General features: G+C 45.1%; 72 protein-coding genes and 1 other annotated feature (1 of these 73 only partly in view). Of the genes, 69 read left to right on the top strand and 3 right to left on the bottom strand.

What is annotated here, in order from left to right:
* Positions 1 to 63, bottom strand: partial view of a hypothetical protein gene (locus AC787_RS14100; RefSeq protein ID WP_054025352.1) — the 5' end (the start) only. The gene continues 333 nt to the left of window position 1, outside the view; only the first 63 of its 396 coding nucleotides appear in the window; the start codon lies at positions 61 to 63; its stop codon lies off the left edge, out of view.
* 176 nt (positions 64 to 239) lie between these two features.
* Here AC787_RS14100 and AC787_RS14095 point away from each other — a divergent pair, with 176 nt between their 5' ends.
* From AC787_RS14095 to AC787_RS13775, 66 genes are all read left to right on the top strand, one after another.
* Positions 240 to 1334 carry a PIN/TRAM domain-containing protein gene (locus AC787_RS14095; RefSeq protein WP_054025351.1) on the top strand — a complete coding sequence of 365 codons (1095 nt, stop codon included), beginning with the start codon at positions 240 to 242 and terminating at the stop codon, positions 1332 to 1334.
* Between the two features lie 150 nt (positions 1335 to 1484).
* Positions 1485 to 2204 carry a 2-C-methyl-D-erythritol 4-phosphate cytidylyltransferase gene (ispD, locus tag AC787_RS14090; RefSeq protein ID WP_054025350.1) on the top strand — a complete coding sequence of 240 codons (720 nt, stop codon included), beginning with the start codon at positions 1485 to 1487 and terminating at the stop codon, positions 2202 to 2204.
* Positions 2201 to 2683 carry a 2-C-methyl-D-erythritol 2,4-cyclodiphosphate synthase gene (gene ispF / locus AC787_RS14085; RefSeq protein WP_054025349.1) on the top strand — a complete coding sequence of 161 codons (483 nt, stop codon included), beginning with the start codon at positions 2201 to 2203 and terminating at the stop codon, positions 2681 to 2683. The genes ispD and ispF overlap by 4 nt, the downstream gene beginning before the upstream one ends.
* A 163-nt stretch (positions 2684 to 2846) precedes the next feature.
* Positions 2847 to 4319 carry a glutamate--tRNA ligase gene (gltX, locus tag AC787_RS14080; RefSeq protein ID WP_054025348.1) on the top strand — a complete coding sequence of 491 codons (1473 nt, stop codon included), beginning with the start codon at positions 2847 to 2849 and terminating at the stop codon, positions 4317 to 4319.
* A 508-nt stretch (positions 4320 to 4827) separates the two neighbouring features.
* Positions 4828 to 5490 (top strand): serine O-acetyltransferase, encoded by a 663-nt coding sequence (cysE, locus tag AC787_RS14075; protein WP_054025347.1) that lies wholly within the window; start codon positions 4828 to 4830, stop codon positions 5488 to 5490.
* A complete protein-coding gene (cysS, locus tag AC787_RS14070) occupies positions 5487 to 6929 on the top strand; it encodes a cysteine--tRNA ligase (RefSeq protein ID WP_054025346.1) in 1443 nt (480 codons plus the stop codon). The genes cysE and cysS overlap by 4 nt, the downstream gene beginning before the upstream one ends.
* Positions 6926 to 7354, top strand: coding sequence for a Mini-ribonuclease 3 (locus tag AC787_RS14065; RefSeq protein WP_054025345.1), 429 nt, complete (start codon positions 6926 to 6928; stop codon positions 7352 to 7354). Before cysS ends, AC787_RS14065 begins: the two co-directional genes overlap by 4 nt.
* Positions 7355 to 7403: 49 nt before the next feature.
* A complete protein-coding gene (gene rlmB / locus AC787_RS14060) occupies positions 7404 to 8165 on the top strand; it encodes a 23S rRNA (guanosine(2251)-2'-O)-methyltransferase RlmB (RefSeq protein ID WP_054025344.1) in 762 nt (253 codons plus the stop codon).
* 3 nt (positions 8166 to 8168) lie between these two features.
* On the top strand, positions 8169 to 8693 hold the full coding sequence (locus tag AC787_RS14055) for an NYN domain-containing protein (RefSeq protein ID WP_054025343.1): 525 nt from the start codon (positions 8169 to 8171) through the stop codon (positions 8691 to 8693).
* Positions 8694 to 8981: 288 nt separating this feature from the next.
* A complete protein-coding gene (gene sigH / locus AC787_RS14050) occupies positions 8982 to 9632 on the top strand; it encodes an RNA polymerase sporulation sigma factor SigH (protein ID WP_054025342.1) in 651 nt (216 codons plus the stop codon).
* A gap of 315 nt (positions 9633 to 9947) precedes the next feature.
* A complete protein-coding gene (gene rpmG, locus AC787_RS33270; protein ID WP_015847242.1) occupies positions 9948 to 10097 on the top strand; it encodes a 50S ribosomal protein L33 in 150 nt (49 codons plus the stop codon).
* 18 nt (positions 10098 to 10115) lie between these two features.
* On the top strand, positions 10116 to 10325 hold the full coding sequence (gene secE, locus AC787_RS14045; RefSeq protein ID WP_053373883.1) for a preprotein translocase subunit SecE: 210 nt from the start codon (positions 10116 to 10118) through the stop codon (positions 10323 to 10325).
* Positions 10326 to 10349: 24 nt separating this feature from the next.
* Positions 10350 to 10883 (top strand): transcription termination/antitermination protein NusG, encoded by a 534-nt coding sequence (gene nusG / locus AC787_RS14040; protein ID WP_054025341.1) that lies wholly within the window; start codon positions 10350 to 10352, stop codon positions 10881 to 10883.
* A 121-nt stretch (positions 10884 to 11004) separates the two neighbouring features.
* Complete coding sequence (gene rplK, locus AC787_RS14035) at positions 11005 to 11430, top strand: 50S ribosomal protein L11 (protein WP_054025340.1); 426 nt, start codon at positions 11005 to 11007, stop codon at positions 11428 to 11430.
* Positions 11431 to 11531: 101 nt separating this feature from the next.
* Complete coding sequence (rplA, locus tag AC787_RS14030; RefSeq protein WP_054025339.1) at positions 11532 to 12224, top strand: 50S ribosomal protein L1; 693 nt, start codon at positions 11532 to 11534, stop codon at positions 12222 to 12224.
* Positions 12225 to 12236: 12 nt separating this feature from the next.
* Positions 12237 to 12403: a sequence feature (ribosomal protein L10 leader region), on the top strand.
* 57 nt (positions 12404 to 12460) lie between these two features.
* Entirely contained in the window at positions 12461 to 12964 is a 504-nt protein-coding gene (gene rplJ / locus AC787_RS14025) for a 50S ribosomal protein L10 (protein ID WP_054025338.1), read from the top strand.
* 90 nt (positions 12965 to 13054) lie between these two features.
* The gene (gene rplL / locus AC787_RS14020) at positions 13055 to 13414 is read left to right on the top strand and encodes a 50S ribosomal protein L7/L12 (RefSeq protein WP_054025337.1); all 360 of its coding nucleotides are present in this window, start codon (positions 13055 to 13057) and stop codon (positions 13412 to 13414) included.
* Between the two features lie 226 nt (positions 13415 to 13640).
* Positions 13641 to 14240 (top strand): class I SAM-dependent methyltransferase, encoded by a 600-nt coding sequence (locus AC787_RS14015; protein WP_200930710.1) that lies wholly within the window; start codon positions 13641 to 13643, stop codon positions 14238 to 14240.
* Between the two features lie 384 nt (positions 14241 to 14624).
* On the top strand, positions 14625 to 18176 hold the full coding sequence (rpoB, locus tag AC787_RS14010; RefSeq protein ID WP_054025335.1) for a DNA-directed RNA polymerase subunit beta: 3552 nt from the start codon (positions 14625 to 14627) through the stop codon (positions 18174 to 18176).
* A 95-nt stretch (positions 18177 to 18271) separates the two neighbouring features.
* Entirely contained in the window at positions 18272 to 21898 is a 3627-nt protein-coding gene (gene rpoC / locus AC787_RS14005) for a DNA-directed RNA polymerase subunit beta' (protein WP_054025334.1), read from the top strand.
* A gap of 245 nt (positions 21899 to 22143) precedes the next feature.
* Positions 22144 to 22374, top strand: a complete 231-nt coding sequence (locus AC787_RS14000) for a ribosomal L7Ae/L30e/S12e/Gadd45 family protein (protein WP_054025333.1) — start codon at positions 22144 to 22146, stop codon at positions 22372 to 22374.
* 255 nt (positions 22375 to 22629) lie between these two features.
* A complete protein-coding gene (gene rpsL / locus AC787_RS13995) occupies positions 22630 to 23052 on the top strand; it encodes a 30S ribosomal protein S12 (protein ID WP_054025332.1) in 423 nt (140 codons plus the stop codon).
* 66 nt (positions 23053 to 23118) lie between these two features.
* Complete coding sequence (gene rpsG / locus AC787_RS13990) at positions 23119 to 23589, top strand: 30S ribosomal protein S7 (RefSeq protein ID WP_028609662.1); 471 nt, start codon at positions 23119 to 23121, stop codon at positions 23587 to 23589.
* Positions 23590 to 23618: 29 nt separating this feature from the next.
* Positions 23619 to 25694 carry an elongation factor G gene (fusA, locus tag AC787_RS13985; RefSeq protein ID WP_054025331.1) on the top strand — a complete coding sequence of 692 codons (2076 nt, stop codon included), beginning with the start codon at positions 23619 to 23621 and terminating at the stop codon, positions 25692 to 25694.
* A 115-nt stretch (positions 25695 to 25809) separates the two neighbouring features.
* A complete protein-coding gene (tuf, locus tag AC787_RS13980) occupies positions 25810 to 27000 on the top strand; it encodes an elongation factor Tu (RefSeq protein WP_054025330.1) in 1191 nt (396 codons plus the stop codon).
* A gap of 312 nt (positions 27001 to 27312) precedes the next feature.
* A complete protein-coding gene (locus AC787_RS13975) occupies positions 27313 to 28356 on the top strand; it encodes an ABC transporter substrate-binding protein (protein WP_054025329.1) in 1044 nt (347 codons plus the stop codon).
* Positions 28357 to 28452: 96 nt separating this feature from the next.
* On the top strand, positions 28453 to 29367 hold the full coding sequence (locus tag AC787_RS13970; RefSeq protein ID WP_054025328.1) for an ABC transporter permease: 915 nt from the start codon (positions 28453 to 28455) through the stop codon (positions 29365 to 29367).
* Complete coding sequence (locus tag AC787_RS13965) at positions 29367 to 30161, top strand: ABC transporter ATP-binding protein (RefSeq protein ID WP_054025327.1); 795 nt, start codon at positions 29367 to 29369, stop codon at positions 30159 to 30161. Before AC787_RS13970 ends, AC787_RS13965 begins: the two co-directional genes overlap by 1 nt.
* A gap of 552 nt (positions 30162 to 30713) precedes the next feature.
* The gene (gene rpsJ / locus AC787_RS13960) at positions 30714 to 31022 is read left to right on the top strand and encodes a 30S ribosomal protein S10 (RefSeq protein WP_028609655.1); all 309 of its coding nucleotides are present in this window, start codon (positions 30714 to 30716) and stop codon (positions 31020 to 31022) included.
* A gap of 41 nt (positions 31023 to 31063) precedes the next feature.
* Positions 31064 to 31687: a 50S ribosomal protein L3 gene (gene rplC / locus AC787_RS13955; RefSeq protein ID WP_054025326.1), complete on the top strand. Its 624-nt coding sequence runs from the start codon at positions 31064 to 31066 to the stop codon at positions 31685 to 31687.
* Between the two features lie 28 nt (positions 31688 to 31715).
* On the top strand, positions 31716 to 32339 hold the full coding sequence (gene rplD / locus AC787_RS13950) for a 50S ribosomal protein L4 (protein ID WP_054025325.1): 624 nt from the start codon (positions 31716 to 31718) through the stop codon (positions 32337 to 32339).
* Entirely contained in the window at positions 32339 to 32632 is a 294-nt protein-coding gene (rplW, locus tag AC787_RS13945) for a 50S ribosomal protein L23 (RefSeq protein ID WP_054025324.1), read from the top strand. Before rplD ends, rplW begins: the two co-directional genes overlap by 1 nt.
* A 17-nt stretch (positions 32633 to 32649) precedes the next feature.
* Positions 32650 to 33480: a 50S ribosomal protein L2 gene (gene rplB, locus AC787_RS13940; RefSeq protein WP_054025323.1), complete on the top strand. Its 831-nt coding sequence runs from the start codon at positions 32650 to 32652 to the stop codon at positions 33478 to 33480.
* A gap of 67 nt (positions 33481 to 33547) precedes the next feature.
* Entirely contained in the window at positions 33548 to 33829 is a 282-nt protein-coding gene (rpsS, locus tag AC787_RS13935) for a 30S ribosomal protein S19 (protein WP_053373902.1), read from the top strand.
* 44 nt (positions 33830 to 33873) lie between these two features.
* Positions 33874 to 34209 carry a 50S ribosomal protein L22 gene (gene rplV / locus AC787_RS13930; protein WP_054025322.1) on the top strand — a complete coding sequence of 112 codons (336 nt, stop codon included), beginning with the start codon at positions 33874 to 33876 and terminating at the stop codon, positions 34207 to 34209.
* A gap of 13 nt (positions 34210 to 34222) precedes the next feature.
* Positions 34223 to 34885 (top strand): 30S ribosomal protein S3, encoded by a 663-nt coding sequence (rpsC, locus tag AC787_RS13925; protein WP_054025321.1) that lies wholly within the window; start codon positions 34223 to 34225, stop codon positions 34883 to 34885.
* A 2-nt stretch (positions 34886 to 34887) separates the two neighbouring features.
* A complete protein-coding gene (rplP, locus tag AC787_RS13920) occupies positions 34888 to 35322 on the top strand; it encodes a 50S ribosomal protein L16 (protein WP_054025320.1) in 435 nt (144 codons plus the stop codon).
* Positions 35312 to 35512 carry a 50S ribosomal protein L29 gene (rpmC, locus tag AC787_RS13915; RefSeq protein WP_053373905.1) on the top strand — a complete coding sequence of 67 codons (201 nt, stop codon included), beginning with the start codon at positions 35312 to 35314 and terminating at the stop codon, positions 35510 to 35512. Before rplP ends, rpmC begins: the two co-directional genes overlap by 11 nt.
* A gap of 50 nt (positions 35513 to 35562) precedes the next feature.
* Complete coding sequence (gene rpsQ, locus AC787_RS13910; protein ID WP_054025319.1) at positions 35563 to 35826, top strand: 30S ribosomal protein S17; 264 nt, start codon at positions 35563 to 35565, stop codon at positions 35824 to 35826.
* 47 nt (positions 35827 to 35873) lie between these two features.
* Positions 35874 to 36242 carry a 50S ribosomal protein L14 gene (rplN, locus tag AC787_RS13905; RefSeq protein WP_054025318.1) on the top strand — a complete coding sequence of 123 codons (369 nt, stop codon included), beginning with the start codon at positions 35874 to 35876 and terminating at the stop codon, positions 36240 to 36242.
* A 46-nt stretch (positions 36243 to 36288) separates the two neighbouring features.
* Positions 36289 to 36642, top strand: coding sequence for a 50S ribosomal protein L24 (gene rplX / locus AC787_RS13900; RefSeq protein ID WP_076271424.1), 354 nt, complete (start codon positions 36289 to 36291; stop codon positions 36640 to 36642).
* Between the two features lie 31 nt (positions 36643 to 36673).
* A complete protein-coding gene (rplE, locus tag AC787_RS13895) occupies positions 36674 to 37216 on the top strand; it encodes a 50S ribosomal protein L5 (protein ID WP_053373908.1) in 543 nt (180 codons plus the stop codon).
* Positions 37217 to 37242: 26 nt separating this feature from the next.
* Entirely contained in the window at positions 37243 to 37428 is a 186-nt protein-coding gene (locus tag AC787_RS13890; protein WP_054025317.1) for a type Z 30S ribosomal protein S14, read from the top strand.
* Positions 37429 to 37458: 30 nt separating this feature from the next.
* Entirely contained in the window at positions 37459 to 37857 is a 399-nt protein-coding gene (gene rpsH, locus AC787_RS13885; RefSeq protein WP_053373909.1) for a 30S ribosomal protein S8, read from the top strand.
* Between the two features lie 31 nt (positions 37858 to 37888).
* Positions 37889 to 38431 carry a 50S ribosomal protein L6 gene (gene rplF / locus AC787_RS13880; protein ID WP_054025316.1) on the top strand — a complete coding sequence of 181 codons (543 nt, stop codon included), beginning with the start codon at positions 37889 to 37891 and terminating at the stop codon, positions 38429 to 38431.
* 60 nt (positions 38432 to 38491) lie between these two features.
* Entirely contained in the window at positions 38492 to 38860 is a 369-nt protein-coding gene (gene rplR, locus AC787_RS13875) for a 50S ribosomal protein L18 (protein WP_054025315.1), read from the top strand.
* A 30-nt stretch (positions 38861 to 38890) separates the two neighbouring features.
* On the top strand, positions 38891 to 39388 hold the full coding sequence (gene rpsE, locus AC787_RS13870; protein ID WP_054025314.1) for a 30S ribosomal protein S5: 498 nt from the start codon (positions 38891 to 38893) through the stop codon (positions 39386 to 39388).
* Between the two features lie 13 nt (positions 39389 to 39401).
* Entirely contained in the window at positions 39402 to 39587 is a 186-nt protein-coding gene (gene rpmD / locus AC787_RS34830) for a 50S ribosomal protein L30 (RefSeq protein WP_054025313.1), read from the top strand.
* Between the two features lie 39 nt (positions 39588 to 39626).
* Positions 39627 to 40067, top strand: coding sequence for a 50S ribosomal protein L15 (gene rplO / locus AC787_RS13860; RefSeq protein WP_053373914.1), 441 nt, complete (start codon positions 39627 to 39629; stop codon positions 40065 to 40067).
* A complete protein-coding gene (gene secY / locus AC787_RS13855; RefSeq protein WP_054025312.1) occupies positions 40068 to 41369 on the top strand; it encodes a preprotein translocase subunit SecY in 1302 nt (433 codons plus the stop codon).
* Between the two features lie 91 nt (positions 41370 to 41460).
* Positions 41461 to 42111 (top strand): adenylate kinase, encoded by a 651-nt coding sequence (locus AC787_RS13850; protein ID WP_054025311.1) that lies wholly within the window; start codon positions 41461 to 41463, stop codon positions 42109 to 42111.
* Complete coding sequence (gene map / locus AC787_RS13845; protein WP_054025310.1) at positions 42111 to 42869, top strand: type I methionyl aminopeptidase; 759 nt, start codon at positions 42111 to 42113, stop codon at positions 42867 to 42869. The genes AC787_RS13850 and map overlap by 1 nt, the downstream gene beginning before the upstream one ends.
* Positions 42870 to 42877: 8 nt before the next feature.
* Complete coding sequence (locus AC787_RS13840) at positions 42878 to 43159, top strand: KOW domain-containing RNA-binding protein (RefSeq protein ID WP_152970634.1); 282 nt, start codon at positions 42878 to 42880, stop codon at positions 43157 to 43159.
* A 3-nt stretch (positions 43160 to 43162) separates the two neighbouring features.
* Positions 43163 to 43378, top strand: coding sequence for a translation initiation factor IF-1 (infA, locus tag AC787_RS13835; RefSeq protein WP_053373919.1), 216 nt, complete (start codon positions 43163 to 43165; stop codon positions 43376 to 43378).
* 44 nt (positions 43379 to 43422) lie between these two features.
* The gene (rpmJ, locus tag AC787_RS13830; protein ID WP_003333770.1) at positions 43423 to 43536 is read left to right on the top strand and encodes a 50S ribosomal protein L36; all 114 of its coding nucleotides are present in this window, start codon (positions 43423 to 43425) and stop codon (positions 43534 to 43536) included.
* 19 nt (positions 43537 to 43555) lie between these two features.
* Positions 43556 to 43924: a 30S ribosomal protein S13 gene (rpsM, locus tag AC787_RS13825; protein WP_054025308.1), complete on the top strand. Its 369-nt coding sequence runs from the start codon at positions 43556 to 43558 to the stop codon at positions 43922 to 43924.
* Positions 43925 to 43943: 19 nt separating this feature from the next.
* The gene (rpsK, locus tag AC787_RS13820) at positions 43944 to 44339 is read left to right on the top strand and encodes a 30S ribosomal protein S11 (RefSeq protein ID WP_054025307.1); all 396 of its coding nucleotides are present in this window, start codon (positions 43944 to 43946) and stop codon (positions 44337 to 44339) included.
* A gap of 126 nt (positions 44340 to 44465) precedes the next feature.
* Positions 44466 to 45410: a DNA-directed RNA polymerase subunit alpha gene (locus AC787_RS13815; protein ID WP_053373922.1), complete on the top strand. Its 945-nt coding sequence runs from the start codon at positions 44466 to 44468 to the stop codon at positions 45408 to 45410.
* Positions 45411 to 45454: 44 nt separating this feature from the next.
* On the top strand, positions 45455 to 45820 hold the full coding sequence (gene rplQ, locus AC787_RS13810; RefSeq protein WP_054025306.1) for a 50S ribosomal protein L17: 366 nt from the start codon (positions 45455 to 45457) through the stop codon (positions 45818 to 45820).
* A 350-nt stretch (positions 45821 to 46170) separates the two neighbouring features.
* Positions 46171 to 46923, top strand: coding sequence for a tRNA pseudouridine(38-40) synthase TruA (gene truA / locus AC787_RS13805; protein ID WP_054025305.1), 753 nt, complete (start codon positions 46171 to 46173; stop codon positions 46921 to 46923).
* A 182-nt stretch (positions 46924 to 47105) separates the two neighbouring features.
* Entirely contained in the window at positions 47106 to 47543 is a 438-nt protein-coding gene (gene rplM, locus AC787_RS13800) for a 50S ribosomal protein L13 (protein ID WP_054025304.1), read from the top strand.
* 20 nt (positions 47544 to 47563) lie between these two features.
* Complete coding sequence (gene rpsI / locus AC787_RS13795) at positions 47564 to 47956, top strand: 30S ribosomal protein S9 (protein ID WP_054025303.1); 393 nt, start codon at positions 47564 to 47566, stop codon at positions 47954 to 47956.
* A gap of 175 nt (positions 47957 to 48131) precedes the next feature.
* Complete coding sequence (locus AC787_RS13790; RefSeq protein WP_054025302.1) at positions 48132 to 48827, top strand: phosphoadenylyl-sulfate reductase; 696 nt, start codon at positions 48132 to 48134, stop codon at positions 48825 to 48827.
* Positions 48828 to 48852: 25 nt separating this feature from the next.
* Entirely contained in the window at positions 48853 to 50019 is a 1167-nt protein-coding gene (gene sat / locus AC787_RS13785) for a sulfate adenylyltransferase (protein ID WP_054025301.1), read from the top strand.
* Positions 50020 to 50149: 130 nt separating this feature from the next.
* The gene (cwlD, locus tag AC787_RS13780; protein WP_054027060.1) at positions 50150 to 50938 is read left to right on the top strand and encodes an N-acetylmuramoyl-L-alanine amidase CwlD; all 789 of its coding nucleotides are present in this window, start codon (positions 50150 to 50152) and stop codon (positions 50936 to 50938) included.
* Between the two features lie 112 nt (positions 50939 to 51050).
* Positions 51051 to 52172 (top strand): Mrp/NBP35 family ATP-binding protein, encoded by a 1122-nt coding sequence (locus AC787_RS13775; protein WP_054025300.1) that lies wholly within the window; start codon positions 51051 to 51053, stop codon positions 52170 to 52172.
* Between the two features lie 102 nt (positions 52173 to 52274).
* On the opposite strand, the gene gerD is transcribed toward AC787_RS13775, so the two are convergent.
* Positions 52275 to 52979 carry a spore germination lipoprotein GerD gene (gerD, locus tag AC787_RS13770; protein ID WP_054025299.1) on the bottom strand — a complete coding sequence of 235 codons (705 nt, stop codon included), beginning with the start codon at positions 52977 to 52979 and terminating at the stop codon, positions 52275 to 52277.
* A gap of 184 nt (positions 52980 to 53163) precedes the next feature.
* Here gerD and AC787_RS13765 point away from each other — a divergent pair, with 184 nt between their 5' ends.
* Complete coding sequence (locus AC787_RS13765) at positions 53164 to 53787, top strand: KinB-signaling pathway activation protein (RefSeq protein ID WP_054025298.1); 624 nt, start codon at positions 53164 to 53166, stop codon at positions 53785 to 53787.
* 1 nt (position 53788) lies between these two features.
* On the opposite strand, the gene pdaB is transcribed toward AC787_RS13765, so the two are convergent.
* A complete protein-coding gene (gene pdaB, locus AC787_RS13760) occupies positions 53789 to 54601 on the bottom strand; it encodes a polysaccharide deacetylase family sporulation protein PdaB (RefSeq protein ID WP_054025297.1) in 813 nt (270 codons plus the stop codon).
* A 205-nt stretch (positions 54602 to 54806) separates the two neighbouring features.
* Here pdaB and AC787_RS13755 point away from each other — a divergent pair, with 205 nt between their 5' ends.
* Both AC787_RS13755 and AC787_RS13750 read left to right on the top strand, forming a co-directional pair.
* Complete coding sequence (locus AC787_RS13755; RefSeq protein ID WP_054025296.1) at positions 54807 to 55433, top strand: stage II sporulation protein M; 627 nt, start codon at positions 54807 to 54809, stop codon at positions 55431 to 55433.
* 127 nt (positions 55434 to 55560) lie between these two features.
* Entirely contained in the window at positions 55561 to 55782 is a 222-nt protein-coding gene (locus AC787_RS13750) for a hypothetical protein (RefSeq protein WP_053373934.1), read from the top strand.
* The last annotated feature ends 205 nt before the right edge of the window (positions 55783 to 55987 follow it).

The following is a 55987-nucleotide window of genomic DNA, read 5'->3' as shown; positions in this document are numbered from 1 at the left end:
GCGGTGCCGAAGCAACAATTCGGATACTTGCTGCTGAAATTGATCCAGTGTAGGAGCGCTCATCGGTTCCACCTCTTTCACCAACCTCTTATGTTTTATTCTTAATATCCATTATAAGCCTCCTATCCGCCTTTTACAAAATATGAATTATTAAAAATTATAAATGTTTGCAATAAATCCGTGCCCCCACGGTTAGCGATCCAATTATTGGAACATAATTATAGTGGAGGTGAACCATAATGGTTAGACGAATAATTCAATTATTGGGTATGTTGTTCGGTGGTATAGCAGGCGGTGAAGTATACGGGTGGATAAATGGAGCGGCCGTATGGTCTGGCTCATCCTTCGGAATGCTACAGCGATCCGGCACTTATTACATGAATGTAGCAATTGGCGCGGTTTTTGGTGTAGTTGTGGCAACAATGCTTGCAGGACAAGTCATCCGCTATATGCAGAAGGGAGCAGAGCAAACCGCAGCGCTTCCAATGCAGCAACTGATAGCAGGGGCAGGCGGTCTTCTAGCGGGTTTATTGCTAACTGTATTGATCTATCCCGCAGTATCGGGCTTAGATGGTATAGGGAGTCTCATTCCTGCTGCTATGATGTTATGTTTCGGTTATTTGGGTATGCGTATTGGCCTGCATAAGCAGGAAGAGTTGGCAGAGGGCTTTGCTGCTCTACTGGAGAAACGGAGAATTGCGCCTGTAGACGAAGCGGGTGGATACGAGGAGCATAAGATACTCGACACCAGCGTTATTATTGACGGGCGGATTGCAGACATCTGTAAGACTGGTTTTATTGAAGGGACGTTAGTCATTCCTGAGTTTGTGCTCGAGGAGCTGCAGCATATTGCCGATTCATCTGATTTGTTGAAGCGCAATAGAGGACGCCGCGGTCTCGATATTTTGAACAAGATTCAGAAAGAGCTGGACGTGAAGGTTCTTATTTATGAAGGGGATTTTGAAGAAATCGGAGAAGTGGACAGCAAGCTTGTAAAGCTGGCTAAGGCGCTTCACGGTAAGGTTGTTACCAATGATTTCAATTTAAACAAAGTATGCGAACTTCAAGGCGTGTCGGTGCTCAATATTAATGATTTGGCTAATGCCGTGAAGCCGGTAGTTCTACCTGGAGAAGAAATCATCGTACAAGTGATAAAAGACGGCAAAGAGCATGGACAAGGTGTCGCATATTTGGATGATGGCACGATGATCGTCGTTGAGGGCGGACGTGAATATATCGGGACAACGATGGAAGTGCTTGTAACGAGCGTACTTCAAACCTCTGCGGGCCGAATGATATTTGCAAAGCCGAAGTTGTTGGAAAAAGCGCAGTAACAAGGTATGATAGTACTATTGTTATTGCGCAAACGGCTAACGTCGACAAATGACGGCACAAGCTCGTTTCGCAGGGAAACGTAAGTTTATTTATAAAAGCAAGACGTATAAATACTTATGTTTTAACTCAGTGTGAGGCGGGTCGAGGGCATGGGAGCAGATTGGGGAGTTATCATCGTAGCAGCCGGACGAGGCACGCGGATGGGAACGAAAGAAAGCAAGCAGTATTTGAAGCTGGCGGACAAGCCTATTCTTGTGCATACGCTAGAGCTGTTTCAATCGATGGATTTGGTAAAAGAAGTAGTTCTGGTCGTAGGCAGCGAGGACGTGGAGCGTTGCCGCAATTGGGCTTCCCTATATGGCATAACGAAGGTAACAGCTATAGTTGCCGGGGGGAAAGAACGACAGCACTCTGTATACTACGGTTTGCAAGAGCTGAAGAGCGACTGGGTGATGGTGCATGACGGCGTGCGTCCTCTAGTATCGGCGGATGCCGTCCGCGCTTGCTGTGAGCAGGCTGAACAGAGCGGCGCTTCTGTGCTGGCTGTTCCCGTCAAAGACACGATTAAACAAGTCAATGAAACGGGAGTTATCGTTTCAACACCGGACCGCCGAAGCTTGTGGGCGATACAAACGCCGCAAGCTTTTCGACGTGTTCTACTGCTGGAGGCGCATGAACGTGCCCTTGCAGAAGAGTTCATTGGAACGGATGACGCAATGGTTGTAGAGCGCATGGGCGCAAGTGTTACTGTTGCAGAAGGCGAATATACAAATATTAAAATTACGACGCCTGAAGATTTACCGTGGGCGGAATTTTTGCTTGCGAAGCGTCATGCCGATAGGGCAGAGGGGAATGGTGAGCAAGGATGATTCGAGTTGGACAAGGGTTTGATGTGCATCAATTGGTAGAAGGACGTCCATGTATTATTGGGGGAGTAACGATTCCATATGAGAAGGGACTTCTAGGCCATTCCGATGCGGATGTTCTGTTGCATGCGATAACGGATGCGGTGTTAGGCGCGCTTGGACTTGGCGATATCGGGAAACATTTTCCCGATACGGATGAAGCTTTTAAAGATGCCGACAGCTTAAAGCTGCTGGAGGAAGTATGGAAGCTAGTGCGCGAGCGTGGTTATAAGCTTGGCAACATAGATTCCACGATTATTGCTCAAAAGCCAAAAATGCTGCCCTATATTCCGCAAATGGCTGAAATTATAGCGAAGGCGCTTGAGGCTGATGTAACACAGGTGAATGTTAAGGCAACAACAACCGAGCAGCTAGGATTCACAGGACGCGGTGAAGGAATTGCAGCGCAATCCGTTGTCTGTCTGATCAAGGATGTGCTATGATCGGGAGTATTCATTAATGAGCATATGCTTACGAGGCTAGTTTGTGCTTCGCAAAACTTTATCTGTATATGCTTACGAGGCTAGTTTGTGCTTCGCAAAACTTTATCTGTATATGCTTACGAGGCTAGTTTGTGCTTCGCAAAACTTTTAGGAGGTTATTTAGATGACTGCAGAAGTTCGAGTGCGTTATGCCCCATCCCCAACGGGTCATTTACATATTGGTAATGCAAGAACGGCCTTATTTAATTATTTGTTCGCAAGAAATCAGGGCGGTAAATTTATTATTCGGATTGAAGATACAGATGTTAAGCGCAATGTTGAGGGCGGAGAAGAAAGCCAGCTTAAGTATTTGAAATGGCTGGGCATGGATTGGGACGAGAGTATCGATATTGGCGGCGGGTACGGACCTTACCGTCAGACTGAGCGTCTTGATATATACAACAAGTATTGGCAGGAGCTGCTTGATCGCGGTCTTGCTTATCGTTGCTACTGTTCAGAGGAGGAGCTTGAAAAGGAGCGGGAAGCGCAAACGGAGCGCGGTGAAACCCCTCGTTATTCTGGACTGCACCGTAATCTGACGGAAGAGCAGCGCCAAGCATTTGAAGCGGAAGGACGCGTGCCGAGTATTCGTTTCCGCGTGCCAGAGAATCGGACCTATGCTTTTGACGATATCGTTAAAGGCTCTATTAGCTTCGATACGACGGAGATGGGCGATTTCGTAATCGTGAAGAAGGACGGTATCCCGACTTATAACTTTGCCGTAGTACTGGACGATTATTTGATGAAAATCAGCCACGTTTTGCGTGGGGAGGACCATATCTCGAATACGCCTCGTCAATTGATGATCTATGAAGCGTTTGGCTGGGAAACTCCAAAATTCGGCCATATGACGCTAATCGTGAATGAGCAGCGCAAAAAATTAAGCAAACGTGATGAATCCATCATTCAGTTTATTTCACAATATGATGATCTCGGTTATTTGCCGGAAGCGATGTTCAATTTTATTACCCTGCTTGGCTGGTCGCCAGAAGGTGAGCAGGAAATGTTTACTCGCGAAGAGCTGGTTAACGTGTTTAATCCAGAACGTTTAAGCAAAAGCCCTGCTGTATTTGATACGCAAAAGCTTAGCTGGATGAACAATGAGTATTTGAAAAAAGCGGACTTGAACCGCGTTGTTGATCTTTGCCTGCCACACTTGCAAAATGCGGGTCGTGTAGCTGCTGATCTTGACGCAGAAGGCAGAGCATGGGTGACTGCTCTAGTAGCGCTTCATCAGGACAAGCTGCGTTCCACCTCAGAAATTGTTCCAATGACAGAACTATTCTTCCGCGATACGGTCGAGGATGAAAGCGAAGCAGTAGAAGTTCTTGCCGAGGAGCAAGTACCAACTGTTTTGCAAGCTTTCTTGTCAAAAATAGAAGCGGGAGAAACAGCCTTTGAAGTGGACGGCATCAAAGAGATGATCAAGGCTGTGCAGAAGGAAACCGGCTTTAAAGGCAAGCAGCTGTTCATGCCGATTCGTGCGGCGCTTACTGGACAAACACATGGTCCTGATTTGAATCAATCTCTTGCCTTGCTCGGTAAGGAAAAGGTTGCTCTTCGTCTGCGCGAGCGATTGGCTGGCTCTTTAGCTTAATTAAAGTTGATGAGAGTAAACATAATGCCCTTGTCACAATTTTGGGTATTCGGTATACTATGACTAATAAATGAATGAATCAAACGGCCATGAACAGGAGAAGTACGTTTGCTTGTGGATTCGCAGAGAGGACAACCGTCATTCGAGTCGGAGTCGCATCACCATGTGACTATGAGGAAACGTAATGGGGCTGCAAGTTGTCTGGTCCGCCGAACGGAAATATGCACCTGGGAGCTTTGTTCCGAGCTGTTTCAGCATGTAATGCACAATTATAAGGATGGGCGGAGACGCTTATTCGTCTATAATGGCATATATTTGGCTGGGCAGGGTAGGCAGCAACGTATCGTCTGCGTTAAAGACTTAAGGTGAATAATCATCAGCGAGGGAAGCTGTCGATTTATTCAAGCAGAGTGGAACCGCGAGATAACACGCCTCTGCAGCATAATATGCTGCAGAGGCTTTTTCTTTTATTAGAAATTTATGAGCGTAGGAAAAAGGAGCATTGCTTATGTTTCGTCATTTTCGATCGGACATACTAGCTGTTTTTGAGAATGATCCGGCTGCCCGCAGTCGCTTCGAGGTTATTTTCACCTATTCAGGCGTGCACGCCATTTGGGCGCATCGTATCGCCCATCCCTTATATCGCAAAGGCTGGTATACTACAGCGCGTTTGATCTCACAGGTTAGCCGTTTTATGACTGGCATCGAAATTCATCCAGGTGCTCGTATCGGTGAGCGATTGTTTATCGATCATGGCATGGGAGTAGTGATTGGTGAAACTTGTGAAATCGGCGATGATGTCGTTATTTATCAAGGCGTAACTCTTGGTGGAACGGGTAAAGAAAAAGGGAAGCGTCACCCGACAATTGGCAATAATGTAGTTATTGGCTCAGGGGCGAAGGTGCTCGGCTCATTTCAGGTGGGCGAATTTTCTAACATTGGATCAAATGCGGTTGTACTCAGAGAGGTTCCTACGAATTGTACGGTAGTTGGAAACCCGGGACGTGTTGTCAAAAGGAACGGAGAGCGTGTAGGAGATCGACTTGATCATACACAGCTGCCCGATCCGGTCATCGAAATGTTCCGTACGATGCAGAAGGAAATAGACGAATTGAAATCCGAGCTTATGAAGCTTCGGAATCCTGTAGCTGGAGGAGAAATGCGAAAATGACAATATCCATTTATAATACAGTGTCACGGCTTAAAGAGCCCTTTGTATCGCAAGAGCCAGGTAAAGTAAAAATGTATGTTTGCGGACCAACCGTTTACGATTACATTCATATTGGAAATGCTCGTCCGGTTATTTTCTTTGACGTTGTTCGTCGTTATTTGGAGGATGTCGGGAATGAGGTTCAATATGTCGTTAACTTTACGGACGTCGATGATAAGCTGATTCGCAAAGCAGAGCAGCTTGGTACGACAGTACCCGAAGTAGCGGAGACGTTCATTACGGCTTTTTATGCAGATATCGAAGCGCTAGGTGTTCACAAGGCGACGCTTAATCCGAGGGTGACAGAACATATTCCTCAGATCGTGACGTTTATTCAAGGCTTAATAGATAAAGGCTATGCTTATATGAGTGAGGGCGACGTTTATTATCGTACGTCTGCATTCGCGGATTACGGCAAGCTTTCCCATCAGAATATTGAAGAGCTTCAATTCGGTATTCGGGTTGAAATTGGCGACCGCAAAGAGAATCAACAGGATTTTGTATTGTGGAAAGGCGCTAAGCCTGGCGAAATCAAATGGGAGAGTCCATTTGGCGATGGACGTCCAGGTTGGCATATCGAATGCTCGGCTATGGCTCGCACTTACCTTGGCGATACGCTTGATATTCATGGCGGCGGACATGATTTGCAATTCCCGCATCATGAATGCGAGGTGGCTCAATCTGAGGCACTGACAGGGAAGCCGCTAGCGAACTATTGGATGCATAACGGCTATATTCATATTAACAATGAGAAAATGTCCAAATCGCTTGGCAATGGCATCTCGGTGCATGAGCTAGTGAAGCGGGTTAAACCTCATGCGATTCGTTATTTTATGCTATCGACGCATTATCGCAGTCCGCTTAACTTCAGTGATGACACGGTTGCGCAAGCCGAGAATAGCGTTGAGCGGATTGCAAACAGCGCAGCAAATCTAAAGCATAGGCTCTCATCATTTGGCGGAAAGCTAACCGAGGCAGTAGGCAATGGCAACGGACTTGTCCCTTCTGGCGATGAAGCTCTCGATGCGAGACTAAAGTTGATTCATGAACAATTCCATGCCAAAATGAGCGATGATTTCAACACGCCGGATGCGATTACGACTGTGTTTGATTTGGTAGCTGAGGCTAATCAGTATTTGAATCGTACAGACGTTTCTGCTGAAGCCATCTATGCATTGCTTACGCTGCTCGAGCGTATGGACGCTGTGCTTGGTTTACTGCCGCTGCAGCAAGCGAACGCAGAACTGCTGGATGCGGATATTGAGCAGCTTATTGTGGAGCGGACCGAAGCTCGCCAGTCCAAAAATTGGGCAAGAGCTGATGAAATTCGTGATTTGCTCATAGAGAAAAACATTGTCCTTGAGGATACGCCGCAAGGTATCCGCTGGCGGCGTAAATGAGCGAGCATATCGATACGAATCGGCTGCTCTTTCACCCACCGTCCAAGTCACCGCAGCTTATGAATCCGGTCGTTCTAGCTTATATGGGTGATGCTGTTTTTGAGCTTCTTGTAAGACAATATTTCATTTCGCTTCCGAATCAGAAATCACATCACCTTCACCGTGAAGCAACGAAATTTGTTTCTGCCAAAGGACAAAAGAAGACGCTAGATCTCTGGCAGCCGCATTTAACCGAGGAGGAGGCGGACATTGTCCGCCGAGGCCGTAATTCGAAATCGGGGGCTCCTCCCAAAAATGCTGATTTAGCCGATTATCGTCTAGCTACAGCTTTGGAGAGCTTGGTTGGCTATCTGTACTATGAAGGAAGAATCGATAGAATAAACGAACTATTTGCGATTGCAATTAAGAAGCATGAAAATAAATAAGATCCATTGAGCCATTTTGTAAATGAAAATAAATAAAGGAGGGTTACCGATGACGGAAGAAACGATTCAAGATCAAGATGAAATGATTGCCGGTAAACACCCTGTACTGGAAGCTCTGCGTTCTGGACGAGAAATTAATAAAATATGGATCGCTGACGGCGCACAAAAAACGTTGACGCAGCCGATTGTAGCAGAAGCCAAAAAATCGGGCATCATCGTACAGTTCGTCGACAAGAGGAAACTCGACAGCTTAGCTCCTGGAGTTACACATCAGGGAGTTGTTGCTCAGGCAGCGGCCTTCGCTTATGTGGATGTTGAGGAGATTCTGGAACGAGCAAAGCAGCGGGACGAAATCCCATTTATTTTGCTTCTAGACGAAATCGAAGATCCTCATAATCTGGGCTCTATTCTGCGTACAGCTGAATGCACAGGCGTGCATGGCGTTATCATTCCGAAGCGTCGCGCTGCGGGACTAACGGCTACCGTGCTAAAAACATCTGCGGGTGCCGCTGAGCATGTACCGGTTGCACGTGTTACTAACTTGGCGCAAACGATCGATAAGTTGAAGGAAGCGGGCGTATGGGTAGCGGGAACTGACGTAAGTGCATCGCAGGATGTATATAAAATGAAATTCGATATGCCGCTGGTTATCGTAATCGGTAATGAGAGTAAAGGTATGGGAAGACTTATTAAGGAGAAATGTGATTTTCTCGTCAAGCTTCCAATGCTCGGTCAATTGAACTCGCTTAATGCTTCCGTTGCAGCTGGTGTTCTTATGTATGAGGTCGTTCGGCAGCGCCGGAGCATTTAGGTTATGAACCGGCGCGACGATATTTTATTAGTCGACGGTTATAACATAATTGGCGCTTGGCCGGTACTCGAGAAGCTGAAGGAACATGATCTGGAAGAAGCGCGGGATAAATTGTTGGATTTAATGGCGGATTATCAAGGTTTTACAGGAATGAAAGTGTATGTTGTGTTTGATGCGCATCAGGTGCCTGGACTAGGCGCTACTTATCGACACCACAGGTTGACTATCGTTTACACAAAAGAGAAGGAAACGGCTGATGAATGCATCGAGCGCCTTTGCTCGGAGTTATTTGTCAGACGTAGAAATATATATGTAGCGACTTCTGATTTGGTGGAGCAGCATGTGGCATTCGGTAAAGGTGCGCTTCGCGTATCTGCCAGGGAACTGCTTATTGATATAGGTCAGAATCGCAAAAATATCGAGCAGACATTGCGTGAGGAACAGCCGGGAAAACGGAATTCTTTAGACGGAAGAATTAGTTTAGAGGTTCGAAGCCAGCTGGAGAAACTTCGGCGCGGAGAGAAATAAAGGAATAGAAGAGCGATAAGCTGTCGAATGATTGGCACAGATCATACCACTAAGTTACAAAATTCCCAGTATATCTGTGGTTATTGGGACTCAGATTGGTTGACGGTGTAAGGTTACATAATGTATACTGACTCTATTATTAGCGATAAGAACGTGTTGATTTTGTTCAGTATACATTCTTATCTTTCGACGTGAAACACTGTTGAGCTCAGACTTTGAGATCAATCAGATAGGTTTGCGTGAATACGAATCTAGCGGTGTACGCCTTGCAGGCCGGAGGGATAGTTCGTGAGTATCGACCTCAAAGAATGGAGTACGCTCGAGTATGACAGCAGTACGGACGAGGATATCGTCGAAGCGGTCCGCAATGGTGATAGCATGGCGTTGGAATATTTGATAAACAAGTATAAGAATTTTGTAAGAGCCAAAGCGCGCTCGTATTTTCTTATCGGTGCGGATCGTGAAGATATCGTGCAGGAGGGTATGATTGGTCTTTATAAGGCAATTCGAGATTTTAAAGGGGACAAGCTAGCAAGCTTCAAAGCCTTTGCTGAATTGTGTATAACTAGGCAAATTATTACCGCCATCAAAACAGCCACGCGTCAGAAACACATTCCGCTAAATTCCTACGTTTCGCTCGATAAGCCCATTTATGATGAAGATTCGGATCGCACGCTGCTGGATGTCATTTGTGGTACGCGAGTATCTGATCCAGAAGAATTAATTATTAATCAAGAAGAATTCATTGGCCTGGAAGATAAGATGTCCGAAATATTAAGCGATCTTGAACGTAAGGTTCTTATGCTTTATTTGGACGGAAGATCGTATCAGGAAATTGCTGTTGATTTGGATAGGCATGTGAAATCCATCGACAACGCTCTTCAAAGGGTGAAACGCAAGCTCGAACGTTACTTGGAAGTCAGAGACATTAGCGGTTAACCGCATTTATACGTAAATCGTTTTTTACGAGGACTGTCTTCCATCTGGCGGTGTCTAGGTGGAATATACGGTCCTTTTAGTTTTAAACGAACAAAAGTAGACTATAATGGTAGATACGAGACCGATGATGCTTTTGTTACCAATCATTCACAGGCTTAACACTTATCTTTTACATTGACATCAAATTTGCTGTATGATAAAGTGTTTAGGTAGGCCTAAAATCGAGGTTTTATTTCGTTTTGGCGTTGGAATCAATGAACTTTCATATAGAGCTTCATGATTCGTATTTTGTAGCAGTTCGGGAGGTGTAATTCAATGCGGGTAATTATCACGTTGGCATGCACAAACTGCAAACAGAGAAACTATGCGAGCAGCAAGAACAAACGCAATCACCCCGACCGCATCGAGTTGAAGAAGTTTTGCAAGTTCTGTAACGAGCAGACTCCTCATCGCGAGACGAGATAGTCAATTGGAGGTGTGAACGTGGCATTTTTGGCTAAACTAAAGCAAAGCTTTGGTACAACGTTTAGTTTTTTTGCCGACAGCTGGGCGGAGCTTAAGAAGGTCCGCTGGCCAAGCCGTAAAGAGTTGACAAGCTATTCGATCGTGGTTTTGCTCACGATTACGCTTGTGACTATTTACTTCTGGCTTCTTGACATCGGGATCTCGTCTCTGGTTGAACTCATTGTTTAAGAAGGGTCCAAAGGTGGATTTGTGATGGAAAAAAGATGGTACGTCGTGCATACCTACTCAGGTTATGAGAACAAGGTGAAAGCCAATTTGGAACGCCGTGTTGAATCAATGGGCATGGAAGATAAGATTTTCCGTGTGCTTGTTCCTATGGAAGAAGAAGTGGTAGAGAAGGATGGTAAGAAGAAGACTGTCCAACGTAAAGTCTACCCCGGCTATGTTCTTGTGGAAATGGTTCAAACCGACGATTCATGGTACGTTGTTCGAAATACACCAGGTGTAACTGGATTCGTAGGATCAACAGGTTCCGGTTCAAAACCGATTCCTCTATTGCCTGATGAGGTTGAGCAAATACTCAAGCACATGGGCATGGAAGAACCAAAACCGAAAATCGAGTTCGATTTGAAGGAAACGGTTCGCGTCAAAGTGGGTCCTTTCGCAGATTTTGTTGGTACAGTAGAAGAAATTTTACTGGACAAAGCGAAGTTAAAGGTTCATGTAAACATGTTTGGCAGGGAGACCCCGCTAGAGCTGGATTACACTCAAGTGGAAAAGATATAATATCTGGTTTCCGAACCCACTGGGTTAAACTGGTGGAGGTTTGGACGCGAAGTAGCGATGCCCCTTAACTGAGGCGGATGCTATTTACGCATGGAATAAAGGGTAAGGAGGTGTGTCAGGCATGGCAAAAAAGGTCATCAAGATGGTCAAATTGCAAGTTCCTGCAGGTAAAGCAAACCCAGCGCCGCCGATCGGTCCAGCACTTGGTCAAGCAGGCGTTAACATTATGGCGTTTTGTAAAGAGTTTAATGCTCGTACCGCAGATCAAGCAGGCTTGATTATTCCGGTTGTTATTACAGTATTTGAAGACCGTTCTTTCACTTTCGAAACAAAAACGCCGCCGGCAGCAGTATTGCTCCGCGTCGCAGCTGGTATCGAAAAAGGTTCAGGTGAGCCTAACAAGAAAAAGGTCGCTACTGTGAAACGTGACAAAGTTCGCGAAATCGCTGAGCAAAAAATGCCGGATCTGAACGCAGCGTCTGTAGAATCAGCAATGCGTATGGTTGAAGGTACTGCTCGCAGCATGGGCGTAACTATTGTTGACTAATACCGCGAAGTAGCTTGCTTTGCGTTAGCTTCGGCTTTCGCGAGTGGGAGGATCATCCTTAGGAGGATTTTCCGCTACAACCACATAAGGAGGAAAATTAAATGGCTAAACAAGGTAAGAAATATGTAGAAGCTGCTAAGCTGTTTGACAGCGAAGCAACATACGAGCCTCAAGAAGCAATCGATCTTGTTAAAAAGGCAGCAACAGCTAAATTCGACGAGTCCGTTGAAGTAGCAGTTCGTTTGGGTGTAGACCCACGTAAACAAGATCAAGCAGTTCGTGGCGTAGTTGTACTACCACACGGTACTGGTAAAACTAAACGCGTTCTCGTTTTCGCAAAAGGCGAAAAAGTGAAAGAAGCGGAAGCTGCGGGTGCTGACTTTGTCGGCGATGCAGACATGATCAACAAAATCCAACAAGGCTGGTTCGATTTCGACGTTTGCGTAGCAACGCCGGATATGATGGCTGAAGTTGGTAAACTTGGACGTATCCTTGGTGGTAAAGGTTTGATGCCTAACCCTAAAGCTGGTACAGTAACGTTTGACGTTGCTAAAGCCGTTCAAGAAATCAAAGCCGGTAAGATTGAATACCGTCTTGATAAAGCAGGTCAAATCCATGCGCCAATCGGTAAAGTGTCTTTTGATGCTGAGAAACTCAACGAGAACCTCAAAGCATTGATCGATGCACTTAATCGTGCTAAACCGGCTGCGTCAAAAGGTATTTACCTGAAAAACATTGCCGTTTCTTCAACAATGGGCCCAGGCGCTCGTGTTTCTACAGCGGCTTTCCGCTAAGAAGAACGGAACTAAATTCGAATACGCATACCGTAGACAGTAGGTGCCTTAAGGCTTAATTTCCTACCGAGGTGTTATGATAAAACGTTTGTAAGCAACATTCGATCCATTCTGGATTGATGCGCGATAACGACATCATGGCCTTCGCAGTGTCTGCGAAGGCCTTTCTCATGCATCGAGGCGTGGAAAGCCCGTCGTAATTAACGGAATGTATACTATTACGGGAGGTGTACAGTTTGGCTAACGCAAATATCATCCAAGAGAAACAAGAGGCAGTTGCCGTAATCGCGGCGAAAATTGCTAATAGCTCAAGCACAGTAGTAGCTGACTATCGTGGATTGAACGTTGCGCAAGTAACTGAGCTTCGGAAACAACTTCGTGAAGCAGGAATTGAATTCCAAGTTCTTAAAAACTCGCTCGTTCGCCGCGCAACTGAAGGTACGGATTATGTAGAATTGAACAACATTCTTACAGGTCCTACAGCAATTGCATTCGGTAAAGAAGACGCTGTTGCTCCAGCTAAAATTTTGAACGATTTCGCTAAGAAAAACGATGCTTTGAAACTTAAAGGCGGCGTTGTTGAAGGTAAAGTCGTATCTCAAGAAGAAATTAAGGCTCTTGCGGAACTTCCGTCCCGCGACGGTTTGCTCTCTATGCTCCTCAGCGTATTGCAAGCTCCAGTGCGCAACTTCGCGCTTGCAGTTAAAGCAGTCGGCGAGAAACAAGAAGCACAAGCTTAATTTTATTCAAGAGTCCCTTATAGTAATGAACCGACGCAAGTCGGCTGTATGATAAACCAAAAAATAAACCATATTCCCGGAGGTATAATCATGTCTAAAGAACAAATCTTAGAAGCGATTAAAGTTATGAACGTTCTTGAACTGAACGATCTTGTTAAAGCAATTGAAGAAGAATTCGGCGTAACTGCAGCAGCTCCAGTAGCAGCAGCAGGCGCTGGCGCAGCTGTAGAAGCTGAGCAAACTGAATTCGACGTTATCCTTAACGGCGCTGGCCCTTCAAAAATCAACGTAATCAAAGTAGTTCGCGAAATCACAGGTCTTGGCCTGAAAGAAGCGAAAGACTTGGTTGATTCCGCTCCTAAAGCAGTTAAAGAAAAAGTTGCTAAAGAAGAAGCAGAAGCTGTTGCAGCTAAGCTTACTGAAGCTGGCGCTTCCGTAGAAGTTAAGTAGTATTTCTTTCAATAAAATAAGCTGATCATGCGATTGAATGATGAATCGGCCGGCGAGCCCCTTGAAACGTCAGGTTTCAAGGGGTTCGTTGTATGTTGAAGGATAAGAATGTGTAAGTTTTTGGCTTGTACATTCTTATCCTTCAACGAGAATTGAGTATTTTTCGCTGAAGCTAGGCGGTTTTAATATACTCGATGCAATATGGAATAGCGGGGAGTGATGAATAATGTCGAATCACTATTACTCACAGAGCCCAGATGTTAAGCATAATCGTCAAGTTCATGAAGCATCACTGCGAGGCTTTTCTTTGAAGTTTATGACGGATGCCGGCGTATTCTCGAAATCAGGAGTTGATTACGGGAGTCAGGTGTTGATCGATGCTTTGGAGCTGAATGCAAATGCAAAGATTCTTGACGTAGGCTGTGGTTATGGTCCTATTGGATTAACATCAGCAAAACTCGCTGAGCATGGGCAAGTAACGATGATAGACATAAATGAAAGAGCAGTAGAGCTTTCACGCGAGAATGCAAAGCTTAATCAGATTTCTAATGTTACTGTTTTGCAGAGTGATCTATTTGAAGCAGTTAAGCATATGAAATTCGATGTAATCGTAACGAATCCACCTATCAGGGCGGGCAAGACGGTCGTGCATCGGATTTTTGAAGAAGGTTATGCATTGCTTGAACAAGGTGGCAGCATGTGGATTGTCATTCAGAAGAAGCAAGGGGCGCCTTCAGCGAAAGCTAAATTGGAGTCATTATTCGCAGAAGTAGAAGAAGTAACGAAGGATAAAGGGTACCGAATTTTTAGAGCTGTAAAAGCTTAGATAAAATAGTAAAAAGATGTTTTGAAAATATGTTTGAAAACCGAATAATATTTATTGACTTGACATTTGCAATATGGTAAGATTATAAAATGTCAGCATTAAATTGGGCTCGATCTCTTTAGTTAACTAAAATGTCAAGTGTAAATTTAAAGCGCGGAATGCATAAGTTTTACACATTTGACGTATAATGTTTACGTTTTGGGCAAAATTATTTGATATGAGACTGTCACGGCCGCGCTGTGATTGGTTAACTGCCGGAACATGCTCTTTTTTCGAACCATTCGATAAGGGCTTTTCTTTATTTGACTATATAGGCGGCTGGTTCGTCTATAGTGACGCAGTGATTATCGATGCTGTGATACAGACATGAGGGGTGAGGTTAAGTTGGCAGGACAACTTGTTCAGTATGGTCGGCGTGCGCGCAGAAGCTACGCCAGGATCAACGAGGTGCTGGAAGTCCCGAACCTGATTGAAATCCAACAAAAATCGTATGAGAAGTTTTTGGACAGCGACCTAATTGAGTTGTTCCAAGATATTTCTCCGATTTCGGACTTTACGGGCAATCTATCGCTTGAGTTTATCGACTATAGCTTGGGCGAACCGAAATATTCGGTCGATGAATCAAAAGAGCGCGATGTGACGTATGCAGCTCCTTTACGCGTTAAGGTGCGACTTTTCAATAAGGAAACTGGCGAAGTAAAGGAACAAGAAGTTTTCATGGGTGATTTCCCGCTTATGACAGAGACAGGTACGTTTATTATTAACGGAGCCGAGCGTGTCATAGTCAGCCAATTGGTTCGATCCCCGAGTGTGTACTTCAGCACGAAGGTCGATAAAAACGGGAAGAAAAACTACACAGCTACTGTTATTCCTAACCGTGGCGCTTGGCTAGAGCTTGAAACGGATGCTAAAGATATCATCTACGTTCGTATTGACCGGACCCGGAAAATACCGGTAACGGTACTTTTGCGTTCACTTGGATTCGGTACTGACGCTGAGATTCTAGAACTGCTAGGACATGATGAGTACATTCGCAACACGTTAGACAAAGATAACACGGATTCGACTGAAAAAGCGCTTATCGAAATTTATGAGCGTCTTCGTCCAGGCGAGCCTCCAACTTTGGATAATGCGAAGAGCTTGCTAGTTGCTCGTTTCTTTGATCCAAAACGTTATGACTTGGCCAATGTAGGCCGTTACAAAATAAACAAAAAACTTCACATCAAGAACCGTTTGTTTAACCAACGGCTCGCGGAAAATCTAGTTGATCCTACGACTGGCGAGATTATCGCTGAATCCGGACAAATGATTGACCGTCGCTTGCTCGATGAAATTCTCGAGAAGCTTGAGAAGGATGTTGGCTTTAAGACATATCACGTTGCTAATGGCGTGCTTGATGCTGATAGTATTCCACTACAAACAATCAGCGTATTCTCACCATATGACGAAAGCAAAGTAATTAAAGTAATTGCGAATGGCATAATTGATAAATCCGTGAAGCATATCACGCCTGCGGACATCATTTCTTCCATTAACTACTTTATCAACTTGCTTCATGGCGTAGGCAGTACGGATGATATCGATCATCTGGGTAACCGTCGTCTGCGTTCTGTTGGCGAGCTGCTTCAAAACCAATTCCGTATCGGTCTGTCTCGTATGGAGCGCGTAGTGCGCGAGAGAATGTCCATTCAAGACGCGAATGCGATTACGCCACAAGCGCTAATTAACATTCGTCCGGTTATTGCATCTATAAAAGAGTTCTTCGGCTCCTCGCAGCTGTCCCAGTTTATGGACCAAACGAATCCGCTTGCTGAACTGACGCATAAGCGTCGTTTATCTGCACTCGGACCCGGCGGTTTGACTCGGGAACGCGCGGGCTTTGAAGTTCGTGACGTCCATCACTCCCATTACGGGCGTATGTGTCCGATCGAGACGCCAGAGGGCCCGAATATCGGTTTGATCAACTCCTTGTCTTCCTTTGCTCGTATTAACGAATATGGCTTCATTGAAGCACCATATCGTTGGGTAGATCCGAAGACGGGTATTGTTACAGAGCAAATCGCATATCTGACTGCTGACGAGGAAGATAACTACGTAATCGCGCAAGCGAATGCGAAGCTGACTTCAGAGGACAAGTTTGCAGAAGAGAATACGATCGTTCGTTACAATAAACAAGCCGACAACATCTTGACTATGCCTAGTGATCGCGTTGATTACATGGACGTATCGCCTAAACAGGTAGTATCCGTTGCGACAGCGTTAATTCCTTTCTTGGAAAACGATGACTCCAACCGTGCCCTCATGGGATCCAACATGCAACGTCAAGCGGTACCTCTTCTTATCCCTAGATCACCACTTGTTGGTACAGGTATGGAGCACAAAGCAGCGAAAGACTCAGGCGTTTGTATCGTAGCGAAGCATGACGGTATAATTGAACGTTCTTCCGCTAATGAAATCTGGCTTCGTCGCGTCGAGCAAATCGATGGAAAGCCAGTTACTGGTGACTTGGTAAAACATAAACTACACAAGTTTATGCGCTCTAACCAAGGAACGTGCATCAATCAACGCCCGCTTGTACGTAAAGGCGACGTTATTAAGAAAGGTGATATCCTTGCGGATGGTCCTTCCACTGAAAAAGGCGAATTGGCTCTTGGACGCAACGTAGTCGTTGCATTCATGACGTGGGAAGGCTACAACTATGAGGATGCGATCCTACTTAGTGAAAAGCTAGTGAAAGAGGATGTTTATACATCCATTCACATCGAGGAATACGAGTCTGAGGCTCGTGATACGAAGCTTGGACCTGAAGAAATTACACGCGACATTCCGAATGTCGGCGAAGATGCTCTTCGCAACCTAGATGAGCGCGGAATCATTCGTGTCGGAGCTGAAATTGGCGCTGGTGATATCCTTGTTGGTAAAGTAACGCCTAAGGGTGTAACAGAACTGACTGCGGAAGAAAGATTGCTGCACGCTATCTTTGGTGAGAAGGCTCGTGAAGTACGTGATACATCGCTGCGCGTACCACATGGTACAGACGGCATCGTTGTTGACGTTAAAGTATTTACGCGGGAGAATGGCGACGAATTGCCACCAGGCGTTAACCAGCTCGTTCGTGCTTATATTGCTCAAAAACGGAAAATTTCCGAAGGCGACAAAATGGCCGGACGTCATGGTAACAAAGGGGTAATCGCTCGTATCATGCCTGAAGAAGATATGCCTTTCCTACCGGATGGCACACCTGTAGAAGTTGTTCTTAACCCGCTCGGCGTACCGTCGCGGATGAACATCGGTCAGGCGCTTGAAGTTCACTTAGGTATGGCTTGTAAGCATCTCGGCATCCACGCTGCTACGCCGGTATTTGACGGCGCGCGCGAGAATGACGTTTTTGATGCGATGGAAGAAGCAGGCATGCAGCGTAACGGTAAAACCGTACTGTATGACGGACGGACAGGTGAGAATTTCGAACGTGAAGTTACAGTTGGGGTCATGTACATGATCAAACTGGCGCACATGGTCGACGATAAAATCCATGCCCGTTCCACTGGTCCTTACTCACTCGTTACACAACAGCCGCTGGGTGGTAAAGCACAGTTCGGTGGACAACGTTTCGGGGAGATGGAGGTATGGGCGCTTGAGGCATATGGCGCTGCGTACACGCTTCAAGAAATATTGACTGTTAAATCCGATGACGTGGTTGGTCGTGTGAAAACGTACGAATCCATTGTCAAAGGTGAAAACGTACCAGAACCAGGTGTTCCGGAATCGTTCAAAGTTTTGATCAAAGAGCTTCAAAGTTTGGGTATGGACGTTAAAATCCTATCCGAGAATGAAGAAGAGATCGAAATGAAGGAAATGGATGATGAAGACGAGGCAACGGGTGATAAGCTCAACCTCAATATAGAAGGTGCCGAGGTCGGCGCTGCTACTGAATAAACTAGTTGCTGGATTCCGTCACATGGTCACGCGCCTATGACGGAATCTAGCTGATTAGATAGACATTGTCATACATGACGGAGGAGGGTTGCTCCTTGTTGGACGTGAACAACTTCGAGTATATGAAGATAGGTCTGGCTTCGCCGGATAAAATTCGCTCGTGGTCCCGCGGAGAAGTTAAAAAGCCGGAGACGATCAACTATAGGACCTTAAAACCGGAGAAGGAAGGACTCTTCTGCGAGAAAATTTTTGGACCTACAAAAGACTGGGAATGTCATTGCGGTAAATACAAACGTGTACGCTATAAAGGTGTCGTTTGTGATCGCTGTGGCGTTGAAGTAACTCGCGCTAAAGTTCGCCGCGAACGTATGGGTCACATTGAGCTAGCAGCTCCAGTTTCTCATATTTGGTACTTCAAAGGTATTCCGAGCCGCATGGGTCTTGCACTTGATATGTCGCCTCGTTCGCTTGAGGAGATTATTTATTTCGCATCCTATGTAGTAACGGATCCAGGTGATACCCCGCTTGAGAAAAAACAACTCCTTTCGGAGAAGGAATACCGCAGCTACCGTGAGAAATACGGGTATGGATTCCATGCTGGTATGGGTGCCGAAGCTGTTAAAAAGCTTTTGCAAGATATCGACGTTGACAAAGAATTGGAGCAATTGAAAGAAGAACTGCGTACCGCTCAAGGACAACGACGCAATCGTGCGATCAAGCGTCTTGAAGTGGTAGAAGCATTCCGTAATTCCGGTAACGAACCGGAATGGATGATTCTAGACGTGCTTCCTGTCATTCCTCCTGAGCTTCGTCCGATGGTACAGCTTGATGGTGGACGTTTTGCGACTTCCGACCTCAATGACTTGTATCGCCGTGTTATTAACCGTAACAACCGTCTGAAGCGTCTGCTTGATTTAGGCGCTCCTGATATTATCGTGCAAAATGAAAAACGGATGCTGCAAGAAGCGGTTGACGCATTGATCGATAACGGTCGTCGCGGTCGCCCTGTAACAGGTCCGGGTAACCGTCCGCTTAAATCCCTCAGCCATATGCTGAAAGGTAAGCAAGGACGTTTCCGTCAGAACTTGCTCGGTAAACGGGTTGACTACTCTGGTCGTTCGGTTATCGTTGTAGGTCCAAACCTAAAAATGTTCCAGTGCGGTCTTCCTAAGGAAATGGCACTAGAATTGTTCAAGCCTTTCGTTATGAAAGAGCTTGTTAATAAAGGCTTAGCACACAATATTAAAAGTGCGAAGCGCAAGGTTGAGCGCGTAAGCCCTGAGGTATGGGATGTTCTTGAGGAAGTAATCAAGGAGCACCCGGTATTGCTTAACCGTGCCCCGACGCTTCACAGACTAGGTATTCAAGCATTTGAACCTATTTTGGTTGAAGGTCGCGCTATTAAGCTTCACCCACTCGTTTGTACAGCGTATAACGCTGACTTCGACGGTGACCAAATGGCCGTTCACGTTCCGTTGTCTGCTGAAGCACAAGCAGAAGCTCGTTTGCTCATGCTTGCATCAGGCAATATCCTTAACCCGAAAGACGGCAAACCAGTCGTTACTCCTTCACAGGATATGGTTCTAGGAAGCTTCTACTTAACGATGGATAACAAAGAAGCTAAAGGTAGTGGTTCCGTATTCGGTACTATTAACGAAGCAATCTCTGCTTATCAACGTGGTATTGTTTCCTTGCACGCCAGAATTTTCATTCCGGTTCGTGTGCTTAAAAAAGTTAACTTCACCGAGCAACAGCAGAATTCGCTGCTCGTTACAACAGTTGGTAAAGTAATCTTCAATGAAATTTTCCCTGAAGATTTCCCTTATATCAACGAAGCAACGAAAACGAACCTCTTGCACGGTACACCAGATAAATATTTCGTTTACGAAAAAGGTGCCGATCTTCCTAAGTTCCTGGATGCAATCGAAACGCCAGGTGCGATCGGTAAAGACTATCTTGCATTAGTTATTGCAGAATGCTTCCGCCAATACCACACAACGCTTACTGCGATGCTTCTTGACCGTATTAAGCAGCTTGGATTCACTTACTCAACTAAGGCTGGTATTACGATCGGCGTGTCTGACGTTATCATCCCGAAAGAGAAAGACGAAATTATGAAGCGCTCCGACGAGAAGGTCGGTACTGTTATGAATCAATACCGTCGTGGTTTGATTACAAACGAAGAGCGTTATGACCGGATTATCGGTATTTGGAGTAAATGTAAAGACGAGATCACCGAAGTTCTTATGAAATCGATGGATCGTTATAACAACATCATGCTTATGGTGGACTCCAAAGCACGGGGTAATAAATCTCAAATTACACAGCTTGGCGGTATGCGTGGTCTGATGGCCAATCCATCCGGTCGTATCATCGAGTTGCCAATTAAATCGAACTTCCGCGAGGGTCTTACAGTACTCGAGTACTTTATTTCCACTCACGGAGCGCGGAAAGGTCTTGCCGATACAGCACTTCGTACTGCCGATTCCGGTTACTTGACTCGTCGACTTGTTGACGTTGCACAAGACGTAATCGTGCGTGAAGAAGATTGTGGTACCGATAAAGGCTTCTCCGTAAGCAAAATTCAAGACGGTAAAGAGGTTATTGAAGATCTTTATGACCGTATTGAAGGCCGCTATGCGTTTGAAACGGTTCGTAATCCAAAAACAGGCGAAATTATTGTTAACCGCAGTGAGTTGATTGACTCGAACAAAGCGGATGCAATTATTGACGCTGGCGTTGAAAAACTACAAATCCGTTCCGTACTGAGCTGCCGTGCACGTCATGGCGTATGTAAGATCTGTTACGGACGTAACCTTGCTACTGGCAAGCACGTTGAAATTGGGGAAGCGGTAGGCATTATTGCGGCTCAATCGATCGGGGAGCCAGGAACACAGCTTACAATGCGTACGTTCCATACGGGCGGCGTAGCGGGCGATGATATCACACAAGGTTTGCCGCGTATTCAAGAGTTGTTTGAGGCGCGTAATCCGAAAGGTCAAGCGATTATCTCTGAGCTTGACGGTGTGGTTAAAGAAATTCGTGAAGCTAAGGACCGTCGCGAAATCGAGGTTCAAGGTGAAGCGGAATCAAAAGTGTATGCTGTTACTTATGGTTCGCGTATTCGCGTAACGCAAGGTCAACAAATCGAAGCCGGCGATGAGCTGACTGACGGTTCTATTGACCCGAAAGATATGCTGCGCATCAAAGGTATCCGCGGAGTTCAAAACTACATTTTGCAAGAAGTACAGCGCGTTTATCGAAATCAAGGGGTAGAAATCAATGACAAGCACGTTGAAGTCATGATTAAACAAATGCTCCGTAAAATTCGTATCGTAGATGCAGGCGGCACAACATTGCTTCCTGGTGCGTTTGTTGATATTCATGAATATGAAGCTCAAAACCGCACTGCGATTTTTGCAGATCTCGAACCAGCTGTTGCAAAACCTGTTTTGCTCGGTATTACGAAGGCATCGCTTGAGACAGATTCGTTCTTGTCAGCAGCTTCTTTCCAAGAAACAACTCGTGTATTGACTGATGCGGCTATTAAAGGCAAAGTTGACCAGTTGCTTGGACTCAAGGAAAATGTTATTATCGGTAAGTTGATTCCAGCAGGTACTGGAATGGCCCGTTATCGTAACATTCGCTTTGCTGGACTAGAAGATGAAGCAACTACTGCAGTTGAAGGGGAACTAGAAACAGAAGCTGTAACCGTCGACTAGACGTCTGTGCAGATCATGTTTTTAAAACCGGATACTAACTAATATCGAAGGAGCGTCACATCTTCCGTTTCCTTGGAAGTGGAAGATGTCCGCTCTTTTATATGTTTACAGTATGAAATTCATTTACAAAAAATTTGCAAATGATTATCCTAGAAGTTTCTTGACACAAGCACAATGTAGGTGTTAATATATCGAAGTGTGCCTAATTGTGTGTTCGCTGAATGGAAGAATTGAAGGTGATTATCATGCAATTCAAAGTCGGCGCGAAGCAAACGACGAAGATGCTCGAGCAACAAAGAGCCATTAAAGTCTATGTCGCACGAGATGCAGATCCGCAGATGAAAGAGAAGATTGTTCATCTATGTGAGCGGGCGGGAGTTCCAATGAAATGGATCGACACGATGATAGAGCTCGGGGAAACCTGCGGCATCGATGTCGGGGCCGCAATGGCAGCGCTCGTAACCGAAGAAGAATAACGCAATAGCCGTTTTTGTTAGTTGATTATTTAACGATGATTAACTGGCGAGAACTTTTGTTTGTTCTTTTATGAACCGCCTGGATCTGTGGGCTTAATTTTAGGTAAAATGTCTACCATACATGCGTAAACGGCTATTGCCGTCTTTTGGTGGAAAGAGCTCGTTACGCGAAGAAATATAAGTAGATTTATAAACAACTGCTTTGTAAATGCTTATATTTTCAAAAGACATGAATATAGGGAAGGGGGTGGCAACATGCCAACTATTAACCAGCTAGTCCGTAAAGGACGCCAAGCGAAAGTCGTTAAATCGAAATCGCCGGCATTGCAAAAAGGTTTCAATGCATTGAAACGTGAAGCTACTAACATCAGCGCTCCTCAAAAACGCGGTGTGTGCACTCGTGTAGGTACAATGACTCCAAGGAAACCGAACTCCGCACTTCGTAAATATGCTCGTGTTCGTTTAACGAACCGTTTAGAGGTTACGGCTTACATTCCGGGTATCGGACACAACTTGCAAGAGCATAGCGTTGTTTTGATCCGTGGTGGTAAAGTAAAAGATTTAGCAGGAGTACGTTATCATATCGTTCGCGGTGCACTTGATACTGCGGGTGTAAACAACCGTATGCAAGCTCGTTCGAAATACGGTACGAAACGTCCGAAAGTTAAAAAATCATAAGAATAACCCTAACGGGTCATTGAAATGCTAGAGATAGCGACTATTAGAAGAAAGGGGGACTTTCTCATGCCACGCAAAGGTCCTGTAACGAAACGCGATGTGCTTCCAGATCCGCTATATAATAGCAAACTGGTAACGCGCCTAATCAACCGCATTATGCTTGACGGTAAAAGAGGCGTTGCACAAACGCTATTGTATGATGCTTTCAAACTGATTCAAGAACGCACGGGTAAAGATCCGATGGAAGTGTTCGAAGCTGCTTTGAAAAATATTATGCCTGTACTTGAGGTTAAAGCACGCCGTGTCGGCGGTGCAAACTATCAGGTGCCTATCGAAGTTAAACCAGAGCGCCGTACGGCACTTGGTCTCCGCTGGCTCGTGAACTACTCACGTAACCGCGGTGAGAAAACGATGGAAGAGCGTTTAGCTGCTGAAATCACAGATGCTTCCAATAACACTGGCGCAGCTGTTAAAAAGCGCGAAGATACTCACAAAATGGCTGAAGCGAACAAAGCGTTTGCTCACTACCGCTGGTAGAATCTTTACATTCGAGAGGAGACCATTTTATGTCAAGAGAGTTCTCCTTGAATAATACGCGTAACATCGGGATTATGGCGCATATTGATGCTGGTAAAACCACAACTACTGAACGGATTTTGTTCTTCACGGGCCGTACTCACAAAATCGGAGAGGTGCACGAAGGTGCAGCTACGATGGACTGGATGGAACAAGAACAAGAGCGCGGTATTACGATTACGTCTGCCGCGACTACTGCTCAATGGCATGGACACCGCATTAATATTATCGACACCCCGGGACACGTTGACTTCACTGTTGAAGTTGAACGTTCCCTACGCGTATTGGACGGGGCCGTTGGGGTTTTCAGTGCAAAAGAAGGCGTTGAGCCACAGTCTGAAACCGTATGGCGTCAGGCTGACCGTTACAACGTACCTCGGATTGCATACGTAAATAAAATGGATATCATTGGTGCAGATTACCTAAACGTAATTAAAGACATGCGTGAGCGTCTAGGTGCCAATGCCGTAGCAATTCAAATACCTATCGGCGCTGAGAGCGACTTTAAAGGTATTATCGATATCGTTGAACGTGTAGCTTATATCTACAAAGACGATACCGGTAAAGATCCAGAAAAAGTCGAAATTCCTGCGGAGTATGTAGAGCAAGTTGATGCACTTCGTACGGAATTGATTGAGAAAGTTGCAGAATTGGATGAAGAGTTAACGATGAAATATTTGGAAGGTGAAGAAATCACTATTCCAGAAATTAAAGCAGCACTCCGTAAAGGTGTTTGCGAAGTTAAAATCTTCCCAGTTGTAGCTGGCTCCTCATACCGTAACAAAGGTGTTCAGCCGATGTTGGATGCTGTTGTGGATTACTTGCCTTCACCGCTTGATGTACCAGCTATCAAAGGTACTCTTGAAGATGGTGAAGAAGGTTCACGTCCATCATCAGATTCAGAGCCGTTCGCGGCTTTGGCATTCAAAATCATGACTGACCCTTATGTTGGTAGACTGACTTTCTTCCGTGTGTATTCAGGCGTACTCAAATCCGGATCTTACGTTCTTAACTCTACAAAGGGTAAACGTGAGCGGATTGGACGTATTCTACAAATGCATGCAAACTCCCGTCAAGAGATCTCAGAAGTTTATTCTGGGGATATCGCTGCAGCAGTTGGTCTTAAAGATACAACTACAGGCGACACTCTTTGCGAAGAGAAGCACATCATCGTTCTTGAATCGATGAACTTCCCTGAGCCGGTTATCTCGGTTGCTATCGAACCAAAAACGAAAGCTGACCAAGATAAACTTGGTATCGCGATTTCCAAGCTTGCTGAGGAAGATCCTACTTTCCGCGCACATACGGATGAAGAAACAAACCAAACGATTATTTCTGGTATGGGTGAGCTTCACCTTGAGATTCTCGTTGACCGTATGTTCCGTGAATTCAAAGTTGAGACAAACGTTGGTAAACCACAAGTTGCTTACCGTGAAACGTTCCGTCAAGCTGCGAAGGTTGAAGGTAAATTCGTACGTCAATCCGGTGGTAAAGGTCAATTCGGTCATTGTTGGGTTGAGTTTTCACCACTTGAGCCAGGTTCAGGCTTTATATTCGAAAACAAAACTGTTGGTGGATCAATTCCTCGTGAATTTATCGCTCCAATCCAAGCTGGTATCGAAGAGTCAATGAAGAACGGTGTTGTAGCCGGCTTCCCGCTCGTTGATGTTAAAGCTGTGGTTGTTGACGGATCGTACCATGATGTTGACTCCTCGGAGATGGCGTTTAAAATTGCAGGATCGATGGCGCTTAAAGCTGCCAAAGAAAAATGTAAGCCAGTTCTTCTTGAGCCAATCATGAAGGTTGAAGTTACTGTTCCTGAAGAGTACATGGGCGATGTTATGGGTATGCTTAACTCTCGTCGTGGTCGTATCGAAGGTATGGATACTCGTGCAGGTGCACAAATTATCCGCTCCAAGGTACCTCTCTCCGAGATGTTCGGTTATTCCACTACACTACGTTCCGGTACACAAGGACGCGGCGTATTCTCCATGGAGCTTTCTCACTATGAAGAAGTTCCAAAATCGATCTCTGAAGAGATCATTGCTAAGAACAAAGGCGAGTAATCGTTTTTGGACTAGCGCTAAACAAATTGCTTTTGCCGTCATTTTGGTTTGCTTGCGAGCCAAATGTCGGCTACACATAAAAAATATGATGTTAAATTGAGGAGGCTCAAGTTCAATGGCTAAGGCAAAATTTGAACGTAACAAACCGCACGTTAATATCGGTACTATCGGTCACGTCGATCACGGTAAAACGACTTTGACTGCAGCTATCACAACTGTACTTTCCAAAAAATACGGCGGTGCAGCAATCGCATTCGACCAAATCGATAAAGCTCCAGAAGAGCGCGAGCGTGGTATCACGATCTCGACAGCTCACGTTGAGTATGAGACGCCTGCTCGTCACTACGCACACGTTGACTGCCCAGGTCACGCCGACTATGTAAAAAACATGATCACTGGTGCTGCTCAAATGGACGGAGCTATTCTTGTAGTTTCCGCTACTGACGGTCCTATGCCACAAACTCGTGAGCACATCTTGCTTTCGAAACAAGTAGGCGTACCTTACATCGTTGTATTCTTGAACAAATGCGACATGGTTGAAGACGAAGAGCTTCTTGAGCTAGTTGAAATGGAAGTTCGTGACCTTCTTTCTGAGTATGAGTTCCCAGGCGATGACACTCCGATCATTCGTGGTGCTGCTCGTGAAGCACTTGCTAACCCAGAAGGTCCTTGGGCTGACAAAATCATCGAGCTTTTCGAGCAAGTGGATACTTATATCCCTACTCCTGAGCGCGATACAGCTAAACCTTTCCTTATGCCTGTCGAGGATGTATTCACAATCACTGGCCGTGGTACAGTTGCTACTGGTCGCGTTGAGCGTGGTATTATCAAAGTCGGCGACGAGATCGAAATTATCGGTCTTGCTGAAGAATCCCGTAAATCCGTAGTAACTGGCGTTGAAATGTTCCGTAAATTGCTTGACTCTGCTCAAGCTGGGGACAACGTAGGCGCATTGCTTCGTGGTGTAGACCGTAGTAACATTGAGCGTGGACAAGTTTTGGCTAAACCGGGTTCGGTTAAACCACACACTAACTTCACTGCACAAATCTACGTTCTTACTAAAGAAGAGGGTGGCCGTCACAAGCCTTTCTTCACTGGTTACCGTCCACAGTTCTACTTCCGTACAACTGACGTAACGGGTATCATCAACTTGCCAGAAGGCACTGAGATGGTAATGCCAGGCGACAACATCACTGTAACGGTTGAGCTTATCGCTCCAATCGCTGTTGAAGAGGGAACTCGTTTCTCTATTCGTGAAGGCGGCCGTACAGTAGGCGCTGGCGCTGTAGCTTCTATCCAAAAATAATTCATTGCGGCTTTAGCCGCTATGAATAACAAAAGCCCTCACTTCGGTGAGGGCTTTTTATTTTTCCATATAGAACGGTCAATAGGGCTTCTAACTTAATTTTACATATAACTATTCATTGACTGTATACCTTAAGCCCATTTAATATTAAGGAATAGTTAGTGGAGCTTGTCCTTTGCTCATTAAAATCCAGTCACTTAAGCACAGTCATAGGCTTTAATGGTAGAAAGCGATAATGCTTTGCTGTACATGTACTTATTTGCAAAAGGCTGCAATACAAAGGGACTTATATGATGAGAGGGGATTTAAAGAATGAACAGAAAATTTTTGCTTAGTCTGGTATTAGCTTCAGTTATGGTAGTAACGGCAGCGTGTGGCGCCAACTCAGGTAAGTCAGGTGCAGAGAACGACGGCAATAAAGCTGGTTCAGGCAACAGCGAAAAACAGTATACGATTGCAATTTCACAAATTGTAGAGCATCCATCATTGGATGCAACGCGCGATGGTTTTATTGCAGCACTAAAAGATGGTGGATTTGAAGAAGGCAAAAACCTTAAAATCGACTTCAATAATGCGCAAGGTGAGCAAGCGAATATTGCCACAATTGCACAAAAGATTAAATCAAGTAAAAGTGACCTTGCATTAGGAATTGCAACTCCGACTGCACAAAGCTTGGCTGATGAAGTTAAGGACATCCCTGTATTATTCGCTGCTGTAACAGATCCTATTGATGCAGGAATCGTTACGCAATTGAAAGCACCAGGAGGAAATGTTACAGGCGCTTCTGATACGAATCCAGACGCAATTAAACAAACGATGGATTTCATCGCGGCTCAATTTCCTAATGTGAAAAATGTTGGTCTTGTTATTAATGAAGGAGAGCCAAACGCAGTTGTAATGGGCGACATCGCTGAGAAAGCTCTCGCTGAGCATGGAATCAAGCTGGTAAAAGCAGCTGTAGCCAACTCATCTGATGTAAAACAAGCAGCAGATTCTCTAGTAGGCCGTGTGGATGCTATTTACATTACTTTGGATAACATGGTTGTAAGCGGTGTTGATGCGATTATTGAAGTTGCTAATGCTAACGATATTCCATTTTTCTCGGCTGACCGTGATACGGTTGAAAAAGGCGCTTTCGCGGCTGTAGGCTTCAAATATTATGATCATGGTTATGAAGTTGGCCAAATGGCTGTTGAGATTTTGAAAAACGGTAAAAAACCAGCGGATATGGATGTTACCATGCCACAAAAGCTTGATTTCATCTTCAACATGAAGGCAGCTGCAGAACAAGGTATTACAGTTACTGACGAGATGAAAGCATTTGTTAAAGACCAAGCAAACAATATCATTGAGTAAATTTAAATTATTTGCTTAAAATAGCAGAATCATAGGTTCCAAAGGGGTGACCGGGCTACTCGTTCACCCCCTTGTTATGAAAAGGAGGTATGTCATATGCTCGTATCCATGCAGGGAGCTATAGAGAGTGGTTTATTGTATGCGCTTATGGCACTTGGAGTATATATAACGTTTCGAATTCTTGATTTTCCGGATTTAACGGTGGATGGCAGTTTCACAACTGGCGCCGCTATCGGTACGGTTATGACGGTTAATGGAACGGCTCCATGGATTGCAGTATTATGTGCATTTGTAGGAGGAGCTATCGCTGGTACCTGTACGGGACTACTCCATACAAAAGGGAAAATTAACGGACTATTGTCAGGCATTATTATGATGATCGCACTATATTCAATTAACTTAAGAATTTTGGGAAAACCAAACGTATCCTTAAGGGGACAAGAAAACCTATTCAGTAATGTATCAACGTTGATTGTCATGATCGTATTTGTCATTGTGGTTAAGTTGGTTCTAGATTTATTTTTCCGTACGGACCTCGGATTGAGTCTTCGCGCAACTGGGGATAACTCTCGAATGATTCGCAGCTTTGGCGCAAATACAGATATTACGACGATATTTGGTGTTGCCTTGTCGAATTCGCTTGTAGCTACTTCAGGGGCATTAGTCGCACATTACAATAAATATGCTGATAATAGCATGGGTATTGGAATGATCGTTATTGGTCTTGCATCCGTTATTATTGGTGAAGCCGTATTTGGTTCTCGCACAATCTTTAGAGCGACTTTAGCTGTTATTCTTGGTTCGATTATTTATCGAATTATTTATGCATTTGCACTACGTGTAGAATGGTTGGATGCTTCTGATATGAAGCTTATTACAGCTGTAATCATTATTTTTGCCTTGATCATTCCTTCAGCTAGAAGGGGATGGAAGCAAAAAAATATAGCCAAAAGAAGAACAGCAGAAATGCTGGCATCTATGGATAAAATGAATCCTGGAGGTGGACGCTAATGTTAGAGATTGCAAAAGTGTCCAAGCTGTTCAACCCTGGTACCGTTGATGAGAAAACAGCGCTCGTAGGCGCTAATCTAATGATGAAGCCTGGCGATTTTATTACGGTTATAGGAAGTAACGGAGCAGGCAAATCAACACTAATGAACATCATATCTGGTGTAATGAAGCCTGATGCGGGTGAGGTTAGAATTGACGGCAATAATATAAGCCAGCTTACAGAATATCAACGCAGCCGCTGGATTGGGCGAGTATTTCAGGACCCAATGGCAGGAACAGCGCCCCATATGTCTATTGAAGAGAATTTGGCGATTGCCTATGCACGTGGAAAGTCACGAGGCTTCTCGTTTGGTGTAACGCGGGCAAAACGTACGATTTTTAAACAAGAGCTTCAGCGCCTTGGTATTGGACTTGAGAATCGTCTTGGAGCAAAAGTTGGTTTATTGTCTGGTGGAGAGCGGCAGGCGCTAAGCCTGTTGATGGCTACCTTTACTAGACCGCAAATCTTATTGCTGGATGAGCATACCGCAGCGCTTGACCCTTCAAGAGCAGAGCTCATTACGACTTTAACGGAAAACCTTGTTCGTGAGATGAATTTGACCACGCTTATGGTTACTCATAATATGGAGCAGGCGATCCGTCTTGGCAATCGGCTCATTATGATGGATAAAGGCCGGATTATTCTTGATGTACCAGAAGAGCGGAAAAAGGATCTAACCGTTGAACAATTGCTTGGTGAATTTGAGCTTATTAGCGGTAAGAAGCTAGCGGATGATCGTATCGTGCTTGGGTAGTGGGTTACTTACACTGAATATGAAGTGTTGGATGGAGAGCATGCAGCTCTGTTAGAATAGTCACAGCTGCTTACTCCTTCTAAACAAATAGAATCAGAGCATGCTGATACTTCACTTCAACTCTGTTATAATAGAAAGAAGACACGCAGCGACATAAGGTCGCTGCGTGTTTTTTCTGTAAAAGTGAGGACTGGCGTTATTTGGCGGTGTCTTTTCAACCGGATGATGTATATAATCATATAGCGCCCATTAAGTCCGTTATTATAATCAAACTGTTCTAAATACTTGTAATAAGGGACATAATGGGCGAATGTAAGGGTGTTTCGCAAGGTATTATAGATATTCTTGTTGCAGTCTTACGATGGTATAAAGAAAGAAGAAAATTTATGTTGCAATTGCCTATTAGATTCGGTATAATATTGACTGTTGGTCTGACGTTGCGATGATGTGAGAGGTTGCCGACACACCCGGCCCCTTTGCCATGGGGCATGTGCAGGGTTTTCTCACGGAGTATGTCCGATAATAAATTGGGCGAAAGAAGGAGGGACTTATATGGCAAAGCAAAAGATTCGTATCCGCTTGAAAGCATACGATCACAGGATTCTTGATCAATCCGCAGAGAAAATCGTTGAAACTGCAAAACGTTCCGGTGCAGGCGTATCCGGGCCGATTCCGTTGCCAACGGAAAAGCAAATCATCACCGTTCTCCGCGCGGTACACAAGTACAAGGATTCTAGGGAACAATTCGAACAACGCACTCATAAGCGTTTGATCGACATTGTAAACCCAACGCCGCAAACGGTTGATGCATTGATGCGCTTGGATTTACCATCCGGTGTAGATATCGAAATCAAACTGTAATATCAGGATATGCGATTATAGAAAGGAAATGAGGTGTCAACATGAAAGGTATCTTAGGAAAAAAACTTGGTATGACTCAAGTGTTTGCTGCTGATGGTAACGTTATTCCAGTAACAGTTATCGAAGCTGGACCTTGTGTAGTACTTCAAAAGAAAGACCAAGAGAATGACGGCTACGAAGCAGTTCAATTCGGTTTCTCCGATAAAAAGGAAAGCAGATCGAACAAGCCAGAAGCTGGTCACGCTAAAAAAGCTAACGCAACACCTAAGCGCTACGTTCGTGAAATTCGCGGAATTAATCTAGGTGATTATGAAGTTGGCCAACTAGTAAAAGCTGACCTATTCACAGAAGGCGAATTCGTTGACGTAACAGGTATTTCAAAAGGTAAGGGCTTTGCCGGCGTTATCAAACGTTGGAATCAAAGCACGGGTCCTATGTCTCACGGTTCCCGTTACCACCGTGGACCAGGTTCGATGGGTTCTATCCAAGCGAACCGTGTACCGAAAGGCAAACGCCTTCCAGGACATATGGGTCACGAAACAATCACGATTCAAAAACTTGAAGTTATCCGTGTAGATGTAGAACGTAATGTTCTTCTAATCAAAGGTTCGATTCCGGGCCCGAAAAACGGTTTCGTAAAAGTTAAGCAAACAGTTAAGAAATAATTGATTTTACAGAAAGGAGGAACAGGAAATGCCAAAAGTAACAGTATTTAACGTGAGTGGCGCGCAAGTGGGCGAACTTGAACTGGCTGAAACGGTTTTCGGAATTCAACCAAATGTTCACGTTTTGCACAGTGCTGTTGTTAATCAACAAGCATCTGAACGCTTCGGTAATCACAAAACTAAAGGACGCTCCGAAGTACGTGGTGGCGGTCGTAAACCTTGGAAACAAAAAGGTACTGGCCGTGCTCGTCAAGGTAGCATTCGCTCCCCGCAATGGGTTGGCGGTGGCGTGGTTTTCGGACCAACTCCTCGCTCATATGGCTTCAAACTTCCTAAGAAGGTTCGTCGTCTAGCGATTAAATCTGCTTTGTCTTCAAAAGTGATTGCAAACGAAATTATCGTTTTGGATTCATTGACACTTGCAGCTCCTAAAACTAAGGAATTTGCAGCAATTCTAGGCAACCTTAAAGTTGGCCGTAAAGCTCTAGTAGTAACGGCTAATTATGAAGATAACGTAGCATTGTCTGCTCGTAACATCCCAGGTGTGAAGTTCGTTACAGCTGACGGCATCAATGTTCTGGATGTTTTGGTGCATGACAACCTTATCATCACTAAAGAAGCAGTAGAGAAAGTACAGGAGGTGCTTGCGTAATGAAAAATCCACGCGATATTATCAAGCGCCCGGTTATCACGGAACGTACGAGCGATTACATGGTTGATAAAAAGTATGTTTTCGAAGTTGATCTTCGTTCAAACAAAACTGAAATCAAACTTGCGATTGAGTCAATTTTTAAAGTAAAAGTAACCGGCGTTAACACAATGCGTGTTGCGGGTAAACCGAAACGTTATGGTAAACATAGCGGATACAGACCGGATTGGAAAAAAGCCATCGTTCAACTGAGCGCTGACAGCAAAGAACTTGAGTTCTTTGAAACGTCTGTTTAGAAAAGGAGGAAATCAAAGTGCCTATTAAAAAGTACAAACCGACCTCTCCTGCACGTCGTAACATGTCCGTTTCGACTTTCGAAGAGATCACGACAAGTACACCGGAGAAATCGTTGCTTGCTCCACTTTTCAAAAAAGCTGGACGTAACAACCAAGGTAAAATTACGGTACGTCACCATGGTGGCGGACACAAACGTAAATACCGTATCATCGACTTCAAACGTACTAAAGACGGTATCGTAGGAAACGTTGCGACGATCGAATACGATCCGAACCGTTCCTCCAACATTGCTTTGATCCATTATGTTGATGGTGCTAAAGCATATATCATCGCTCCTAAAGGATTGAAAGTTGGAGATCAAGTGGTATCTGGTGTTGGCTCTGATATTAAACCAGGCAATGCGTTGCCACTTGTTAATATCCCTGTCGGTACAGTTATCCACAACATCGAATTGAAACCGGGTAAAGGCGGACAACTTGTTCGTGCAGCTGGTACTAGTGCTCAACTTCTTGGTAAAGAAGAAAACTACGTATCTGTTCGTTTGACTTCGGGTGAAGTTCGTCGTATCTTGAACACTTGCCGTGCAACAATTGGTTCTGTTGGTAACGAAGATCACGAACTAGTGAAAATCGGTAAAGCCGGCCGTAACCGTTGGTTGGGCAATCGTCCTACTGTACGTGGTGTTGTAATGAACCCTAACGATCACCCACACGGTGGTGGTGAAGGCCGTGCTCCAATCGGACGCAAATCGCCTATGTCTCCTTGGGGTAAACCAACTCTTGGTTACAAAACGCGTAAGAAGAAAAAAGCATCAAGCCAATACATTATTCGTCGTCGCACGAAATAATAGCAACTTGATACAAACCGCGTGATACGAAAGTATCGCTACCGCTTATTTGAAGGGAGGAACACAAATGGGTCGCAGTTTAAAGAAAGGTCCGTTTATTGACGGATACCTGCTTAAAAAAGTCGAGGTATTGAACGAAGCTGAGAAAAAGGTCGTTATCAAAACCTGGTCCCGCCGCTCGACCATTTTCCCACAATTCATAGGTCACACATTTGCGGTATATGATGGACGCAAGCACGTGCCTGTATATGTAACGGAAGATATGGTTGGACACAAGCTTGGTGAATTTGCACCAACTCGTACGTATAAAGGCCATGCCGGTGAAGACAAAAAAACGGGCAGACGTTAATTTGCCCTTAAACATCTCTAACGTAAACGAGAGGAGGTTCCTACATGCCAGAAGCTAAAGCGCACGCTAAATACATTCGTATTGCACCTCGTAAAGCACAGCTTGTTGCGGATTTGATTCGCGGTAAACAAGTTGGCGAAGCAATCGCGATTTTGCGCCACACGCCTAAGTCTGCATCCCCAATTTTGGAGAAGCTGCTGAACTCTGCTATTGCTAACGCTGAGCATAACTACCAGCTTGACGTAAACAAATTGTTCATCTCGCAAGCCTTTGTTAACCAAGGGCCAACGATGAAACGTTTCCGTCCTCGTGCGATGGGTCGCGCAAGCCGGATCAATAAAAGAACCAGCCACATTACCTTGGTGGTATCTGAAAAATAAGGAGGGAATACGTGTGGGTCAAAAGGTAAATCCAATAGGCTTCCGGGTCGGAGTTATCCGTGATTGGGAGTCCAAATGGTTCGCTGGCAAAGATTTCGGCGATCTTCTTATGGAAGACGTTAAAATCCGTGAATACTTGAAAAACAAGCTGAAAGACGCAGCAGTTTCTCACATCGAGATCGAACGTGCAGCTAACCGCGTGAACGTAACGATCCAAACCGCAAAACCAGGTATGGTTATTGGTAAAGGCGGTTCCGAAGTAGAAAACCTACGTACTGAGCTTGGTAAAATCTCTAAAGGCAAAAAAGTTCACATCAACATTTCTGAAATCAAACATGCAGATCTTGACGCTATTCTTGTAGCTGAAAGCATCGCACAACAACTTGAGCGTCGTGTATCTTTCCGTCGCGCATTGAAGCAAGCAATTCAACGCTCCATGCGTTCAGGTGCTAAAGGGATCAAAACCGCTGTTAGCGGTCGTCTCGGTGGCGCGGAAATCGCACGTTCGGAAGGCTACAGCGAAGGAACAGTACCACTTCATACACTACGTGCAGATATCGATTACGGCACGGCTGAAGCGGCTACAACATACGGCCGTATCGGCGTTAAAGTATGGATCTATCGCGGCGAAGTCCTTCCGATTAAGAAGAAAGCTCCCCAGGAAGGAGGCAACTAATCATGTTGGTACCTAAACGTGTCAAACACCGCAAACAACAACGCGGTCATATGAAGGGTCGCGCTAAAGGCGGCACTACAGTAGCATTCGGTGAATACGGTCTACAAGCACTAGAACCATCATGGATCACAAACCGTCAGATTGAAGCGGCTCGTATCGCTATGACTCGCTACATCAAACGTGGTGGTAAAGTTTGGATCAAGATTTTCCCTGCAAAACCAATTACTCAAAAGCCTCTTGAAGTGCGTATGGGTAGTGGTAAAGGTAACGTTGAGAAATGGGTAGCCGTAGTTAAACCAGGTAAAATCCTGTTTGAACTTGCTGGTGTATCCGAAGAAACCGCTCGTGAAGCGATGCGTCTTGCGGCTCATAAATTGCCAATCAAGACTAAATTCGTGAAGCGTGAAGAAGTGGGTGGTGAAGCAAATGAAAGCTAGTGAATTTAGAAACCTAACCTCTGCTGAGCTTGAACAACAGGTCGCTGGTTTTAAAGAAGAGCTTTTCAATCTTCGTTTCCAACTGGCTACTGGCCAATTGGATAACCCGACTCGGATCCGTGATGTGCGTAAAGGAATCGCTCGTGCTAAAACGATTTTGCGTGAAAGAGAACTCGGAATTAGCAGCTAGTAAATCCCTTACATGAATGCATAATCATGGCTGAAGGAAGGAGGAAGAACATGAGCGAACGCAATGCCCGCAAAGTGTTAATTGGCAAAGTGGTAAGCGACAAGATGGACAAAACAATCGTAGTTGCTATTGAAACATATAAAAAACACGATTTGTACCATAAACGCATTAAAGTTACGAAAAAATTTAAGGCGCACGATGAAAATGACCAAGCGAAGATTGGCGACATCGTGAAAATCATGGAGACTCGTCCGCTATCGAAAGACAAACGCTTCAGACTTGTAGAAGTTGTTGAAGTTGCTGTTATTATCTAATGAGCGTATGCAGTATCTGAGCATTTTTCCGAAAGGAGGACGTTGAAATGATTCAACCATTTTCGCGCTTAGCGGTTGCTGACAACTCCGGCGCAAAACAATTGATGTGTATCCGTGTACTTGGTGGAACGGGACGTCGCGTTGGTCACATCGGCGATTTGATCGTTTGCTCAGTAAAACAAGCAACACCAGGCGGCGTTGTCAAAAAGGGTGACGTTGTTAAAGCGGTTATCGTTCGTACAAAACGTTCGGTTCGTCGTAAAGACGGTTCGTACATCGCATTTGACGAAAACGCAGCTGTTATCGTTAAAGAAGATAAAAGCCCACGCGGCACACGTATTTTTGGACCTGTTGCCCGTGAACTTCGCGATAAAGATTTCATGAAAATCGTATCGCTTGCTCCAGAAGTAATCTAAGAACCTATATAAGCTTGAAAGCACAAGCGTGCAGGAGGTGTAACTCATGCCAAGGCTGAAAAAAGTACTCGAATCCCATAACAACAAATTGCACGTGAAAAAAGACGATACGGTTATCGTAATTACCGGTAAAGATAAAGGTAAGAAGGGCCGCGTTATCGCTGCATACCCGCGTGAAAATCGCGTTCTTGTAGAAGGTGTAAATACTGTTAAGAAACATACTCGTCCATCGCAAGCTAATCCACAGGGCGGTATTATCGAACAAGAAGCGCCAATTCACGTATCAAACGTTATGCATATCGATCCGAAGAGCGGTAAAGTAACACGTATCGGATACAAAGTGCTCGACAACGGCAAGAAAGTTCGGATCGCGAAACGTTCCGGAGAAGTAATCGACTAATCGTTACGGTAGGAAAGGAGGTCCATGATCAATGGCAGCAAGATTGAAAGGTCGTTTCTTAAACGAAATAACTCCTGCTCTTATGCAGAAGTTCAACTATACGTCTGTTATGCAAGTGCCGAAAATTGAGAAGGTAGTTATCAACATGGGGGTAGGCGAAGCGGTTTCCAATTCGAAAATCCTTGATGTAGCAGTTGAAGAACTACGTATCATTTCCGGTCAAAAACCAGTCGTTACTCGTGCGAAGAAGTCTATTGCAGGCTTTAAGCTTCGTGAGAACATGCCAATCGGGGTTAAAGTTACATTGCGCGGTGAGCGTATGTACCACTTCCTTGATAAACTGTTCAACATTTCTCTACCGCGTGTGCGTGACTTCCGCGGTGTATCAAACAAAGCTTTTGATGGTCGCGGTAACTATACGCTTGGCCTTAAAGAGCAATTGATATTCCCAGAGATCGAGTACGATAAAGTCGATAAAGTGCGCGGTATGGACATCGTCATCGTCACGACGGCAAAAACGGACGAAGAATCTCGTGAACTGCTGACCCAAATGGGCATGCCGTTTACGAAGTAATCCACTTTTAGGAGGTGTAATACCCAGTGGCAAAAACTTCGATGAAAGTGAAGCAACAACGCACACCGAAATTTAAAGTGCGCGCGTATACGCGCTGTGAGCGTTGCGGCCGTCCGCATTCTGTTTTGCAAAAGTTTAAAGTTTGCCGGATTTGTTTCCGTGAGTTAGCACATAAGGGCCAGATTCCTGGCGTTAAAAAAGCAAGCTGGTAATCAGCCTAGTTTGGGAAGGAGGTTAACACAATGGTTATGTCTGATCCGGTTGCAGATATGTTGACGCGTATTCGTAACGCGAATGTCGTTCGTCACGAGACCGTGGAAATGCCCGCTTCGAAAATGAAGAAGCAAATCGCTGAGATTTTGAAGCGCGAGGGTTTTATCCGCGACGCTGAATATATCGAAGACAACAAACAAGGGATTATCCGTATTTTCTTGAAATACGGCCCTAACCAAGAGCGCGTTATTACTGGCTTGAAACGTATTTCAAAACCAGGCCTTCGCGTTTATACACAATCAACTGAAATCCCTCGTGTACTCGGTGGACTTGGAATTGCAATTATTTCCACTTCCAAAGGGATTATGACTGATAAAGAAGCACGCCAGGTTAAATCAGGCGGCGAAGTAGTTTGCTACGTTTGGTAAGTAACAAGTCACAAAGATAGGAGGTGTAACAATGTCCCGTATTGGTCGCAAACCAATCCAAGTGCCTAACGGCGTAACAATCAACTTGGACAACACAGTTATTACTGTAAAAGGACCGAAAGGATCGCTTTCCCGTGAAATTCACAAAGAAATGAAAGTGAATGTAACGGAAACTGAAATCCTAGTAGAACGTCCTTCCGATAATAAATTGCATCGCTCGTTGCACGGAACAACTCGCAGCGTCATCGCTAACATGGTGAGCGGCGTTACTGAAGGCTTCTCCAAAAACTTGGAGCTAGTTGGCGTAGGTTACCGTGCAAATAAAGCTGGGGATAAAATCGTTCTTAACGTTGGTTACTCTCACCCAGTCGAGATCACTCCAGAAAACGGCATCGAGTTTGACGTTCCTGCGAACACTAAGATCACTGTTCGTGGTATCGATAAAGAACTAGTTGGCGCAACTGCAGCAAAAATTCGTTCCGTACGTGAACCAGAACCGTATAAAGGTAAAGGTATCAAGTATGAAGGCGAACGCATCATCCGCAAAGAAGGTAAAGCTGGTAAGAAAAAATAAGCAAACGGTTCGTTTGCTTAAGATAGCGTCTTAAGGCATAAAGAAAGGAGTGAACTTTGTATGATTACGAAAGGCGACAAAAACAAGGCTCGTCTAAAAAGACACCTTCGTGTTCGTAAAAAAATTAACGGTACAGCTGCACGTCCGCGTCTATCTGTATTCCGTTCCTCCAAGCATATGTATGCTCAACTAATCGACGATGTTTCAGGAGTAACAATCGTTTCTGCATCCACACAGGATAAAGAATTGACTGAAGCAATTGGCAACGGTGGCAACATCGATGCAGCGAGCAAAGTCGGAGAATTGATTGCGAAACGCGCTCAAGCTAAGGGTGTAACCCAAGTAGTATTTGACCGCGGTGGTTACTTGTATCACGGCAGAATTCAGGCACTTGCTACAGCAGCTCGTGAAGCTGGCCTAGAATTCTAATCGACTTTATTTATAAGGAGGTTAAACGACTTGCGTGTAGATCCAAATACGTTAGAACTGACTGAAAAAGTTGTTAATATCAATCGCGTATCTAAAGTTGTAAAAGGCGGACGCCGTTTCAGCTTTAGTGCACTAGTAGTAGTCGGCGACGGTAAAGGCTACGTTGGCGCAGGGATCGGTAAAGCAGGCGAAGTACCTGATGCAATCCGCAAAGGTATTGAAGATGCTAAGAAAAACCTGATCCACGTACCAATCGTTGGCACGACTATTCCCCATCTTGTACTCGGACATTTCGGTGCAGGTGAAGTTCTTTTGAAGCCAGCTTCAGAAGGTACTGGCGTTATCGCTGGCGGCCCGGTTCGTGCAGTTCTTGAACTTGCTGGTGTCGGCGACATCTTGACGAAATCGCTAGGTTCTTCGAACTCCATGAATATGGTTAATGCAACGCTTGAAGGTCTTTCCCGTCTTAAACGCGTGGAAGAAGTTGCTAAGCTTCGTGGAAAAACAGTCGAAGAACTGTTACGCTAAGGAGGGAAATAAGATGGCAAAATTGCAAATCACCCTCGTTCGCAGTTTAATCGGTCGCAACGAGAAACAACGTGCAACGGTTGAGTCTTTCGGTCTTAAAAAGATTCGTCAAGCAGTTGTTTTGAACGATAGCCCAGCTGTCCGCGGCATGGTTAACACTGTTAGTCACTTGGTAAAAGTTGTAGAAGTACAAGAATAGATGTAAGTTCTAAGAAATAAATAAGGAGGTGCACGAACGATGAAATTGCATGAGCTAGCACCAGCACCGGGCTCAACCCAAGCGCCAAAGCGCAAAGGTCGCGGTATCGGTTCCGGTAACGGTAAAACCGCCGGTAAAGGTCACAAAGGTCAAAACGCTCGCTCCGGCGGCGGCGTTCGTCCTGGTTTCGAGGGCGGACAAAATCCTTTGTATCGTCGAGTGCCGAAACGCGGATTTAACAACCCGTTCCGCAAAGAGTACGCGATTGTCAATATTGAAGAGCTAAATGCTTTTGCAGCAGGTACTGAAGTCACTCCAGAAGTTCTCATCGAGACTGGGATCGTTAAGAACCCGCTCGCTGGAATCAAAATTTTGGGTAATGGTGAAGTTAGCGTTACACTTACTGTTAAAGCAAACAAGTTCTCTCAATCTGCGGTAGAGAAAATCCAGGCTGCCGGCGGTAAAACCGAGGTGATCTAATTGTTCAAGACCGTGTCCAATATTTGGAAAGTGGCGGATCTTCGTACAAGGATCCTCTTCACCCTTTTCATCCTATTAATATACCGCATCGGTGCTTTTATTCCGGTACCTGGTGTAAACAAAGATGTGTTTAAGCAAGTTAATACAGCCGGTGCGGAACTGTTCGGCTTGCTTAACACGTTTTCCGGCGGTGCTTTGTTCCAATTCTCCATCTTTGCAATCGGAATTACACCATATATTACAGCGTCGATTATCGTACAGCTGTTGTCTATGGATGTTATCCCGAAATTTGCAGAGTGGGCTAAGGAAGGCGAGAACGGTAAACGTAAGCTCGCACAAATCACTCGTTATGGTACGATTGTTCTTGGTATGATCCAAGGTTTCGCAACAGCGATCGGCTTTAACCGTCAATACGGTTATGAAATGATCGTTGGCGCAACATTCGTTGATTACTTGATCATCGCGATTATCTTGACAGCAGGTACTGCTTTCTTGATGTGGCTAGGTGAGCAAATTACGGAAAAAGGAATCGGAAATGGTATTTCCATTCTTATCTTTGCAGCAATTGCAGCTGGTATTCCTGGACACATTCGTACGATCGTCGAAGATCAGTTCGTAGGTGCCCAAGACCAACTGTTCCTGAACATCATCAAAATGGTACTGATTCTGATTGCGATTATCGCAATCATCGTCGGTGTTATATTCGTACAACAAGGTATTCGTAAAATTCCTGTTCAATACGCAAAACGCGTTGTTGGACGGAAAATGTACGGCGGACAATCGACGCACATTCCGATGAAAGTGAACGGCGCAGGCGTTATTCCGGTCATTTTCGCGGTTTCACTTATCATGTTCCCGGTTACGATTGCTCAGTTTTGGTCCACTCAGGGTTGGGCAGACTGGATCATTAAAAATATGAGCTATGACCAGCCGCTTGGTATGGTATTGTACGTATTGTTAATCATCGGGTTTACCTTCTTCTACACTTTCGTACAGATTAATCCGGTTCAAATGGCCGATCAAATGAAGAAAAATGGCGGATATATTCCAGGTATTCGTCCAGGAAAACCAACTTCGTCTTACCTAACACGCGTTATGTCGCGTATTACGTTGACAGGTGCAATTTTCTTGGCGGTTATCTCAATCATTCCGGTATTCTTCGGGACACTTGCTGGATTACCTAAGTCAGTGCAGCTAGGTGGTACTTCATTACTAATCGTTATCGGTGTTGCACTTGATACGATGAAGCAAATCGAGAGCCAGTTGATCAAACGCCATTACAAAGGGTTTATCAATAAATAACAATAGGTTCTGACCGGGCTTCCGCGTTCGTCAACAGGCGCTCTGCGGCTGCCCGCCCGAACCTATTGTGCTTAAAGCGAGGAACTCAGCAATGAACATTTTATTCATGGGCCCTCCGGGCGCCGGTAAAGGTACACAAGCTGAACGGATCGTTGAAGAGTTCGGTATTCCTCATATTTCTACTGGCGATGCTTTTCGCCTCGCTATGAAAGAAGGAACCGCACTCGGAATCAAAGCGAAAGAGTATGTCGATCAAGGCTTGCTCGTTCCCGATGAGATCACGAACGGCATTGTAAAGGAAAGACTTGAACAAGCCGATTGCAAAAATGGATTCTTGCTCGACGGGTTTCCTCGCACACTGCAGCAAGCAGAAGCACTTGATGTTATGCTTGCGGAGCTCGGACGCAGTATTGACCATGTTGTAAATTTAAAGGTTGATCGCAGCTTGCTGCTTGCTCGCTTGACGGGCAGACGCATATCGAAAACGACTGGTACGACTTATCATGTAATCTTTAATCCACCTAAGGTCGAAGGTATCTGCGACAAAGACGGCGGAGAATTGTATCAACGTTCTGATGATACAGAGGAAAAGGTCGGAACTCGTTTGGATGAGTATACATCCAAAACCGCACCTCTACTCGATTACTACAGTGCTAAAGGTCTCCTTCGCGAAGTCGACGGCGAGAAGGACATTGATGTTGTAACATCAGACATCGTATCCTGCTTGCGAGGTTCATTGTAATGATTATATGCAAATCCGAATCGGAGCTGCGATATATGAGGGAAGCAGGACGCATTGTTGCGGAAACGCATCGATTGATGGCGCAGGCTGTGAAACCAGGCATCACTACTAGTGAGCTTGACCAAATCGCTGAAACGTACATTAAGAGTCAAAATGCGATCCCTTCCTTTAAAGGTTACAATGGTTTCCCTTCCAGCATTTGTGCTTCTGTGAATGACGAGCTGGTGCACGGCTTCCCTGGGTCACGCAAGTTGAACGAAGGCGATATAATTAGTATCGATATCGGTGCGCAATTTGAAGGCTATCATGGCGATTCAGCTTGGACATATGCGGTAGGAGCTGTAACCCCTGAAGTTCAAAAATTGCTCGACGTGACGGAAGCATCGCTTTATGCGGGGCTTGCACTCGTCAAACCGGATATTAGGCTATATACAATTTCGCATGCTATTCAAAAGGTAATTGAAGATGCAGGATTCTCCGTAGTACGGGAATACGTAGGGCACGGAATCGGCGCGGACCTCCATGAGGAACCACAAATACCGAACTACGGCATACCAGATCGTGGACCTCGTCTGAAGACCGGAATGGTACTTGCAATCGAACCAATGGTTAATATCGGTGAACGATATGTCCGGACGCTCGAAGACAATTGGACGGTTGTAACGGAAGACGGCTCATGGTGCGCTCATTTCGAGCATACAGTAGCTGTTACAGAGGACGGCTTTGAAATATTGACCATTTTGCCGCAGCAACCATAACTATGACGATGGAAGCTCGTCCCCAGATTGGTCAGTTCGTCAAAGTACTTCGCGGTAAAGATGAGGAAAGCTATGCTGTTATCTTAGCAATCGTTGATGAGCGATTCGTCATGATTGCCGATGGCCATAAGCGCCGATTCGATGGACCGAAGAAAAAGAACGTTCTACATCTCGAGTTACAGCCTGCAATTAGTTCTGAGGTTTCAAGCAGTATGCAAGAGACCGGCAGGGTGACCAACGCAAAGTTACGTTATGCAATTCAGAAGTATGTAAATGCGAAAGGAGAATGACGGTTGGCTAAGGAAGACATCATTGAGGTCGAAGGTACGGTTATAGAACCGTTGCCGAATGCCACGTTCAAGGTGGAGCTGGAGAACGGTCATCAAATTCTCGCACATGTTTCCGGTAAGCTCAGAATGCACTTTATTCGCATCCTGACAGGAGACAAGGTGGTTATACAGTTATCGCCTTATGATTTATCAAAAGGGCGCATCACCTATCGTAAATAAGCTCAAGTAGGGGCTTATTACGAAAGATTCGGGAGGTAATCACAATGAAGGTTAGACCTTCGGTAAAGCCGATCTGCGAAAAATGCAAAGTCATTCGTCGCAAAGGCAACGTTATGGTGATTTGTGAAAATCCGAAACACAAACAAAAACAAGGATAGAAGGAGGGGAATATAGCCTATGGCACGTATAGCTGGTGTAGACTTGCCGCGTGACAAACGCGTCGAAATCGCCCTGACATACATTTTCGGTATCGGCAAAACAACGTCGCAAAAACTTTTGAATACAGCTGAAGTTAGCTACGACACTCGTGTTCGTGACTTGACAGAAGACGAACTTGCTCGCCTTCGCGAAGCAATTGATAAATCTGTTAAAGTAGAAGGCGACTTGCGTCGTGAAATTTCGCTTAACATTAAACGTCTGACTGAAATCGGATGCTACCGTGGTCTTCGTCACCGTCGTGGCTTGCCTGTTCGCGGTCAACGTACGAAAACAAATGCACGTACACGTAAAGGTCCTCGTCGGACTGTAGCTAACAAGAAGAAATAAGAAGGGAGGATAATGGACAATGGCTAAACCAAAAAAAGTCGTTCGTACGAAACGTCGCGACCGGAAAAACATTGAGACTGGCGTTGCGCATATTCGCTCGACATTCAACAATACGATCGTTACGATCACGGATCCTCACGGCAATGCAATTTCATGGGCAAGCTCTGGTAACATGGGCTTCAGAGGCTCACGTAAGAGCACGCCTTTCGCAGCACAAATGGCTGCTGAAACAGCTGCTAAAGCTGCGATGGAGCATGGCATGAGAACTGTCGAAGTGATGGTAAAAGGACCAGGCGCTGGCCGTGAAGCTGCGATTCGTTCGCTTCAAGCTGCTGGATTGGAAGTTAACCTCATTAAAGACGTAACACCAGTTCCTCACAACGGATGCCGTCCTCCGAAACGTCGTCGCGTATAGTTGGATCTGATGTGGTATCAAATATCAACAACTTGTGAATAATGGTTGTGAAGGTTTGGCATACTACAAGGTTTGACTTAAAATAACGTAAGCTAACGGAGCGACGTTTGAAGGAGGGTACTATTAGTGATTGAGATCGAAAAGCCGAAAATCGAAACCGTAGAACTGAATGATGAAGGAACTTACGGACGTTTCGTCGTTGAGCCGCTTGAACGCGGATATGGCACGACGCTTGGGAATTCGCTTCGCCGGATTTTGTTGTCGTCGTTGCCGGGTGCAGCAGTAACTTCGGTTCAAATCGATGGAGTGCTTCACGAGTTCTCTACGGTTCCCGGAGTGATTGAGGATGTTACCGAAATCATTCTGAACCTGAAGGGCCTCTCGTTGAAAATCCACTCCGATGAAGAAAAGGTGTTGGAAATCGACGCGGATGGCGAAGGGAATATTACAGCGGGCGACATTCGAGCAGACAGCGATGTCGAGATTTTAAGCCCTGATCTTCACATCGCAACCTTGGCCTCCGGCGCGCGGCTCCATATGCGGGTATTTGCTAATCGGGGACGCGGTTACGTGCAAGCGGACCGCAACAAGAAAGACGAACAACCGATTGGTGTAATTCCTGTAGATTCGATTTACACGCCAATTACTCGTGTAAATTATAGCGTTGAAAATACGCGTGTTGGTCAAGTAACTAACTACGACAAGTTAACGCTTGAAGTATGGACTGACGGTAGTATTAGACCGGAAGAGGCTGTGAGCCTCGGCGCTAAAATTTTGACTGAGCATTTGGACTTGTTCGTTGGATTGACCGATGAAGCCAAAGACGCTGAAATTATGGTTGAGAAGGAAGAAGATAAGAAAGAGAAAGTTCTAGAGATGACGATCGAGGAACTTGATCTTTCCGTCCGTTCTTACAACTGCTTGAAACGCGCTGGTATCAACACGGTTCAAGAGCTAATTACGAAATCCGAAGAGGATATGATGAAGGTCCGTAACCTAGGCCGTAAATCCCTTGAGGAAGTTCAAGAGAAGCTTGAAGAACTCGGTTTGGGCCTTCGCATGGAAGAGTAGTAACCAACTAGTGAAGACAAAAGAGCAAGGGAGGGGAAAACAAGATGGCATATCAAAAATTAGGACGTGACGCTAGTGCACGGAAAGCTTTGTTCCGTGACCTCGTTACTGACTTGTTCCTTTATGAGCGTATTCAAACGACTGAAGCAAAAGCGAAAGAAGTTCGTTCTATCGCTGAGAAGTTGATCACTAAAGCTAAGCAAGGTGATCTTCATGCTCGTCGTCAAGTAGCAGCTTATGTTCGTCGCGAAACTGTTGATGGACAGCAAGACGCTATCCAAAAGCTATTCTCCGATCTAGCACCTCGTTACTCGGAGCGCGCAGGCGGATACACGCGTATTCTAAAACTAGGACCCCGTCGCGGCGATGCTGCGCCTATGGTTTACCTGGAATTGGTTGACCGCGCGTAGTAACCTAATAAATGAAATGTATAAGCTTGTCCACAGCGTTAAACCTTGTCCAAGCTTTATACGCGAGCGGTAAACGGCTTGTGCCTGCCAACGTGGGGGATGAGCTGCTAACGCAATAAAATATAAGCAAGTATTAGGGTCTCCCTATACTTCTTATATTTTAATGAAAAGGGTGGACCCTTGCGGCCACCTTTTTTTGTTTGAAAAGAATGATTTGTTATTCATGTCAGGGGCAATAGATGAGCTTGTGTGATACCTACAGGTGTCCATAAGGCTTAGCATCTTAGGTTCCCTAAGCAAGAGGGAATTTTGGACGTTTAGGTATCCCTATAGTTAAAGGGGGGGATAGGTTGAGGAATATATGCGTAAAGGTCAGTTATGACGGGGCAGGCTTTAACGGTTTTCAGACGCAGCCTTACGGCAGAACGGTTCAGGGTGAAATAGAGAAGGCCATAAAGAAGCTGACGGGCGAGACGACCATTATTATTGGCTCGGGTCGCACAGATGCGGGAGTGCATGCGCGGGGACAAATATTCAATTTCTATACGGAATCTACGATTCCAACAGAGAGATGGGCGATTGCGCTTAATACGCGGTTGCCGAAGGATATCGTCATTATTGAAGCATTCGATGTGCCAGAGCATTTTCATGCAAGAAGATCCGCTAAGCGCAAAACGTATCGCTATACGATTGATACTGGGAAGTTTCCTGATGTATTTGGCCGACAATATCGCTTTCATCATCCGACGCCGCTTGATGTGGATGCGATGCGGGAGGGTCTTAGCTACCTAGTAGGTAAACATGACTTTACTTCCTTCACATCGATACATTCAACCAAGCCTCATCATATTCGTACGATCTATGAAGCAGATTTTGTTCAGGAAGGCCCAATCGTGCATATGTACGTGACAGGCAATGGTTTTCTGTACAATATGGTTCGAGTCATTATGGGAACTTTACTATGGGTTGGCGAAGGGAAGATGGCTTCATCGGAGATCAAAAACATCCTTGAGGGGCGAAATCGTTCGCTTGCTGGTCCTACGGCAATGCCGCATGGATTGATGTTGATGGATGTTGAATATTCCAGCGAAATACAGGGATAAATCACTATAAATTACTTGCACTTACTTATTCTTTATAGTAGAATATAACTTGTGCTTTCGAAGTGGCTAACCCACAGCCCCGACTGAGATTGTCACAAACTTGGCTATCAACAATGAACAAACAAATCAACGTTTACGTTGTTATAAAAACGATTAATGTATGAAATTAAGGAGGATCATCCATGCGTACCACTTATATGGCTAAATCAACTGAAGTTGATCGTAAATGGTTCGTCGTCGATGCGGAAGGCAAGACGCTAGGCCGCTTGGCGAGTGAAGTTGCTGCCCTGATCCGCGGCAAACACAAACCGACATTTACGCCACATGTTGATACAGGCGATTTCGTTGTTGTTATCAACGCAGAAAAAATCCATCTGACAGGTAAGAAAATGTCAGATAAAATTTACTACAGTCACTCCATGTACTCCGGCGGATTGAAATCCACTCCGGCACAAGAGATGATTAAGAACAAGCCAGAACGCGTAATCGAACTGGCTGTACACGGCATGTTGCCTAAGAACCGTCTTGGTAACAAAATGAAGCTTAAACTTAAAGTATACGCAGGTGCTGAACATCCGCATCAAGCACAAAACCCTGAAGTTTACGAACTTCGCGGGTAATAAAGAGGAGGACAAGTTTCATGGCTCAAGTGCAATACTATGGAACCGGTCGTCGTAAACACTCTGTTGCACGTGTACGTCTTGTGCCGGGTGAAGGACGAATCATTATTAACAAACGCGACCTTAATGAATATTTTGGTCTAGAAACATTGAAGCTGATCGTAAAACAACCGCTTAACCTTACTGACACATTGTCTAACTACGATGTACTAGTAATTGCTAACGGCGGCGGTATGTCCGGTCAAGCAGGCGCTATCCGTCACGGTATTTCACGTGCTTTGCTTAAAGCAGATCCTGAATTCCGTCCGGCTCTAAAACGTGCTGGCTTCCTAACTCGTGATCCGCGTATGAAAGAGCGTAAAAAATACGGTCTTAAAGCGGCTCGTCGCGCTCCACAATTCTCGAAACGTTAAGACTATACATCAAAATGCCTTCTCTGTTTATCAGAGAGGGCATTTTTTTGTGCATTTTGCTAATCCAAAAACTTTATTTCATTTTGGTTAAAACTTATATTGAACATTGAACACTTTGAACGTATAATTATTATACAGAGCAATTTACTAGGAATTAAAAACGGAGGGCAAAAAAATGAACCTTTTTGAAAAAGAAGCGCTTATCAAGCAAAAGGAAGTAGAACTTGAAAACGCAACACCGGAAGAAATTATTGCGTTTGCGGTAGAAACATTTCCTAATCTTACTTTCGCATGCAGCTTTGGTGCTGAAGATGTTGTACTTGTTGATATGCTGCAAAAAGTTAGCCCAAAAACGGATATTTTCTATTTAGATACGGATTTCCATTTTAAAGAAACATATGAGACTCGTGATCTTATGGCTCAGCGTTACCCTGGCATTCCTTTCGTTGAAGTGAAGCCTGAAATTACACCTGAAGAGCAAGCTGCTCAGTTCGGTGAAGAACTTTGGAAGTCCGATGCGAACGCATGCTGCAATATTCGTAAAGTTAAACCACTTACGAACATTCTCTCGAAGTATGACGCATGGATTACGGGCATTCGCCGTGATCAAGCACCTACTCGCGCTAATTCCAAAAAAATTGAGTATGATACAAAATTCGGACTGGTCAAATTCAACCCAATTGCTCACTGGACTACTGAGGACGTATGGAACTATATCCGTGAGAATGATGTTATATATAATCCATTGCATGATCAAAACTACCCAAGCATCGGTTGCGAGCAGTGCACTCGCAAAGTAATGCCAGGTGAAGATCCGCGTGCTGGTCGTTGGTCAGGTCAAGAAAAAACAGAATGTGGATTGCATAAATAAGCATTCGCGAGGAGGATAAATTTCAATGAGTCAAATTCTACCGCACGGTGGCGTACTCGTTAACCGTGTCGCTTCGGGCGAACAACGTGAAGCATTACTAGCTGAAGCTAAAACACTTAAATCCATTACGATAAACACTTGGGCTATCTCTGACCTTGATCTAATCGCTGTTGGAGCGTTCTCTCCACTTACTGGCTTCATGAACGAAGCGGATTACCAGTCGGTTGTGAAAGACATGCGTCTTGCTAATGGAACCGTATGGAGCATTCCTATTACACTTGCTGTAGAAGAAGCGAAGGCTTCTGAATTTTCCGTAGGCGAGCGTGCAGTTCTAATCGGTGAAGATGGTGTAATATACGCAATCATTAACATTGACAGCATCTACTCGGTTGACCATAAGGTTGAAGCAGTCAACGTATTCAAAACAGATGATCTGGAGCACCCAGGTGTTCAAAAGCTGTTCGAACGTTCTTCTACAAATGTTGGCGGAGAAATTACGGTTCTAAAACGTCCTCAGCCTGAGAAGTTTAATGAGTTTTATTTTGACCCATCGGAAACTCGTCGTCTATTTGCAGAAAAAGGCTGGAAAACCGTTGTTGGTTTCCAAACTCGCAATCCAGTTCACCGCGCACATGAATACATTCAAAAAACAGCAATGGAAATCGTTGATGCGCTTTTCCTCAATCCGCTCGTTGGTGAAACGAAATCGGATGATGTTCCTGCGAATGTACGGATGAAGAGCTACCTAGCGCTGCTTGAGAACTACTATCCGAAGGATCGTGTATTCCTTGGTGTATTCCCGGCAGCTATGCGTTACGCTGGACCTCGTGAGGCGATCTTCCATGCTCTCGTTCGTAAAAACTATGGTTGCTCGCATTTTATTGTTGGACGCGATCATGCAGGTGTAGGCGACTACTATGGAACGTACGAAGCTCAAGACCTGCTCAAAACGATTCCAGCAGAAGACCTAGGCATAACGCCACTTTATTTCGAGCACAGCTTCTTCTGCAAAGAGTGCGGCAACATGGCAACATCCAAAACTTGCCCGCATGACAAGGAGCATCATTTGACACTTTCGGGTACGAAGGTACGCGCATTGCTGCGTGATGGCATTTGCCCGCCGCCTGAGTTCTCCCGTCCAGAGGTTGCTAAAATATTGATTGAAGGCATGTCTGAGCAGCCAGTAGTTTAATTAACCGAATAACATAAGGTTTGTCTCATAAACGACCATCTCGTCCCATATAAATGAAAGTGAGCATTTGGCTTATTTAAAGCTGCTTGATGCCGCGTATTCATTTGATGGAGAACGGGGTGGTTTTTTTATGCGCCGAATCGATCGGCATGTTGTCATTTGGTTGACGTTTAAAGGCATAATTCGAATCAGTATCGGATTGCTGGTTATTGCACTTACAGGCATACTGCTTACACAATCGATGCCTTCAAAAAAAGCATGGTCTTATTGGACGCTTCCTTTGTCTGGCAAGACCATAGCGATTGATGCTGGCCATGGCGGGGCAGATGGCGGTGCGATCAGTAAGCAGGGCATTATTGAGAAGGATCTAAACTTAGCGATTGCGCTTTATTTGCGCGATTATTTGCAACAGGCTGGTGCTATCGTGGTTATGACAAGGGAAGGGGATTATGATCTTGCTACGGGGGATTCAAGAGCCTACAGCAAGCGCAAGACGGAAGACTTAAAGAAACGTGTAGCCCTTATTAAAAACAGCAATCCGGCCGCAGTCATAAGCATTCATATGAACAGCATCCCTTCAACTAAATGGACTGGAGCACAAACCTTTTTTCATCCGAGCAATCACCCAGACAATATTATTCTTGCTACCTTTATACAAGATGAGATTAAACGCAATTTAGAAAATACAACAAGGGTCGCTGCTACCGTGAAGGATGTTTACGTGTTGAAATCAATCGAGAACATACCGACGGCGCTGGTCGAGGTAGGATTCTTATCTAATCCAGGCGAATCACAGCGGCTTGCAGATACGGAGTACCAAAGATCGGTAGCCGCATCGATCTATCAAGGTATTCTGAGATATGCCGCAGGGGAGAAGTTAAGCGGCAGTGTGCTGCAGGATGAGGTGACGGACAAGTAATTTGCCTTACGCCAAAATGATACAAAGCGTCAGCAGATGACTTGGTTCATTAGTTTACTGTGTTATACTAACTATTATATAGTTCTAATTATATAAAGGTGGGACACAACCTATGTTGACACGAGAGCAAGTTATAGAAGCCGTCGAATTAGTGACGGCAGAGCATAAAGCGGATGAAATCACCATCCGCGACGTAATGGTTCGGGACCGTCAAGTTTCGATGACGGTCCTTGGGTCTGGCGCGGTATTGCAGCCCGCGCTGGAAGCCTCGCTTCGCGAGGCGCTGGCGCGCCTAGGCGCCGAAACCGTGCACTTCCGGTTTCGTGCCGGGGCAGCGCCTGCCGCAGGCGCAGGCGCGTCTACGCCGCCGCCAGCGGCAGCTGCAGCACCGGCTGCGGCTAGCGCCGGTGCTGGCAAAACTAGCGGCCCAGCGCCCGTTCAGGGGCACGGGGCCGGCCTAGCTAACCCGCTGCTGGATCCTGCCAGCGGGGTGCAGTTCATCGCCGTCGCGAGCGGCAAGGGCGGCGTCGGCAAATCGACGGTGACCGTCAACTTGGCGGTTGCTTTAGCCCGCAGGGGCAAGCGCGTTGGCATCATCGACGCAGACATCTACGGCTTCAGCGTGCCTGATATGATGGGTATCGAGGAGCGTCCAGATGTTGTTAATGAACGGGTAATTCCCATTGAGAAATTTGGTGTCAAGGTGATGTCCATGGGCTTCTTCGTAGAGGATAACAGCCCGATCGTTTGGCGCGGACCTATGCTCGGCAAAATGCTGCGCAACTTCTTCCAAGAGATCGAGTGGGGCGAGCTAGATTATTTGCTGCTAGACCTTCCGCCTGGTACGGGAGATGTAGCGCTTGATGTGCATCAGATTATTCCGCAAAGCAAGGAAATTATCGTAACAACCCCGCATGCCACAGCAGCATTCGTTGCAGCTAGGGCAGGCGCTATGGCGATTAAGACTGAACACGAAATTATAGGGATCGTTGAGAATATGTCCTATTTCGAATCCAAGGCTACCGGCGAGAGGGAATATGTATTTGGTCGGGGAGGCGGCGCGCGTCTTGCTGAGACGCTTCATGCTGATCTGCTTGCTCAAATTCCGTTAGGCGCACCGGACAACCATGTGTCAGAGCCCGACTTTGCACCCTCCGTATACAAAGAGGATACCGAGACAGGCAAAATGTACTTGGAACTTGCAGATCGCGTATTAGCAAAATGCGGCGGATAGTTAAATAGCAAAAGCCCGAACAAACGTCCCAAGGCAGCAAGACATTGCTGCTTTGGAGACAACCTGTTCGGGCTTTATTATTTTTATTTTAATTACTGACTGCTACATACCTGAGTCGCCGCCTTGTTCATCTCCCGAGCCAGAATCTCCGCCGTCACCGCCGCCTTCATCGGATTTCTGTTCGTCGCCGCCCGATTCATCTTTCTTCTTATCGACTTTCTCATCTGGACTTGGCTTAAGCTCTTCTTGGACCGCTTTTTTCATCAAATCAAGCACTTCAAGCCGAAATAGCGGATTTTGCATTGCATCCTGCATAAGGGACATAACTTCCTTGCGGTATTGCGTACTTTGCAGCACCTCAAGAATCATCTTGTCCATCTCTGGATTTTTCAGCACTTTAATTAAATCTGCTTGATAGGAGGGGTCCTTTATTAGTTCTTTATGAATTTGTTTATTTTGCTTATTAACGGATTTGGCAAATTCCCCCGCGAAACGTGGATCAACCATAAGCTTTTTGATTACCTTGTCGTACTGAGGAGAAATAAGAACATCCTTGACCGCTAAGCGAACTTCCTCCTGATCCTGTACAGACAACAACTTGGAGGTTTGGCCGTTATAGCCAGACATTTGCTGAGAAGACTCCTGAAGCGCTTTTTGCGCATCCTCCGTTTTGAGGATATCAATGACCATCGATTTTAAATCCTTGTAGCTAACCTGCTCGTTACTTCCGGAGGACTCGGCACCACAGCCCGATAGTACAATTAACATTGCTGAAATAACCGAAAATAAAGCAAAGCTCTTACGCATGTTTCGCAAGCTCCTTTCTATGTCATTGCTGCTGCATTCCGTTTGGATAAATAAATCGTTCAAAAGTGATGGATCGTACACTTATTATGTACAAAGTTCACCGTATTATCATGGACAGACTTTAGCTTTTTATTGTGAACGTGGTAAAATAAAGGGTAATGTGGATAACAGGAGGATAATGAACGTGAATTTAAAAAAGTGGTTCTTTTTATTTTGGAGCGGTATGGTAGTAGGGGGACTTGCCTGCGTGATTACCGGAGCGATTATGGCTTGGGTAGATCCAGAGTTTGGTTTCTTAGGCTTTAAGGCTGTCGGTTTCAATGCATTAATGATGGCTTTGGTTGGCCTAATGATAGGCGCGTTCAGCCAAATGGGCTTTTTCGCTTATTTAACTTTAAACTACATCGCGCTTAGCGTATTCGGCAAAAAATATTTATGGAATGCGCTGCAGGGATATACTACAATATTCGCAGCAATAGGGCTAGGGTATATGCTGTATGAGCAGCGCCTTAACAATTGGTTTTTCTGGACGCTGCCGCTTATCCTGCTTGCGCTGTCTGTAGCGGTATCATGGTTTAAAGTTAAGCAAACGAACAAAACCGCTTTTGTACCGACAATGTTTTTGATGTTCTTCATTACATTCATTGAAGCTTGGCCTGCACTGCAAGGAGAAACGAATGTATCCGCTATCGTCTTTATGATGGTTCCTTTATTCGTCTGCAATGCATACCAAATTATGATGATGCACCGTTTGGTCAAAAAAGAAACAACCGACTCAGCAGCGATTGCTGCAAAGCCGGTCGTTTAATTTAATATTCTAATTCTGAAGCATTAATTTGTGGGAATGTAGAGGATGTCTTGTCCTGCACAGCTTTGCCATCGACCTCTGTTTGAGTGATGAGATCAGTTACCGTAACGAAATCGTAACCTTTTTCACGCAGCTGATCAATGACGATCGGCAGCGCCTCATGTGTCTGTTTTACGGAATCACTTGCATGGAACAAAATAATGTCGCCAGGATGAGCACGCGTAACGACTCGATTAATAATTTTGTCAGTACCGATGTTCATCCAATCGAGTGAATCCGTATCCCACTGAATAACCTTATATTGCAGTTCTTCGGCAATACGTAGTACCCGCTTGTCAAAATCTCCGTTAGGAAGTCGGATCAATTTCGGTTGTTTTCCCGTTACGTCGGATAGAATGGTATGTGCAGTCGTAATTTGTTTGCGAATTTCCTCATCGCTCAGCTTGCTGTAATTATCGTGCTTGTGTCCATGGCTGCCTATTTCATAACCAGCCTCTTGAATCTTTCTGACGATTTCAGGATGGGACTGACTCCATGGAGAAGACAAGAAGAAGGTAGCCTGCTTAATGTTTTTCTCTTTTAGTACATTAAGAATGGGTTCCGTGCGTTTATCGCCCCAACTAATGTCAAAGGTAAGAGCAACAACCTTTTTGTCAGTGGGCACGCTGTAGATTGCAGCCGGCTGCTGCTGCGGAGCAAACACGGTGATGTTGTCACGTTCGGCATAGATGATGCCAATGGAAAATACGACAGCGATAGAAATTAAGAAATACCTTTTCAACTTTCGGCCATTCAGAACATAAAAAACGTTCATTGGGAAGGGCACTCCTCTCTAATGGAAGCTTGTACTAAGATAAGAAAGTATAAATCCGACCTTTATACCTCACTTATCCTTAATTGCGAAACGATTATTTGCCTCCATGGAAGGCTGCCGTCGTTTACGCTTGTAGTACAATCTATGCTCGTACTACAGAGATATTCATCCATCTTGCGAACTTACAAGCTGCGGAGGGGATAAAATGTTTAAATGGCGTTTGATTTGGGAGCATTTTAAGCAAATGAATCCCTATATAGCGTTTGGATCGATATTGTTTTTAGCAGGAATGGTTATCGGAGGCACCAACCCCGCATTCAGAGCTTTTCTAGATGAACAGCTGAAAGGGTTAGGACAGTTAGCCGAAATGATCGATGATTCCAAAAATCCAACATTAACGATGATGATCTTCATTTTTTTGAATAATGCAATAAAATCGATATTGGTCATGTACTTAGGTGCACTGTTTGGGGTCTTGCCATTTTTCTTCTTAGTTGTTAACGGGATGATGATTGGATATTTGCTGAAAACGACAGCGGAGCTGCATGGCGGCGGATATGTGATGGAGCTAATTGTAAAAGGTTTGCTGCCGCACGGAATCCTGGAAATACCCGCAATTATTATCGCTTGCGCTTATGGCATGCGTTTTGGAGTGCTCGTCTTGAAAGCAGGAGGATCTCTTGTATTCGCCAGATCGAAGACAGCCGGACTAAGCCGTGAGCTTGAAAGTTTTGTAGTTCGTACCGTTCCTATGATGGTAATTTTGACGATAACACTGCTTATAGCGGCAGTAATCGAAAGTACAATTACATTATGGTTGTTGCAGATGTAATAATTTTTCCAATATTTGAGCATAACAGTATAGCAGTGTCGAAACGCATTTGCGTGAGACGTTGCTTTTTTGTTCGTTAAAGGACGATCTAGTTGCGCTTTTCAACTTAAGGAGGTCACTCACGGCTATGCTCGGAATACTATTCAACGATAAAGAATGCAAAGAACTCGACTACGTCCTTCGTAAAGAACTGGATGAAATGCTGCTGGACCTGAATGATTCAAGACTAGATGGTGATATTAAACAAGCTATTACAAGAAGATACAAGATCATTTTCCGTATGTACGCACGAATTGCCTCCCCGAAAGAGCTATCGCGTTATGCATTAAATGCGCGTTCTTATCGATAAAATCAAGTTTTTAAACTTTTTTTAAAAAAGGGGTTGCATTTAATTGGGCCCCTGTGATATATTATTTCTTGTCGCCGCTGAGACACACGCGGTTGACACGAAAGAATAGTTTGCTCTTTGAAAACTGAACAACGAGTAATAACTGCCTCGCAAATCCTTCGGGATAAGCGAAAAAGCGATAAAAAAGTAATGAGCATTTCAAACA

This window comes from Bacillus sp. FJAT-28004, assembly GCF_001280845.1.
Classification (GTDB): Bacteria; Bacillota; Bacilli; order Paenibacillales; family Paenibacillaceae; genus Pristimantibacillus.
The sequence above is the reverse complement of the archived record's forward strand: the minus strand, read 5'-3'. Positions and strand labels throughout refer to the sequence as shown.

Excerpts from the sequence above, each read along its gene's own strand:
- rplQ (WP_054025306.1), top strand. The coding sequence starts at position 45,455 with ATGGCATATCAAAAATTAGGACGTGACGCTAGTGCACGGAAAGCTTTG.
- rpsJ (WP_028609655.1), top strand. The coding sequence starts at position 30,714 with ATGGCAAAGCAAAAGATTCGTATCCGCTTGAAAGCATACGATCACAGG.
- rplD (WP_054025325.1), top strand. The coding sequence starts at position 31,716 with ATGCCAAAAGTAACAGTATTTAACGTGAGTGGCGCGCAAGTGGGCGAA.
- rplF (WP_054025316.1), top strand. The coding sequence starts at position 37,889 with ATGTCCCGTATTGGTCGCAAACCAATCCAAGTGCCTAACGGCGTAACA.
- cysE (WP_054025347.1), top strand. The coding sequence starts at position 4,828 with ATGTTTCGTCATTTTCGATCGGACATACTAGCTGTTTTTGAGAATGAT.
- rplE (WP_053373908.1), top strand. The coding sequence starts at position 36,674 with ATGGCAGCAAGATTGAAAGGTCGTTTCTTAAACGAAATAACTCCTGCT.
- rplN (WP_054025318.1), top strand. The coding sequence starts at position 35,874 with ATGATTCAACCATTTTCGCGCTTAGCGGTTGCTGACAACTCCGGCGCA.
- rpsQ (WP_054025319.1), top strand. The coding sequence starts at position 35,563 with ATGAGCGAACGCAATGCCCGCAAAGTGTTAATTGGCAAAGTGGTAAGC.
- ispF (WP_054025349.1), top strand. The coding sequence starts at position 2,201 with ATGATTCGAGTTGGACAAGGGTTTGATGTGCATCAATTGGTAGAAGGA.
- gerD (WP_054025299.1), bottom strand. The coding sequence starts at position 52,979 with ATGCGTAAGAGCTTTGCTTTATTTTCGGTTATTTCAGCAATGTTAATT.
- AC787_RS14055 (WP_054025343.1), top strand. The coding sequence starts at position 8,169 with ATGAACCGGCGCGACGATATTTTATTAGTCGACGGTTATAACATAATT.
- cysS (WP_054025346.1), top strand. The coding sequence starts at position 5,487 with ATGACAATATCCATTTATAATACAGTGTCACGGCTTAAAGAGCCCTTT.
- AC787_RS13975 (WP_054025329.1), top strand. The coding sequence starts at position 27,313 with ATGAACAGAAAATTTTTGCTTAGTCTGGTATTAGCTTCAGTTATGGTA.
- nusG (WP_054025341.1), top strand. The coding sequence starts at position 10,350 with ATGGAAAAAAGATGGTACGTCGTGCATACCTACTCAGGTTATGAGAAC.
- AC787_RS14015 (WP_200930710.1), top strand. The coding sequence starts at position 13,641 with ATGTCGAATCACTATTACTCACAGAGCCCAGATGTTAAGCATAATCGT.
- AC787_RS13790 (WP_054025302.1), top strand. The coding sequence starts at position 48,132 with ATGAACCTTTTTGAAAAAGAAGCGCTTATCAAGCAAAAGGAAGTAGAA.
- rpmD (WP_054025313.1), top strand. The coding sequence starts at position 39,402 with ATGGCAAAATTGCAAATCACCCTCGTTCGCAGTTTAATCGGTCGCAAC.
- rplW (WP_054025324.1), top strand. The coding sequence starts at position 32,339 with ATGAAAAATCCACGCGATATTATCAAGCGCCCGGTTATCACGGAACGT.
- rpsI (WP_054025303.1), top strand. The coding sequence starts at position 47,564 with ATGGCTCAAGTGCAATACTATGGAACCGGTCGTCGTAAACACTCTGTT.
- rplM (WP_054025304.1), top strand. The coding sequence starts at position 47,106 with ATGCGTACCACTTATATGGCTAAATCAACTGAAGTTGATCGTAAATGG.
- rplL (WP_054025337.1), top strand. The coding sequence starts at position 13,055 with ATGTCTAAAGAACAAATCTTAGAAGCGATTAAAGTTATGAACGTTCTT.
- AC787_RS13750 (WP_053373934.1), top strand. The coding sequence starts at position 55,561 with ATGCTCGGAATACTATTCAACGATAAAGAATGCAAAGAACTCGACTAC.
- rpsL (WP_054025332.1), top strand. The coding sequence starts at position 22,630 with ATGCCAACTATTAACCAGCTAGTCCGTAAAGGACGCCAAGCGAAAGTC.
- rplC (WP_054025326.1), top strand. The coding sequence starts at position 31,064 with ATGAAAGGTATCTTAGGAAAAAAACTTGGTATGACTCAAGTGTTTGCT.
- rpsS (WP_053373902.1), top strand. The coding sequence starts at position 33,548 with ATGGGTCGCAGTTTAAAGAAAGGTCCGTTTATTGACGGATACCTGCTT.
- rplX (WP_076271424.1), top strand. The coding sequence starts at position 36,289 with ATGCCAAGGCTGAAAAAAGTACTCGAATCCCATAACAACAAATTGCAC.
- AC787_RS13840 (WP_152970634.1), top strand. The coding sequence starts at position 42,878 with ATGGAAGCTCGTCCCCAGATTGGTCAGTTCGTCAAAGTACTTCGCGGT.
- rpsH (WP_053373909.1), top strand. The coding sequence starts at position 37,459 with ATGGTTATGTCTGATCCGGTTGCAGATATGTTGACGCGTATTCGTAAC.
- gltX (WP_054025348.1), top strand. The coding sequence starts at position 2,847 with ATGACTGCAGAAGTTCGAGTGCGTTATGCCCCATCCCCAACGGGTCAT.
- fusA (WP_054025331.1), top strand. The coding sequence starts at position 23,619 with ATGTCAAGAGAGTTCTCCTTGAATAATACGCGTAACATCGGGATTATG.
- tuf (WP_054025330.1), top strand. The coding sequence starts at position 25,810 with ATGGCTAAGGCAAAATTTGAACGTAACAAACCGCACGTTAATATCGGT.
- rplK (WP_054025340.1), top strand. The coding sequence starts at position 11,005 with ATGGCAAAAAAGGTCATCAAGATGGTCAAATTGCAAGTTCCTGCAGGT.
- rplP (WP_054025320.1), top strand. The coding sequence starts at position 34,888 with ATGTTGGTACCTAAACGTGTCAAACACCGCAAACAACAACGCGGTCAT.
- rpsG (WP_028609662.1), top strand. The coding sequence starts at position 23,119 with ATGCCACGCAAAGGTCCTGTAACGAAACGCGATGTGCTTCCAGATCCG.
- rpsM (WP_054025308.1), top strand. The coding sequence starts at position 43,556 with ATGGCACGTATAGCTGGTGTAGACTTGCCGCGTGACAAACGCGTCGAA.
- AC787_RS13965 (WP_054025327.1), top strand. The coding sequence starts at position 29,367 with ATGTTAGAGATTGCAAAAGTGTCCAAGCTGTTCAACCCTGGTACCGTT.
- AC787_RS14095 (WP_054025351.1), top strand. The coding sequence starts at position 240 with ATGGTTAGACGAATAATTCAATTATTGGGTATGTTGTTCGGTGGTATA.
- cwlD (WP_054027060.1), top strand. The coding sequence starts at position 50,150 with ATGCGCCGAATCGATCGGCATGTTGTCATTTGGTTGACGTTTAAAGGC.
- rlmB (WP_054025344.1), top strand. The coding sequence starts at position 7,404 with ATGACGGAAGAAACGATTCAAGATCAAGATGAAATGATTGCCGGTAAA.
- rplA (WP_054025339.1), top strand. The coding sequence starts at position 11,532 with ATGGCTAAACAAGGTAAGAAATATGTAGAAGCTGCTAAGCTGTTTGAC.
- AC787_RS13755 (WP_054025296.1), top strand. The coding sequence starts at position 54,807 with ATGTTTAAATGGCGTTTGATTTGGGAGCATTTTAAGCAAATGAATCCC.
- AC787_RS13850 (WP_054025311.1), top strand. The coding sequence starts at position 41,461 with ATGAACATTTTATTCATGGGCCCTCCGGGCGCCGGTAAAGGTACACAA.
- rpsK (WP_054025307.1), top strand. The coding sequence starts at position 43,944 with ATGGCTAAACCAAAAAAAGTCGTTCGTACGAAACGTCGCGACCGGAAA.
- rpmC (WP_053373905.1), top strand. The coding sequence starts at position 35,312 with ATGAAAGCTAGTGAATTTAGAAACCTAACCTCTGCTGAGCTTGAACAA.
- rpmJ (WP_003333770.1), top strand. The coding sequence starts at position 43,423 with ATGAAGGTTAGACCTTCGGTAAAGCCGATCTGCGAAAAATGCAAAGTC.
- AC787_RS14065 (WP_054025345.1), top strand. The coding sequence starts at position 6,926 with ATGAGCGAGCATATCGATACGAATCGGCTGCTCTTTCACCCACCGTCC.
- AC787_RS13775 (WP_054025300.1), top strand. The coding sequence starts at position 51,051 with ATGTTGACACGAGAGCAAGTTATAGAAGCCGTCGAATTAGTGACGGCA.
- ispD (WP_054025350.1), top strand. The coding sequence starts at position 1,485 with ATGGGAGCAGATTGGGGAGTTATCATCGTAGCAGCCGGACGAGGCACG.
- map (WP_054025310.1), top strand. The coding sequence starts at position 42,111 with ATGATTATATGCAAATCCGAATCGGAGCTGCGATATATGAGGGAAGCA.
- pdaB (WP_054025297.1), bottom strand. The coding sequence starts at position 54,601 with ATGAACGTTTTTTATGTTCTGAATGGCCGAAAGTTGAAAAGGTATTTC.
- sat (WP_054025301.1), top strand. The coding sequence starts at position 48,853 with ATGAGTCAAATTCTACCGCACGGTGGCGTACTCGTTAACCGTGTCGCT.
- rplR (WP_054025315.1), top strand. The coding sequence starts at position 38,492 with ATGATTACGAAAGGCGACAAAAACAAGGCTCGTCTAAAAAGACACCTT.
- AC787_RS14000 (WP_054025333.1), top strand. The coding sequence starts at position 22,144 with ATGCAATTCAAAGTCGGCGCGAAGCAAACGACGAAGATGCTCGAGCAA.
- AC787_RS13970 (WP_054025328.1), top strand. The coding sequence starts at position 28,453 with ATGCTCGTATCCATGCAGGGAGCTATAGAGAGTGGTTTATTGTATGCG.
- rplO (WP_053373914.1), top strand. The coding sequence starts at position 39,627 with ATGAAATTGCATGAGCTAGCACCAGCACCGGGCTCAACCCAAGCGCCA.
- rplV (WP_054025322.1), top strand. The coding sequence starts at position 33,874 with ATGCCAGAAGCTAAAGCGCACGCTAAATACATTCGTATTGCACCTCGT.
- rpmG (WP_015847242.1), top strand. The coding sequence starts at position 9,948 with ATGCGGGTAATTATCACGTTGGCATGCACAAACTGCAAACAGAGAAAC.